53 protein-coding genes are annotated in these 53,336 nt (G+C 68.7%); 29 read left to right on the top strand and 24 right to left on the bottom strand.

Going from position 1 to position 53,336, the window contains the following annotated elements:
• Window positions 1-18: 18 nt before the first annotated feature.
• From MCHUDSM44219_RS06025 to MCHUDSM44219_RS06010, 4 genes are read right to left on the bottom strand one after another with little or no spacing between them, the layout of a single operon-like run.
• On the bottom strand, window positions 19-606 hold the full coding sequence (locus tag MCHUDSM44219_RS06025; RefSeq protein WP_157868752.1) for a carbonic anhydrase: 588 nt from the start codon (window positions 604-606) through the stop codon (window positions 19-21).
• Window positions 607-632: 26 nt separating this feature from the next.
• Window positions 633-953, bottom strand: a complete 321-nt coding sequence (locus tag MCHUDSM44219_RS06020) for a P-II family nitrogen regulator (protein WP_048417325.1) — start codon at window positions 951-953, stop codon at window positions 633-635.
• Entirely contained in the window at window positions 950-3,496 is a 2,547-nt protein-coding gene (locus tag MCHUDSM44219_RS06015) for a DUF2309 domain-containing protein (RefSeq protein ID WP_048417324.1), read from the bottom strand. Before MCHUDSM44219_RS06015 ends, MCHUDSM44219_RS06020 begins: the two co-directional genes overlap by 4 nt.
• Window positions 3,493-4,917, bottom strand: coding sequence for a proton-conducting transporter transmembrane domain-containing protein (locus MCHUDSM44219_RS06010; RefSeq protein ID WP_053081198.1), 1,425 nt, complete (start codon window positions 4,915-4,917; stop codon window positions 3,493-3,495). The genes MCHUDSM44219_RS06015 and MCHUDSM44219_RS06010 overlap by 4 nt, the downstream gene beginning before the upstream one ends.
• A 75-nt stretch (window positions 4,918-4,992) precedes the next feature.
• On the opposite strand from MCHUDSM44219_RS06010, the gene MCHUDSM44219_RS06005 reads away from it, so the two are divergent.
• The 4 genes from MCHUDSM44219_RS06005 (at window position 4,993) to MCHUDSM44219_RS05990 (ending at window position 8,168) form a co-directional block, all read left to right on the top strand.
• Window positions 4,993-5,778, top strand: coding sequence for a DUF6671 family protein (locus MCHUDSM44219_RS06005; RefSeq protein WP_131722292.1), 786 nt, complete (start codon window positions 4,993-4,995; stop codon window positions 5,776-5,778).
• Window positions 5,779-5,793: 15 nt separating this feature from the next.
• A complete protein-coding gene (locus MCHUDSM44219_RS06000) occupies window positions 5,794-6,735 on the top strand; it encodes a TerC family protein (protein ID WP_082162072.1) in 942 nt (313 codons plus the stop codon).
• A 40-nt stretch (window positions 6,736-6,775) separates the two neighbouring features.
• Complete coding sequence (locus MCHUDSM44219_RS05995; RefSeq protein WP_048417331.1) at window positions 6,776-7,129, top strand: helix-turn-helix transcriptional regulator; 354 nt, start codon at window positions 6,776-6,778, stop codon at window positions 7,127-7,129.
• A gap of 223 nt (window positions 7,130-7,352) precedes the next feature.
• On the top strand, window positions 7,353-8,168 hold the full coding sequence (locus tag MCHUDSM44219_RS05990) for a type IV toxin-antitoxin system AbiEi family antitoxin (protein WP_048417321.1): 816 nt from the start codon (window positions 7,353-7,355) through the stop codon (window positions 8,166-8,168).
• 120 nt (window positions 8,169-8,288) lie between these two features.
• Here MCHUDSM44219_RS05990 and mbp1 read toward each other — a convergent pair whose 3' ends face one another.
• Window positions 8,289-8,525 (bottom strand): microaggregate-binding protein 1, encoded by a 237-nt coding sequence (gene mbp1 / locus MCHUDSM44219_RS05985; protein WP_048417320.1) that lies wholly within the window; start codon window positions 8,523-8,525, stop codon window positions 8,289-8,291.
• Window positions 8,526-8,838: 313 nt separating this feature from the next.
• Between mbp1 and MCHUDSM44219_RS05980 the strand changes: the two genes are divergently transcribed.
• Window positions 8,839-9,270: an ATP-binding protein gene (locus MCHUDSM44219_RS05980; RefSeq protein WP_048417319.1), complete on the top strand. Its 432-nt coding sequence runs from the start codon at window positions 8,839-8,841 to the stop codon at window positions 9,268-9,270.
• A 62-nt stretch (window positions 9,271-9,332) separates the two neighbouring features.
• Window positions 9,333-10,058, top strand: coding sequence for an RNA polymerase sigma factor SigF (locus MCHUDSM44219_RS05975; protein ID WP_413783584.1), 726 nt, complete (start codon window positions 9,333-9,335; stop codon window positions 10,056-10,058).
• On the opposite strand, the gene MCHUDSM44219_RS05970 is transcribed toward MCHUDSM44219_RS05975, so the two are convergent.
• Window positions 10,029-10,478 (bottom strand): STAS domain-containing protein, encoded by a 450-nt coding sequence (locus MCHUDSM44219_RS05970; protein WP_048417317.1) that lies wholly within the window; start codon window positions 10,476-10,478, stop codon window positions 10,029-10,031. The genes MCHUDSM44219_RS05975 and MCHUDSM44219_RS05970 overlap by 30 nt on opposite strands.
• A gap of 245 nt (window positions 10,479-10,723) precedes the next feature.
• Between MCHUDSM44219_RS05970 and MCHUDSM44219_RS05965 the strand changes: the two genes are divergently transcribed.
• Window positions 10,724-11,272 (top strand): nucleotidyltransferase family protein, encoded by a 549-nt coding sequence (locus MCHUDSM44219_RS05965; RefSeq protein ID WP_048417330.1) that lies wholly within the window; start codon window positions 10,724-10,726, stop codon window positions 11,270-11,272.
• A 112-nt stretch (window positions 11,273-11,384) separates the two neighbouring features.
• Window positions 11,385-11,633, top strand: coding sequence for a hypothetical protein (locus MCHUDSM44219_RS05960; protein ID WP_048417316.1), 249 nt, complete (start codon window positions 11,385-11,387; stop codon window positions 11,631-11,633).
• On the opposite strand, the gene MCHUDSM44219_RS05955 is transcribed toward MCHUDSM44219_RS05960, so the two are convergent.
• From MCHUDSM44219_RS05955 to MCHUDSM44219_RS05940, 4 genes are all read right to left on the bottom strand, one after another.
• Window positions 11,630-11,944: a hypothetical protein gene (locus MCHUDSM44219_RS05955; protein WP_048417315.1), complete on the bottom strand. Its 315-nt coding sequence runs from the start codon at window positions 11,942-11,944 to the stop codon at window positions 11,630-11,632. The genes MCHUDSM44219_RS05960 and MCHUDSM44219_RS05955 overlap by 4 nt on opposite strands.
• 77 nt (window positions 11,945-12,021) lie before the next feature.
• Window positions 12,022-13,824 (bottom strand): acetyl-CoA carboxylase biotin carboxylase subunit, encoded by a 1,803-nt coding sequence (locus tag MCHUDSM44219_RS05950; RefSeq protein WP_048417314.1) that lies wholly within the window; start codon window positions 13,822-13,824, stop codon window positions 12,022-12,024.
• 120 nt (window positions 13,825-13,944) lie between these two features.
• The gene (locus tag MCHUDSM44219_RS05945) at window positions 13,945-14,520 is read right to left on the bottom strand and encodes a TetR/AcrR family transcriptional regulator (RefSeq protein WP_048417313.1); all 576 of its coding nucleotides are present in this window, start codon (window positions 14,518-14,520) and stop codon (window positions 13,945-13,947) included.
• 52 nt (window positions 14,521-14,572) lie between these two features.
• Window positions 14,573-15,352: a DeoR/GlpR family DNA-binding transcription regulator gene (locus MCHUDSM44219_RS05940; protein ID WP_048417312.1), complete on the bottom strand. Its 780-nt coding sequence runs from the start codon at window positions 15,350-15,352 to the stop codon at window positions 14,573-14,575.
• Between the two features lie 131 nt (window positions 15,353-15,483).
• On the opposite strand from MCHUDSM44219_RS05940, the gene MCHUDSM44219_RS05935 reads away from it, so the two are divergent.
• Genes MCHUDSM44219_RS05935 through MCHUDSM44219_RS05890 form a run of 10 tightly spaced genes read left to right on the top strand, consistent with a single transcriptional unit; the run spans window position 15,484 to window position 26,278 of the window.
• Window positions 15,484-16,362: a class II fructose-bisphosphate aldolase gene (locus MCHUDSM44219_RS05935; RefSeq protein ID WP_048417311.1), complete on the top strand. Its 879-nt coding sequence runs from the start codon at window positions 15,484-15,486 to the stop codon at window positions 16,360-16,362.
• Window positions 16,359-17,681 (top strand): D-tagatose-bisphosphate aldolase, class II, non-catalytic subunit, encoded by a 1,323-nt coding sequence (locus MCHUDSM44219_RS05930; protein ID WP_236695368.1) that lies wholly within the window; start codon window positions 16,359-16,361, stop codon window positions 17,679-17,681. The genes MCHUDSM44219_RS05935 and MCHUDSM44219_RS05930 overlap by 4 nt, the downstream gene beginning before the upstream one ends.
• Window positions 17,678-18,823 (top strand): SIS domain-containing protein, encoded by a 1,146-nt coding sequence (locus MCHUDSM44219_RS05925; protein WP_048417309.1) that lies wholly within the window; start codon window positions 17,678-17,680, stop codon window positions 18,821-18,823. Before MCHUDSM44219_RS05930 ends, MCHUDSM44219_RS05925 begins: the two co-directional genes overlap by 4 nt.
• Complete coding sequence (locus MCHUDSM44219_RS05920; RefSeq protein WP_048417308.1) at window positions 18,823-19,848, top strand: N-acetylglucosamine kinase; 1,026 nt, start codon at window positions 18,823-18,825, stop codon at window positions 19,846-19,848. Before MCHUDSM44219_RS05925 ends, MCHUDSM44219_RS05920 begins: the two co-directional genes overlap by 1 nt.
• Window positions 19,845-20,795, top strand: a complete 951-nt coding sequence (locus MCHUDSM44219_RS05915) for a DMT family transporter (RefSeq protein WP_048417307.1) — start codon at window positions 19,845-19,847, stop codon at window positions 20,793-20,795. Before MCHUDSM44219_RS05920 ends, MCHUDSM44219_RS05915 begins: the two co-directional genes overlap by 4 nt.
• On the top strand, window positions 20,792-22,096 hold the full coding sequence (gene melA / locus MCHUDSM44219_RS05910) for an alpha-glucosidase/alpha-galactosidase (RefSeq protein WP_048417306.1): 1,305 nt from the start codon (window positions 20,792-20,794) through the stop codon (window positions 22,094-22,096). The genes MCHUDSM44219_RS05915 and melA overlap by 4 nt, the downstream gene beginning before the upstream one ends.
• A gap of 12 nt (window positions 22,097-22,108) precedes the next feature.
• A complete protein-coding gene (locus MCHUDSM44219_RS05905) occupies window positions 22,109-23,386 on the top strand; it encodes an ABC transporter substrate-binding protein (RefSeq protein ID WP_048417329.1) in 1,278 nt (425 codons plus the stop codon).
• Between the two features lie 15 nt (window positions 23,387-23,401).
• The gene (locus tag MCHUDSM44219_RS05900) at window positions 23,402-24,349 is read left to right on the top strand and encodes a carbohydrate ABC transporter permease (RefSeq protein WP_048417305.1); all 948 of its coding nucleotides are present in this window, start codon (window positions 23,402-23,404) and stop codon (window positions 24,347-24,349) included.
• Window positions 24,346-25,209: a carbohydrate ABC transporter permease gene (locus tag MCHUDSM44219_RS05895; protein ID WP_082162070.1), complete on the top strand. Its 864-nt coding sequence runs from the start codon at window positions 24,346-24,348 to the stop codon at window positions 25,207-25,209. Before MCHUDSM44219_RS05900 ends, MCHUDSM44219_RS05895 begins: the two co-directional genes overlap by 4 nt.
• Before the next feature lie 4 nt (window positions 25,210-25,213).
• Window positions 25,214-26,278, top strand: a complete 1,065-nt coding sequence (locus tag MCHUDSM44219_RS05890) for an ABC transporter ATP-binding protein (RefSeq protein WP_048417304.1) — start codon at window positions 25,214-25,216, stop codon at window positions 26,276-26,278.
• A gap of 16 nt (window positions 26,279-26,294) precedes the next feature.
• On the opposite strand, the gene MCHUDSM44219_RS05885 is transcribed toward MCHUDSM44219_RS05890, so the two are convergent.
• Together MCHUDSM44219_RS05885 and MCHUDSM44219_RS05880 are read right to left on the bottom strand one after the other, a co-directional pair.
• Window positions 26,295-26,798: a hypothetical protein gene (locus tag MCHUDSM44219_RS05885; RefSeq protein ID WP_048417303.1), complete on the bottom strand. Its 504-nt coding sequence runs from the start codon at window positions 26,796-26,798 to the stop codon at window positions 26,295-26,297.
• Between the two features lie 60 nt (window positions 26,799-26,858).
• Window positions 26,859-27,149 (bottom strand): hypothetical protein, encoded by a 291-nt coding sequence (locus tag MCHUDSM44219_RS05880; RefSeq protein ID WP_131722291.1) that lies wholly within the window; start codon window positions 27,147-27,149, stop codon window positions 26,859-26,861.
• 246 nt (window positions 27,150-27,395) lie between these two features.
• Here MCHUDSM44219_RS05880 and MCHUDSM44219_RS05875 point away from each other — a divergent pair, with 246 nt between their 5' ends.
• A complete protein-coding gene (locus tag MCHUDSM44219_RS05875; protein WP_157868751.1) occupies window positions 27,396-27,875 on the top strand; it encodes a nitroreductase family deazaflavin-dependent oxidoreductase in 480 nt (159 codons plus the stop codon).
• On the opposite strand, the gene MCHUDSM44219_RS28390 is transcribed toward MCHUDSM44219_RS05875, so the two are convergent.
• Genes MCHUDSM44219_RS28390 through MCHUDSM44219_RS05855 form a run of 4 tightly spaced genes read right to left on the bottom strand, consistent with a single transcriptional unit; the run spans window position 27,814 to window position 31,952 of the window.
• Window positions 27,814-29,370, bottom strand: coding sequence for a sensor domain-containing diguanylate cyclase (locus MCHUDSM44219_RS28390; protein ID WP_053081195.1), 1,557 nt, complete (start codon window positions 29,368-29,370; stop codon window positions 27,814-27,816). The genes MCHUDSM44219_RS05875 and MCHUDSM44219_RS28390 overlap by 62 nt on opposite strands.
• A gap of 56 nt (window positions 29,371-29,426) precedes the next feature.
• On the bottom strand, window positions 29,427-29,840 hold the full coding sequence (locus MCHUDSM44219_RS05865; RefSeq protein ID WP_048417301.1) for a SufE family protein: 414 nt from the start codon (window positions 29,838-29,840) through the stop codon (window positions 29,427-29,429).
• Between the two features lie 28 nt (window positions 29,841-29,868).
• Window positions 29,869-30,756, bottom strand: a complete 888-nt coding sequence (locus tag MCHUDSM44219_RS05860) for a sulfurtransferase (protein WP_048417300.1) — start codon at window positions 30,754-30,756, stop codon at window positions 29,869-29,871.
• Window positions 30,757-30,791: 35 nt separating this feature from the next.
• Window positions 30,792-31,952: a beta-ketoacyl synthase N-terminal-like domain-containing protein gene (locus tag MCHUDSM44219_RS05855; RefSeq protein WP_048417299.1), complete on the bottom strand. Its 1,161-nt coding sequence runs from the start codon at window positions 31,950-31,952 to the stop codon at window positions 30,792-30,794.
• Between the two features lie 181 nt (window positions 31,953-32,133).
• On the opposite strand from MCHUDSM44219_RS05855, the gene MCHUDSM44219_RS05850 reads away from it, so the two are divergent.
• Window positions 32,134-33,756, top strand: coding sequence for a sensor domain-containing diguanylate cyclase (locus tag MCHUDSM44219_RS05850; RefSeq protein ID WP_048417298.1), 1,623 nt, complete (start codon window positions 32,134-32,136; stop codon window positions 33,754-33,756).
• Between the two features lie 11 nt (window positions 33,757-33,767).
• Here the strand turns inward: MCHUDSM44219_RS05850 and MCHUDSM44219_RS05845 are convergent, their stop codons facing one another.
• From MCHUDSM44219_RS05845 to MCHUDSM44219_RS05835, 3 genes are all read right to left on the bottom strand, one after another.
• Complete coding sequence (locus MCHUDSM44219_RS05845) at window positions 33,768-35,003, bottom strand: sensor domain-containing phosphodiesterase (protein WP_048417297.1); 1,236 nt, start codon at window positions 35,001-35,003, stop codon at window positions 33,768-33,770.
• 90 nt (window positions 35,004-35,093) lie between these two features.
• Complete coding sequence (locus MCHUDSM44219_RS05840) at window positions 35,094-36,368, bottom strand: acyltransferase family protein (RefSeq protein ID WP_048417296.1); 1,275 nt, start codon at window positions 36,366-36,368, stop codon at window positions 35,094-35,096.
• Between the two features lie 114 nt (window positions 36,369-36,482).
• Window positions 36,483-38,450, bottom strand: coding sequence for a hypothetical protein (locus MCHUDSM44219_RS05835; protein ID WP_048417295.1), 1,968 nt, complete (start codon window positions 38,448-38,450; stop codon window positions 36,483-36,485).
• Window positions 38,451-38,802: 352 nt separating this feature from the next.
• On the opposite strand from MCHUDSM44219_RS05835, the gene MCHUDSM44219_RS05830 reads away from it, so the two are divergent.
• The 4 genes from MCHUDSM44219_RS05830 to MCHUDSM44219_RS05815 are packed head-to-tail and all read left to right on the top strand — an operon-like array spanning window position 38,803 to window position 43,837.
• Window positions 38,803-40,155: a tyrosine-protein kinase domain-containing protein gene (locus MCHUDSM44219_RS05830; protein ID WP_048417294.1), complete on the top strand. Its 1,353-nt coding sequence runs from the start codon at window positions 38,803-38,805 to the stop codon at window positions 40,153-40,155.
• A gap of 12 nt (window positions 40,156-40,167) precedes the next feature.
• Window positions 40,168-41,460 (top strand): O-antigen ligase family protein, encoded by a 1,293-nt coding sequence (locus tag MCHUDSM44219_RS05825; protein WP_048417293.1) that lies wholly within the window; start codon window positions 40,168-40,170, stop codon window positions 41,458-41,460.
• Window positions 41,457-42,344, top strand: coding sequence for a glycosyltransferase family 2 protein (locus MCHUDSM44219_RS05820; RefSeq protein WP_048417292.1), 888 nt, complete (start codon window positions 41,457-41,459; stop codon window positions 42,342-42,344). The genes MCHUDSM44219_RS05825 and MCHUDSM44219_RS05820 overlap by 4 nt, the downstream gene beginning before the upstream one ends.
• A complete protein-coding gene (locus MCHUDSM44219_RS05815) occupies window positions 42,344-43,837 on the top strand; it encodes an oligosaccharide flippase family protein (RefSeq protein ID WP_048417291.1) in 1,494 nt (497 codons plus the stop codon). Before MCHUDSM44219_RS05820 ends, MCHUDSM44219_RS05815 begins: the two co-directional genes overlap by 1 nt.
• On the opposite strand, the gene MCHUDSM44219_RS05810 is transcribed toward MCHUDSM44219_RS05815, so the two are convergent.
• On the bottom strand, window positions 43,834-44,883 hold the full coding sequence (locus MCHUDSM44219_RS05810; protein WP_048417290.1) for a cellulase family glycosylhydrolase: 1,050 nt from the start codon (window positions 44,881-44,883) through the stop codon (window positions 43,834-43,836). The genes MCHUDSM44219_RS05815 and MCHUDSM44219_RS05810 overlap by 4 nt on opposite strands.
• Window positions 44,867-45,760 carry a glycosyltransferase family 2 protein gene (locus MCHUDSM44219_RS05805; protein ID WP_048417289.1) on the bottom strand — a complete coding sequence of 298 codons (894 nt, stop codon included), beginning with the start codon at window positions 45,758-45,760 and terminating at the stop codon, window positions 44,867-44,869. Before MCHUDSM44219_RS05805 ends, MCHUDSM44219_RS05810 begins: the two co-directional genes overlap by 17 nt.
• 172 nt (window positions 45,761-45,932) lie before the next feature.
• On the opposite strand from MCHUDSM44219_RS05805, the gene MCHUDSM44219_RS05800 reads away from it, so the two are divergent.
• The 5 genes from MCHUDSM44219_RS05800 (at window position 45,933) to MCHUDSM44219_RS05780 (ending at window position 50,511) form a co-directional block, all read left to right on the top strand.
• A complete protein-coding gene (locus tag MCHUDSM44219_RS05800) occupies window positions 45,933-47,042 on the top strand; it encodes a glycosyltransferase family 4 protein (RefSeq protein ID WP_048417288.1) in 1,110 nt (369 codons plus the stop codon).
• A complete protein-coding gene (locus tag MCHUDSM44219_RS05795; protein ID WP_048417287.1) occupies window positions 47,039-47,992 on the top strand; it encodes an NAD-dependent epimerase/dehydratase family protein in 954 nt (317 codons plus the stop codon). The genes MCHUDSM44219_RS05800 and MCHUDSM44219_RS05795 overlap by 4 nt, the downstream gene beginning before the upstream one ends.
• A complete protein-coding gene (locus MCHUDSM44219_RS05790; protein ID WP_048417286.1) occupies window positions 47,989-49,113 on the top strand; it encodes a glycosyltransferase family 4 protein in 1,125 nt (374 codons plus the stop codon). Before MCHUDSM44219_RS05795 ends, MCHUDSM44219_RS05790 begins: the two co-directional genes overlap by 4 nt.
• A 92-nt stretch (window positions 49,114-49,205) precedes the next feature.
• Entirely contained in the window at window positions 49,206-49,535 is a 330-nt protein-coding gene (locus MCHUDSM44219_RS05785) for a hypothetical protein (RefSeq protein ID WP_048417285.1), read from the top strand.
• A 619-nt stretch (window positions 49,536-50,154) separates the two neighbouring features.
• The gene (locus MCHUDSM44219_RS05780; RefSeq protein ID WP_048417284.1) at window positions 50,155-50,511 is read left to right on the top strand and encodes a hypothetical protein; all 357 of its coding nucleotides are present in this window, start codon (window positions 50,155-50,157) and stop codon (window positions 50,509-50,511) included.
• A 114-nt stretch (window positions 50,512-50,625) separates the two neighbouring features.
• Here the strand turns inward: MCHUDSM44219_RS05780 and MCHUDSM44219_RS05775 are convergent, their stop codons facing one another.
• Genes MCHUDSM44219_RS05775 through MCHUDSM44219_RS05765 form a run of 3 tightly spaced genes read right to left on the bottom strand, consistent with a single transcriptional unit; the run spans window position 50,626 to window position 53,249 of the window.
• Window positions 50,626-51,282, bottom strand: a complete 657-nt coding sequence (locus MCHUDSM44219_RS05775; RefSeq protein ID WP_048417283.1) for a nucleoside triphosphate pyrophosphatase — start codon at window positions 51,280-51,282, stop codon at window positions 50,626-50,628.
• 28 nt (window positions 51,283-51,310) lie between these two features.
• Window positions 51,311-51,592, bottom strand: coding sequence for an acyl-CoA carboxylase subunit epsilon (locus MCHUDSM44219_RS05770; RefSeq protein WP_048417282.1), 282 nt, complete (start codon window positions 51,590-51,592; stop codon window positions 51,311-51,313).
• A gap of 31 nt (window positions 51,593-51,623) precedes the next feature.
• Window positions 51,624-53,249: an acyl-CoA carboxylase subunit beta gene (locus MCHUDSM44219_RS05765; protein ID WP_048417281.1), complete on the bottom strand. Its 1,626-nt coding sequence runs from the start codon at window positions 53,247-53,249 to the stop codon at window positions 51,624-51,626.
• Window positions 53,250-53,336: the final 87 nt, after the last annotated feature.

The raw sequence follows: 53,336 nt of genomic DNA, 5'->3' as shown, positions 1-53,336 counted from the left end.
TGAACCCGCCTGGGTCGATCAGACACACTCCACCAGAACACCGTTCGTCTCGCCGACCGCACCGAGGGTGGCGTGCACGCTGATCTCCCGGTCTGCCGCAGAGATGGTCGCGCAGACGATCCCGCACTCCCGGCGGTCGACCCTTCGGGCCAGTGCCGGCGAGCGCTGCATCAACCCCAGTCCGGTCTCGACGATGTGCGCGGAGGTGACCGACTCCACCGAGTCGCCCGCAGCGCCGCGACGCACCACCGACAGCAGCGCGTGCTCGACCGCGGCACGCATCGCGCCGTCGGGCAGTTGCGCCTGCTCCCAGGCGCGCAGTGCGGCCCGCATGGCGGGGCAGTCGTCATGGCCGAGCACCACCACCAGCGGGACCTCGAGGGTCTCCACCGCGTACTCGATGCTGGCCAGCACGCTGGTGTCCACCGCGTGGCCCCAGGTGCTGACGTCGAGCAGCGCGCCGGCGGGCTGGTTGAACACCGTCTCGCTGCTGATGCCGGCGTCGGCGCAGCGGAACACCGCGGCGACGGGTTTGTCGGTGGGGTGAGAGATGCCGGCCCGCAGTCGCTGCCAGGTCGTCGTCGCGTCAGGCATGTCAGTGGTCATGTCACTCATTTCCTTTCGAAGGGTTTTCAGCTGAAGTACTCGGGGCGGCTGACGTAGGTCTCGGTCACGAACAGCACACCGGGGGAGGCGTCGAGGAACCGGCGCAGTCCGGCCAGCAGCGCCTCGACCTTGTCGTCGGGCACTACGGTGATGATCAGTTCCAGCGTGGCCTGCTGGTTGAACAGCAGCCGGCCCTGGTGGTAGCCGTGGTGGCCCAGGCCGGATACCCCGGACACACTGGTGTAGCCGGTGGCGCCGACGCCGGCGATCAGTTCGCGCACCGCCGCCGCGTCCTGTCCGGAGACGACGACCTCGACCTTCGTCATCCGGGTGAGCGAGGGTGTCATCGGATCATCTCCTTGGTGTGAGTGGTTGTGGGACGGTCGGTTTCGTGCCAGATGCGCCATCCGCTGCGGGTCCAGCGGCGCCAGCTGTCGTGGGTGTCCTCGCGCGCGGCGACGGCCACCCAGTCGTTGTCGAACAGTTGTTGCAGCAGGGTGTTGCGCTCGATCACCGTGTCGACGCGCGACAGCGGGGCCTGGATGATCGCCAGCAGTCGCTGCGGCTCGTGAATCAGCCTGTCGCCGAACCTGATCGACTGCTTCGGCAGGCCGAGGCGCAGATCGCCCACATGCCCGGCGAGGACGCCCGCGTCGCCGACCACGTTGTGGATCGTCTTGGTGCCGGCGCCGAAGGCGTCCGGGGCCACCGTGGAGAAGTAGTACTGGCAGTTGATCCACTGGGCGACCACAAGCGGCGCGGTCATGATGGTCTCCAGCGCGGTGCCGTCGGCGTCGACGTCGGCGTCGTAGGAGTGCAGGAATGCCCGCCGCTGGAGATCGATCCCGGCGGTGATGTCGCGCGGGGCGATGATGAAGGCGGCATTGCCGGCCAACCCCCACTCGGGGTACACCTGCGCCCAGTCCAGCGAGCGTGCCGCGACGTGGCGCGCCGCCTTCGCCGGTGAGCGCCGACGGGGTGCGCCGGGCAGGTCGGCGCACCGTTCGGCCGCCAGCGCGTCACCCGCCTGCGCGAGATCGGCGGTGAGCCGGTCGATGTCGGCGCGGTGACTGGCCGGGATCAGGTGGTCGTCGAGCACCGTGACCCTGTCTGTGGTGGTGTCGTGCACCGCGGCGACGACGAGGGTGTCGGCGGGGATGTCGATCCCGGACCCGCGGAGTTCCTCACGCACCTCGGGGTCGTTGAGGATCAGCGCCGCGGTGCGGGCATTCGGGGCGCCGCTCTGTCCGCCGCAGGCCCCGCAGTCCAGCGAGGCCTGGTACGGGTTGTTCTCGGTAGTGCTGTGGTGCCCGCAGAGCACCAGCAGGCGGCCGAAGTCGCGGACCAGGCCGATCGACTGGAAGAGGGCCTGGGCGAACAACACCCGCTCGTTGCGCGGCATCCCGGCCACCGCCAGCACGGTCGCCGCCGGCGGCGCGATGAGCTCGCGCAGACGGTGACGAAGCGTGCCGACGGTGGCGGGAGCCGCGGTCTTGGCTGCCGCGAGCGGTGCAGCGAGCCAACCGGCGGCCTCGGCGAGCGTGAAGGGACCTGTGAGTGATTGTTTGGCGGTGTGGAACGCGGTCTCGGCCGCGGCCAGCCCGGTGGCGCCGCTGATCTGCCTGTTGGCGCCGCGGCTGTCGGCCGGTTCCTCGGTGACGTCGTGGTTGGGGGAGATCAGCACCGGGCACAGGTCGGCAGGATCTCCGCCGAGCAGACCGGTGAAGCGGATCGCGACCGCGAAGAACCCGGCGAAGCCGAAGGTCTGGTAGCCGCCGCAGCTCTCCAGATGCCGGCGCAGCCCCTCCGAGCGGGTGTCGATGCAGGTGACCAGCTGCGTGTGGACCGGCGCGGCCGCCTTCGCCGGTGTGGTCGCCAGTGCCGTGAGCAGATGGTCCTGGTAGTGGCTCTCGAAGGCCTGCTGCCAAACCATTTCCCGCGCGGCGAGCGGCAGTGCTGCGAGAATGCGTGCCGCCGTGGCGAGTTCGTCCTCCGCGACGATGTCGGTGTCCCAGACCCTCAGCAGGTGGGCTGCGCGCTCCCTCGCGGTGGGGGTCGCGGGCCGAGGTGGCTCGGCGACCGGGGCGTCGGGCGGCTCCGGCACGAAGGCGGCCTCGTAGCTCAGCCGCATCGCCAGGTACTGCAGCAGGTCGATGCCCGCTCCGCGGTCGGTGCCCCAGTGGATGTGGGCGGCCCAGCCGGGCAGCCGGGTCAGGTGGGCCTGCAGGTAGGTGACGCGGTCGTCGTCGCCGATGCCGAGCGCGTCGAGCGCCTGCAGCACGGCGTCGTCGGCGCGTTCGGCGTTGGCCCGCAGCCGCTTACGGACCGCTCGTGGCAGGGTGCGGTCGCTGCGGGCCAGCTCGCGCCAGGCGGGGTAGAACCCGTCGGCGCGGCCGGGCATCGGCCAGCTGCCGCCGCCCAGGAATGCTGCGCACCAGGTGGCGGCGTGCGCGTCGATGTCGGCGGCGAGCCGCACTGAGACTTGTTCGGCGTGAGTGGTGAAGCGCCGCAGCGGTTCCGGGCCGGTCTGGCCGTGCAGCAGGTCGGCGCGCAGCAGTTCGATGGCCGTCACGGTGCGGCCGGCCAGGTGCAGCTCCGGCTCGTCGGCCAGGTTCGGGTGGCGCCGTATCAGGACCGCGTCCAGGTCGGCGTCGGTGATGCGGCCCTGCCGGTGCAGCGCCCGGAAGACCGTTTCGGGCAGGGTGCCGCGCATCCCGTACACGTCGCTCGCGCGCCGCACGGCCTGTTCGAAGGGCATGGTCTGCAGACCGGCCAGCGGGTTGACCGCGATGAAGGTGCCGAGCGGGTAGTGGGTGGGCAGCGCGCGGGCGGCGAGCCGGATGTCGCTGCGCAGCCGGGCGCGCTGGGAGGCGATGTCCGTCGGTGTCATCGGTGTGCTCCTGTCGGGTGAAGGGTCCCGGCGCTGATCGCGTGGGTGTAGACCGTGCGCTGCAGGCCGCGGGCTGCCGGCGATGCCCGCAGCGCTGCCAGGGCTCCGAGTACCGCGAGGGCGCCGGCGATCACCGCCCAGATCGTGGCCGGGGACACGGTGGAGGCGGGCAGGGCCGGTGCGAGGTAGCGGCTGACCGCGCTGATCACCGCCACATAGGCGACCGCTGCGGGCAGCAGGACCGCCGCGGCGCCGACGGCACCGGCGAGCGTGGGTTGCCGGCGCAGCCAGCCCCAGGTCGCGGCGGCCCCGGTCACCCAGGCGAAGACCAGCAGGGCGAGTTCGGCGGCGTGACCTTCGGCCCAGGTCGGCACCACGGCCGCGCCGGCGGCGAGGGCGCTCAGCGGCAGCACCGCGGCCGTGGTCGCGATGGTCCATCGGCGCGGGCGTGTCAGACCCGGGGGTGGGGCGAGGCTGCGGTGACGCTGGTGCCGGGCGACCGCCGTGCCCGAGGAGAGGAACAGCGTCGCCTTGTAGAAGCCGTGGCCGATCAGATGGATCACCGCGGCGGCCCACAACCCCAGCCCGCAGGTGAGCATCATGAAGCCCATCTGGGCCATCGTCGAGTAGGCCAGCGCGCCTTTGATGTCGGGCTTGACCAGCATGAGCACCGCGCCGTAGGCCATCGAGGCGGTACCGGCGGCGATGACGATGCCGGCGGCCGGCGGCGTCGAGAGGGCGCTGAGCTTGACCAGCAGCACGCCGCCGCCGTTGACCACCCCGGCGTGCAGGAGGGCCGACACCGGCGTGGGCGCGGCGAGCGTGGCGGGCAGCCAGCGGTGAAAGGGGATCTGCGCCGAGCGTGAGAGTGCGGCGACCACGATGAGCACCGCGATGATCGGCGCGAGCGCGTCAGCGTCGAGGTGGTGCAGGCCGACGGCTGCCCACAGCGCGCCGTCGCCGATGCCGAAGGCCACTGCGGTGCGGCGGACACCGTCGCGTGCGGCGGGCAGCTCGCGGTAGGTGCCGAGCAGCAGACACAGCGCCAGACCGACCGCGGTCCAGCCGACCGCCAGCCCGATCATCGTCGTCGCGGAGGCCATCACCGTGGATGCGCTGGTGAGAAGTGATGCGCCGCAGGTGAACCAGGCCGCTCGCGAGTCACCGGCGAGGTAACGCACCGCGAAACCCTGAGCGATCGCGCTGACACCGAAGATCAGCAGCAGGAGGGCCGCGGCGAGGTGATCGGTGGCCGAGGGCAGGTCGGCGATGGCGATCAGCAGGCCGGCGGCCGCGATCGCCGTGCCAAGCCTCGCGACGAAGACCGGTGCGCGGCGCCCGATGCTCGCGGCCACCACCGCCACCACCAGAGGCGCGATGACCAGTGTCAGCAGAGCGGGTGTCGCGATCGCTTCCAACATGCGAAGTAAATTACGTGTATTGTGGATCGCGTGTCAAGTTTCGTAATAAAACCGTATCTCGTTGTCGCAGTGGCGGTGGGCACACGCCATCTCAAGCAGCGGCAGCTCGCCCCGGCATTCGCCGACGTTCTCGGTGCGCGGTTGGTGGTTCCCGACGATCTCGACACCGATCTGTTCGGCACGTTCTCCGGAGAGGTTCCGCGGACGGCATCGGCGCTGGAGACGGCGCGTCGCAAGGCCCGGCTGGGAATGTGCGTCACCGGCCTGCGTCACGGCATGGCGAGCGAGGCCAGTTACGGCCCGGCCGGGCACGAGGAGATCCTGCTGTTCCTCGACGATTTACGTGGCATCGAGGTGTACGAAACACATTGGGAACTAGCGGAGTACGCGGTCAGCCACCGCGTTCGATCAGTCGAGGAGTTACCCGGGTCGGTGACGGATGCACTGTCGGCGCAGGCGGTGATAGTCAGGCCCTCGGATTCGCGCGACGGCATTGTCAAGGGTGTCAACGACATTGCGCGCCTGTGCGCGGCGATTGCGTGCGCGGTCCGGCACGCCGGGGACGGGTTGGCGGTGGTGGAGCCCGACATGCGGGCGCACCACAATCCGCGGCGGCAACGGGTGTTGGCTCGCTTGGGATACCGGTTGGCGCATCGGCTGGCGACGCCCTGCCCCGACTGCGGCTCGCCGGGCTTCGGGCGAGTGGGTAGCACCGCGGGTCTGCCGTGCTCGGCGTGCGGATCGCCGACGAGTCTGCCGCTGTACGACGAGCACGCGTGCTGTGTGTGTGCCTACCGGAGCACTGTTCGAAACGCCTCGGCCGGAGCGGATCCCGGCCGGTGCGAGTACTGCAATCCATGAGGACAAGGAGTGTTGATGACGTCTGCTGTGACGGTTCCTGTGTGGGGGTGGGTGGCGTTGACCGTCGCCATCGCTGCGATGCTGGCTCTGGATCTGTTCCTGCACCGGGACAATCACGTGATCGGCTTCCGGGAAGCGGCGGTGTGGTCGGCGGTGTGGGTGGGTGCGGGACTGGGCTTCGGCGCGCTGCTGTGGTGGATATACGGCGGCGAGGTCGCGAGCACCTATTACGCCGGCTATCTGATCGAGAAGGCGTTGTCGGTGGACAACGTGTTCGTGTTCGCTTTGATCTTCACGTATTTCGCCGTCCCGGACCGTTATCAGCACAAGGTGCTGTTCTGGGGAGTGGTCGGTGCGTTGTTGTTCAGGCTGGTGTTCATCTTCGTCGGGGCGGAGCTGTTGAGGACGTTCTTCTGGACCGCGTACGTGTTCGGGGTGTTCCTGATCTACACGGCCTACAAGATGGCGTTCCAGCACGACAAGGAGATGCAGCCGGACAAGAACCTGCTCGTGCGACTGATCCGGCGGGTGGTGCCGATCGACGCGCAGTATCACGGGGATCGGTTGTTCATCCGGATCGGCGGAAAGCGCGTCGCGACGCTGCTGTTCGTGGTGCTGGTCGCCGTAGAGGCCACGGATCTCATCTTCGCGATCGACTCGGTGGCGGCGGTGCTCGCGATCACCACGAGCACGTTCATCGTGTGGACCGCGAATGCGTTCGCGGTGCTGGGGTTGCGCAGTCTGTACTTCTGCCTGTCGGGGCTGCTGCGGCGGTTCCGTCACCTGCACTACGGGTTGGCGGTGCTGCTCGCTTTCGCCGGGGTGAAGCTGATCCTGTCGGAGACGCCGGTGGGCAAGCTGCCGATCCCGTTGACGATGAGCGTCATCGTCGTAACCCTCACCGTGTCGATCGTGTGGAGCCTGGTGGCGACGCGCGAGGTACACGACGCACGCTGATTGCGGAAATGCACTACGCGAATCACTTATGCTGGCCCGGATGGCCGCGACACGGAAGAGCGCCGCAAAGGCGGCGCCGAAGAAGGCGCCCGCCCGCGCGGCCCTGAAGGCGGCCGGTTCGCCCACGCGCACGTGGACGTTCCTGACCAACCACGCGCATGTGCTGCTGTGCCTGGCGCAGGGGGAGTCGCTGACGGCCCGCGAACTGAGCGTGCTGATCGGGATCACCGAGCGATCGGTGCAGGCGATCCTCGCTGATCTGATCGCCGACGGTTATCTGAAGAAGTCCAAAGTCGGCCGGCGGAACAACTACACCGTCAACCCGGCGGGGCGGCTGCGGCACCCGCTCGAGTCGGCGCACAGCGTCGGGGAACTCATCGCCGCCTTGAGCTGACCGCCTGTCCTCGGCCCTAGCGTCGAGGTTGCCCTGAGGGTTGTGCGCCGAAGTGGCCGGGCAGCGTTCGGGTTCGCCCCACCTGTTCGCGACCCTCATGCCGACATTGCCGTGACGGTTGTGCGCGACCATGAAGGCAATCTCGTGCATAGGGGCGGGGGCCTATCCACAGGCCCGGTCCGCGCGGGCCAGAAGTGTCGGTAGCAGAACCCACGATCACCGTATGGACGAGGTCTTCCGCGGCAGCGAGGCCATCGACGCCGGCCGTCTCACCCGCGGCGCCCTCCGCTACAACTTCCGACGCATCTTCCCCGACATCTACCTCCCGGCCGCCGTGCAACCGTCCCTCCGTGACCGCACCATCGGAGCCTCCCTCTGGGCCCGCGGCGCGGGAGTGATCGCCGGCCGTGCCGCCGCCGCCCTCCAAGGCGCCCAGTGGATCGACGACCGCGCGCACATCGAGATGATCCGGCGCTGCCCACGTCCACCCCGCAGCATCATCGTCCGCAACGAGACCATCGCCGCCGACGAGATCACCTCCATCGACGGGATGCTCGTCACCACACCGGCACGCACCGCCTTCGATCTCGCACGCCATCTATCCCGCGGCAGGGCGGTGATCTGCCTCGACGCCCTGGCTCGGGCCACCGGCGTCGGGATCGGCACCGTGCTCACCCTGGCCGGCCGATACCCTGCCGCCAGATGGTGGCGCTACGCGCTGGAAACCATCGGCCTGATGGACGGCGGCGCCGACAGCCCCGACGCGACGAACGTGCGTCTGCTGTTGCGAAAAGAATGGCGCGAAGTGCCGGACACCCAGATCCGGTTGGGCATCGATCTCTCCGTGGACCTCGGCTGTCGCGGCCCGAAGGTTGCGCTGGATGTCGTGGAAGAGGACCACACCGACATCTTCATCAGGCACCCGGGCGGAGTGAAGCTGCGTCTCGACTTGGCGCGAAAGAACCGATACGTCACCCGGGCGGGATGGATCTACATTCTCGTCTTCCAGCAGGTCAACCGAGGCCAAGTGCTGGCCTAGACCCGCAACGCCTTCGAGAAACGCGGCTATCGGCCCCGCCGCGGCGGGATCGCGTTGTCCTGACCCGCAACAGCAATGGGCCCAACCGGCGATCCGGCTGGGCCCATGAGAGCTGCGGTCTTACTGGGCGGCTTCTTGGCGCTTCTCCGCGGCCTTGGCCCCGGCGCGAGCCGACTCGGCCTCGGCTTCCTTCTTTGCGACGTCACGCTCGGCCTCAGCCTTGTCCTGCTGGGCCTTGCCTTCCTCGACCAGGTCGTCACGGCCGGCGACCGTGCCGACGGTCTCCTTGGCCTTGCCCTTCACGTCCTCGACGACGCCCTTGATGCCTTCGGCGGGACCGCTGTTCTTGTCAGTCATGGTTACCTTCCGCTGTGGGATGGATGTAGCGCCGGCTCCGGCGACCGGCTGCCGACAGGCTTCCCGGGCCCCGCAGCGACTAAACGGGTGACGCACGTCACCGGAAGCGGCACAGAAAGCTCGACATCGCAAGGCAATTCATCAGCGAGTTTGCGTGTTTGGGGCCCGGGGTACTGCACCCGGACCATGACAGATTCACTTCATCAACGGCGCGAGGATGACACTCTGCCGCCATTCATGCCGGGCCAGAGCGCCCATGAGTAGCGGCAACGCGCCCTGGGGTAGTCTCTCGGGGAAGTTTTCGGGAGGTCATATGGCGGAGGGTGCGAGCCACATCAACGGGAAGCGTCAGAGCCCTCAATCGGTCGAGCTCCGGGTGGACGCCACCCTGGAGAACCTCGCCGTGCTGCGCACCCTGGTGGCCGCCATCGGCACGTTCGAGGACCTCGACTTCGACGCCGTCGCTGATCTGCGACTCGCCGTCGACGAGGCGTGCACCCGGCTCATCCGGTCCGCCGTGCCCGACTCGACGCTGCTGCTCGTCGTCGATCCGCAGCCGGACGCCTTGGTCGTGCATGCGTCGACCACGTGCGACAGCCCCGACATTCTCGCCCCGGGCAGCTTCAGCTGGCACGTGCTGAGCTCCCTGACCGACGAGGTCACCACCTTCTCCGACGGCCAGTCGCCCGAAGGTCAGATATTCGGCATCTCGATGACGACAAGGCGAGCGAGTTCGTTGCAGTGACCCGGTCGTCCTCGCAGGGTTCTTCATCACGACCGAGCTCTGAATATGCGGACGTGGCCGACATGTTCCGAGAGTTGGAGAAACTCGAAGACGGGTCGGCGACGTTCCAGCGCCAGCGCGACCGCATCGTCGAACGCTGCCTGCCGCTGGCCGACCACATCGCCCGTCGCTTCGACGGTCGCGGCGAACCTCGCGACGACCTGGTGCAGGTCGCGCGCGTCGGTCTGGTGAACGCCGTCATCCGCTTCGACGTCAACGCCGGCTCCGACTTCGTCTCCTTCGCGGTGCCGACGATCATGGGCGAGGTCCGTCGCCACTTCCGTGACAACAGCTGGTCGGTGAAGGTGCCCCGCCGGCTCAAGGAACTACACCTGCGTCTCGGTGCCGCCACCGCCGACCTGTCCCAGCGGCTGGGCCGGGCGCCGACGGCCACCGAGCTCGCCGCCGAACTGGAGATGGACCGCGACGAGGTCATCGAAGGCCTGGTCGCAGGCAGCTCCTACAACACTTTGTCGATCGACAGCGGTGGCAGCGGCGGCAATGAGGACGCGCCCGCGATCGCGGACACGCTCGGTGACATAGACATGAGCCTCGATCAGATCGAGAACCGCGAGGCGCTGCGCCCGCTGCTGGAGGCTCTGCCCGAGCGGGAACGCACCGTGCTGGTACTGCGGTTCTTCGAGTCGATGACGCAGACGCAGATAGCCGAGAGGGTCGGCATCTCGCAGATGCACGTCTCTCGGCTGCTGGCGAAGTCGCTAACGCGTCTGCGGGATCAGCTTCAGTAGTCGCGGCGGTTCGCTGTGCACCGTGGTGAGTGCGTTGGCGATGTCGACGCAGATCGGCAGCGTGGAATCGGGATCGCAGAGGCGCAGTAGCCGGTCGACAGCCAGGCTGGGCACGAGTGCCCACCGGATGTCCTCGCCGGCGCACTGCACGTTGAGGGTGTGCAGCGCCGAGAAGCCGGCGGTGGCGAAGAAGGTCAACCCGGTCAGGTCGATGACCAGCCACTGGGTCTGCTTCGGGTGGCGCAGCGCGTACTCGACGAACTTGTTGCCGTTGGCGGCGTCGAGCTCGCCGTGGGCGGAAACCACTGCGGTGGCAGGCTGCGGCCAGCGCGTCTGGAACTGCGCGGAGTAGCACACTTGGTTGTCGGGTGTCAGGTCCGGTGGCGATACGCCGGGGGCGTCAGGCACTGTTGGCTCCATCAGTCGAAATGTGATTCGGTCTGTGGTCGCGCCAAGGGGGGCCCTAGAGTTCTTAAAGCCTGCGCGGGGACAACTCGCCCGCGTGTCGATGACGTTTCCTTCGAAAGGCTGTTCGTTCAACCCGTGAGATGAACCATACGCTCACGGCTTGATCTTGGACAATGACTTTCCGCGGTTGTTCACATTTCCTCAGGATCGCTTTGTCAATTTTGCCATTCGAGAATCGAGAGGTGGTGAATGGCGCTGTGACACAACATGTTTCAGCGGCAGGCGTGGTGCTGGCCGCGGGAGCCGGAACGCGTTACGGCATGCCGAAGGTGCTTGCCGAGAATGGCGTCTGGTTGGCGTCCGCGGTTGCGGCGTTGAGCGACGGCGGTTGCGATGACGTCGTGGTGGTGCTCGGGGCGGCGGTGCAGGGCGTCGACGTACCCGCGCCGGCTCGCGCGGTGGTGGCCGAGGACTGGGCGGACGGGCTGAGCGCATCGGTGCGCGCCGGGGTGCGCGCGCTGGGGGAGGACGTCGGGTTCGCGGTACTGACCACGGTCGACACCCCGGACATCACCGCCACGGCCGTGCGCCGGGTGCTCGCCGCAGCCGAGAGCACCGGACTGGCGCGCGCCAGTTACGCCGGGCGGCCGGGACATCCCGTGGTGATCGCCCGCCGGCATTGGCCCGCGCTGCTCGACGTGCTCGCCGGCGACGAAGGGGCCGGACCGTTCCTGCGCGCTCGCGACGACGTCGCGATCGTCGACTGCGCGGATCTGAGCTCCGGCTCCGACATCGATCACCGGTGATGTCCACCGATCGGGGGACACCACTTTCCGCCGGCACACCGCCCGATCGCCCGACAGACGACAAGCCTCCGACCAGCGAAAGTTGAGTCATCACTCAACAAGGAGGCACATCATGAACCGCATCACCCGCATCGTCGCCCTGCCCCTGCTGTCCGCCGGCATCATCGGCGGCGCCGCGCTCGGCTTGGCCGGCACTGCCAGCGCCGCGATGACCGTCAACGACGACGGCAGCATGGTCGCCACGCCGGACACCGTTGCCCAGCCGTGGGTCGGCTGGCCGCGCGTCGGTTACGGCTACGGCTACTACTGGCCGCAGCAGAGCTTCTCCTCGCCGAGCTGGTCCATCCAGCAAAGCCACTAGAGCATCGCGTCGGCGAAGCGTCCCACCGCCTCGGCTCCGGTCTGCGCGGCCTGCTCGTGGCCGGGGCGGGCGCGCACCGCGATGTCGCGGGTCGACGGATCGAGAGTCACCTCAGCGAGCAGCTCGCCCGTCGTCGGCTCACACACCGCCCACGTGAACAGCGTCTCCGAATCCCAGTGCGCCGCCGCCTGACTCACGTGGTCGGGCCGGTGCTCGCCGAGGTCGGCCAGCGCGGGCCGGTCGTCGACGCGGTCGTCGGCACGCAGCGCGCGCAGGTACCACGCGCCGGCGTTGATCTCGACAGGATCCACGGCTTCACCGCGCCGAGTGCACGGTTTCTGACGGAATTCGGCGAAATCCCATCAGAAACCGTACGTTCGGCGTCAGGTCATTCGCTCTTGAGCTCGCAGAGCACGGTGCCCTGGGTGATGGCCGCACCGGGCTCCACGGACAGGCCGGTGACGACACCGTCCTTGTGCGCGGTCACCGGGTTCTCCATCTTCATCGCCTCGAGCACGGCGACCAGGTCGCCCGCGGCCACGGTCTGGCCTTCCTCGACGGCGACCTTCACGACGGTGCCCTGCATGGGCGCGGTCACCGAGTCACCCGACGCGGCCGCACCGCCGCCGCCGCCACGCTTGCGCGGCTTGGGCTTCTTGCGGATCGCGCCGTGCGGAGCGCCGCCGCTGCCGTTGCCGAGCGCCAGATCGCCGGGCAGCGACACCTCGAGGCGACGGCCGCCGACCTCGACCACCACGGTCTGGCGCGGCAGCGTGTCCTCTTCGGAGATCGGGTCGCCACCGGTGAACGGCTCGACGGTGTTGTTCCACTCCGTCTCGATCCAGCGGGTGTGCACGTCGAACTTGGTGCCGTCACCGATGAACGCGGGATCGGAGACCACGGCGCGGTGGAACGGGATGACGGTGGCCAGGCCCTCGACATGGAACTCGGCGAGGGCGCGGCGCGAGCGCTCCAGCGCCTCGTCGCGGGTGGCGCCGGTGACGATCAGCTTGGACAGCATCGAGTCGAACTGTCCGCCGATCACCGAGCCGGCCTCCACGCCGGAGTCCAGGCGCACGCCCGGGCCGGTGGGGATGTCGTAGCGGGTGACGGGGCCCGGGGCGGGGAGGAAGCCGCGGCCGGCGTCCTCGCCGTTGATACGGAACTCGAAAGAGTGTCCGCGGGGCGTCGGGTCCTCGGTGATGTCGAGACTCTCGCCGTTGGCGATCTTGAACTGCTGACGCACCAGGTCCAGGCCGGAGGTCTCCTCGGTGACGGGGTGCTCCACCTGCAGGCGGGTGTTGACCTCGAGGAAGCTGATCAGGCCGTCCTGGCCGACCAGGTATTCCACGGTGCCGGCGCCGTAGTAGCCGGCCTCCTTGCAGATGCGCTTGGCCGACTCGTGGATCTCCTTGCGCTGCGCGTCGGTGAGGAAAGGTGCCGGCGCTTCTTCCACGAGCTTCTGGAAGCGGCGCTGCAGCGAGCAGTCGCGGGTGCCTGCGACGACGACGTTGCCGTGCATGTCGGCGATGACCTGCGCCTCGACGTGGCGCGGCTTGTCGAGGTAGCGCTCGACGAAGCACTCGCCGCGGCCGAACGCCGCGATGGCCTCGCGGGTGGCCGACTCGAACAGCTCGGGGATCTCCTCGAGCGTGCGGGCCACCTTCATCCCGCGGCCGCCGCCGCCGAACGCCGCCTTGATCGCGACGGGCACGCCGTACTCCTTGGCGAACTCGACGACCTCGTTGGCGTCCTTGACGGGGTCGGGGGTGCCGGGCACCAGCGGCGCCTGGGCGCGCGCGGCGATGTGGCGGGCGGTGACCTTGTCACCGAGGTCGCGGATGGACTGCGGGCTGGGCCCGATCCAGATCAGCCCGGCGTCGAGGACGGCCTGGGCGAAGTCGGCGTTCTCGGAGAGGAAGCCGTAGCCGGGGTGCACGGCGTTGGCGCCGGACTTGGCGGCGGCGTCGAGCAGCTTCTCGAACACGAGGTAGGACTCCGCCGAGGTCTGGCCGCCGAGCGCGAACGCTTCATCGGCGAGGCGCACATGCGGCGCGTCGGCGTCGGGCTCGGCGTACACCGCCACACTCTCGAGTCCGGCGTCCTTGGCTGCTCGGATCACCCGGACGGCGATTTCTCCGCGGTTGGCAACGAGGACCTTGGAGATCTTTGAGCTGGCGTGAGTGGCCACTGCGCCTCCTGATGGCTGTCATTTCTAAGAGCGTCTTAAAGAATGTATCCCGGGGGAGTTTAGGCGTCCCAATCTGAGTCTCGGCGAGCCGGTCCCCTACCCGCGAGTAACCCGCGGGTGTCACCACGCGAGCTTGGACTCGAGAATCTCCAGGCTGTGGTTCAGCGTTTCCTCCGGCAGCGGATTGCCGTCTGAGGCCGCGATCAGCACGCCGATGATCGTCCCCGCGATGACCCGTCGCTCCGTGAGCGTCACGGAGGATCCCAGTCGAGACGCGAGAGCCCTCGTCATCAGCCCGATGAGCAGCGTGTATTCGGCGTAGAGCACCCCCCGCGCCTCGGGGAGGGAGTAGAGCAGGTGCTGCGCGACGATGGTCTCCCGACGCTCGTCGTCGCTCAATCCGTCGAAGTACGCGGCGACGGCGTACCGGTACGCCGCGACGGGTGAGAGGTCAGCGGGGGCGTTCCGGAACGCGACCATGACCGGTACGGCCTGGTCGCAGATCAGCACGGCCTCTTTGGCGACGAAGTAGCGGTAGAACGTGCGCGGCGAGACCTCGGCCGCCTCGGCGATCTGTTCGACCGTGGTGTCGGTGTAGCCCTGGTCCTGGAACAGGCGGATAGCGGCCCGGCGGATGGCCGACCGGGTCGCGCTCTTCTTACGCTGCCGCAGCCCGCCGCCGGCGTACTTCGACATACGACCAGTGTGAACTTCCCGAGCGCTGGTGTCTGCCGTTAGTGATCAGACGTCACTCCACCTCGACGACGTGGACGTGCACCCCGGCCGCGGCGATGCGGTCGAGCTGGTCGCGGTCGGCGGTGGAGTCGGTGACGAGGTGGTGCATCTGCGCCGGCGCGATCATCTTGGCCAGCGTCACCTTGCCGATCTTCGAGCCATCTACCGCGACGACGACCCGCTGCGCGTTGGCGGCCATCGCGATCGCCGTGCGCGCCTCGGCCTCGTCGTAGGTCGTCGCGCCGATCTCCGCCGACATGCCGTCGGCGCCGAGCACCGCGGTGCCGACGGTGATCACCTGAAAAGCGTGCTCGGACATGGGTCCAACGGCCTCGAGCGAGTTCGCCCGCACCAGGCCGCCGGTGGCGATCACCTTCATGTGCGCGTCGACGGCGCAGTCGGCGGCGATGGTCAGCGAATTCGTGACGATCGTGATGTGCGGTCGGCCCTTGAGCGCGCGGGCCACCTCGCCACAGGTCACCCCGCCGGTCAGCGCGACCGCCTGCGGGCCGGCCGGCACGAGCGCCGCCGCGTGCTGGGCGATGCGCCGCTTGATCGCGACCATCCGGTGGTCCCGCAACCGCACCGGGATCTCGCTGCCGCTGGGGTCGAGCGCCTTGGCGCCGCCGTGGGTGCGGACCAGCAGGCCCTGCTCCTCGAGGTCCGCGAGGTCGCGCCGCAGCGTCGCCGGGGAGACGCGCAGTTCGGCGCACAGCACCGCGGACGCGACCTCGCCGCGGTCACGCAGCAGCGACAGCACGGCGCGCATGCGGTCGGTGCGCTTGATCGACATCGCGGACCTCCTGGGCGTGAATGCTAGCGATCAGTTTTCCTGATCGTTTGACCGCTTGGTATTGCGCGCTGTGAGCGAGCTTCTCATGCTCGAGTGATGTACCACACAGCCGCGCCGCACGAGGTGACATCGTGACCCTCGTTGCCACCGCAGAGCTTCTCGCCGCCGCGATCGACAACGGCACCGCCGTGCCGGCGTTCAACGCGATCACCCTCGAGCACGCCGAAGGCATCGCCGAGGGCGTCGAGCGCGCCGGCGTCGCCGCACTGATCCAGGTCAGCGAGAACACCGTGCGCTTTCACGGCGGGCAGATCGCGCCGATCGTCGGGGCGTGCGTCCGGATCGCCGCGCAATCGAGCGCGCCGCTGGCCGTACACCTCGACCACTTCACCGACGCCGCACTGCTCGACGAGGCCGTCGGCACGGCGGCGGCGCTGGGGATCACGTCGATCATGATCGATGCGGCGCACCTTCCGTACGGCGAGAACATCCAGCAGACAACGGCTTTCGTCGATCGCGCGCACCGTGTCGGCCTGTTCGTGGAGGCCGAGATCGGTCAGGTCGGCGGCAAGGACGGGCAGGTGCTCGCCGCCCACGCGCCCGGCGCCCGCACCGATCCCGACGAGGCGGCCGCGTTCGCGTCGCAGACCGGGGTCGACGCGCTGGCGGTCGCGGTCGGCAGCTCTCACGCGATGACCACCCGCGACGCCGAACTCGACATGGCGCTGATCGAGCGCATCGCCGCGGCCGTGGCGGTTCCCCTTGTGCTGCATGGCTCCTCGGGCGTGTCGGACGAGAACCTGCGCGGCGCCGTGGCGGCGGGCATCCGGAAGATCAACATCGGGACCTCGCTCAACCTCGCTTACACCGGCGCGATCCGCACCGTTCTCGATGCCGATCCCACGCTGTCGGATCCGCGCAAGTACCTGGTGCCCGCGCGGCAGGCCGTCGCCGACACGGTGGCCGCGCTGTGCCGCGTGGTGGCCGCGACCTCGGTGGAGGCGTCATGACGCGAGCGCAGATGCTGCGGCGGGTCGACTGGCTGGCCGACACCGTGGAGCGGCACAAGGCCGGCGAGCCCGTCGGGGTGTACTCGGTGTGCTCGGCGCACCCGACCGTCCTGGAAGCGGCGATCCTGCAGGCCGCCGCCGACGACGGCTACGTGCTGATCGAGGCGACGTCGAATCAGGTCGACCAGTTCGGCGGCTACACGGGCCTGCGGCCCGCGCAGTTCCGCGACCTGGTGTTCGGTATCGCCGACGCGCACGGCTTCGTACGCGAGCGGGTGGTGCTCGGCGGTGACCATCTGGGACCGAACCGCTGGCAGCGCGAGAACGCCGCTGTCGCCATGGATCACGCCGAGACGCTGATCGCCGCGTACGTCGAGGCGGGCTACGCGAAGATCCACCTGGACTGCAGCATGAGCTGCGCCGACGATCCGGCGGTGCTGGCCGACGACGTGGTCGCCGAGCGCAGCGCGCGGCTGCTGCGGGTGGCCGAGGACACGGCGCGGCGCGTGGGATCCGACGGTCCGGTCTATGTGATCGGCACCGAGGTGCCGGTGCCCGGCGGCGCGCACGAGACGCTCGGCCGGCTCACGCCCACACCGGCCGAACGGGCCCGGCGCACACTGGCCGCGCATCGCACGGCGTTCGCCGCGGTCGGCGCCGACGACGTGTGGCCGCGGGTGATGGCGCTGGTGGTGCAGCCCGGCGTCGAATTCGACCACCTGCACGTCATCGACTACGAGCACGCGGCGACCGCCGAGTTGCGCCACGTCCTGGACAGCGAACCGAACCTGGTGTTCGAGGCGCACTCGACGGACTACCAGCGGCCGGCGCAGCTGCGCGAGCTCGTCGAAGACCATTGGGCCGTCCTCAAAGTCGGGCCGGGACTGACGTTCGCCATGCGGGAGGCTCTGTTCGCGCTGGCGATGATCGAAAACGAGCTGGTGCCGCGGCCGTCGCGGTCGAACCTGATCGAGGTCGTCGAACGCCGGATGCTCGCCGAGCCGAGGTACTGGCGCGACTACTACGAGGGCGACCCAGTGGCCCAGCGCACCGCCCGCCGCTACAGCTACAGCGACCGGCTGCGCTACTACTGGGCCGACGACGAGGTGGACGCGGCCCGAAAGATGCTGCTGGCCAACCTCGACCGCGTCGGCATCCCGCTGCCGCTGATCAGTCAGTTCCTGCCCCTGCAGTACGACCGTCTCCGCGCCGGCCTGCTCGAACAGAGCGCCCAGGCCCTCGTGATCGACCGTGTCCGCGACGCGCTGCGGCCCTACGCGGACGCGTGCCGCGCCGACAACCCCGGAGGTACCCGATGACGCACACCGCCATTCCCGACCAGAAGGACGGCGGCGCAACCATTCTCGAGATCGGCCAGCAGCCCGACGCGTGGCGGGAAGTCGCGGGACGCTGTGAAGAAGGGGCCGAGCAGGCCCACGCGTTCCTTCGCGACCTGCTGGCGCGCCCCGATCTGCGGATCATCCTGACCGGCGCGGGCAGCTCGGCGTTCGCGGGGGAGATCGCCGCGCCGGTGCTGCGGCGCCACCTGCACCGCCGGGTGGAGCCGATCGCCACCACCGACATCGTCGCGAGCCCGCTGGATCACCTCGAGGCCGAAACCCCTACGCTGCTGGTCTCGTTCGCCCGCAGCGGCAACAGCCCCGAGAGCCTGGCGACCACCGCGCTGGCCGACCAGCTGGTCGACCACGTCTGGCACCTGGTGCTGACCTGCGACCGGGACGGCAAGCTGGGCCGCGCGCACCTGGGCCGGCCCGACTCGCTGGTGGTCTACATGCCGGAGCGCACCAACGACTCCGGCTTCGCGATGACCTCGAGCCTGACGTCCATGCTGCTGAGCTGCCTGCTGCTGCTGCTCGGCCCGGCGCGGGCCGAGGATGTCGAGGCGCTGGCGCGGGCGGCCGAGCACGTCGTCGGGCTGCAATCCGACATCCGGACGTTGGCGCAGACCAAGAAGCAGCGGTTCGTGTACCTGGGCAGCGGCCCGCTGCAGGGCCTGGCGCGGGAGTCCGCGCTCAAGCTGCTGGAACTGACTGCGGGAGAGGTGGTCACGTACTTCGACTCGCCGCTGGGGTTCCGGCACGGCCCGAAGTCGGTGCTCGACACCGACACCCTGGCCGTGGTGTACCTGTCGACGGACCCCTACACCCGCCGCTACGACCTCGACATCATCGCCGAGCTGCGCGGGCAGCTCGGCCCCGATGCGGTGCGGGTGATCAGCGCCGAGCCGACCCCCGACGACCTGGGTCCGGCGGTGGTGCTGCCGGGGCTGGCCGGGCTGCCCGATGCGCTGGTCGCGCTGCCGTACCTGGTGTTCGGTCAGTATCTGGCGCTGTTCACGTCGCTGGACTACGGCAAGACGCCCGACAACCCGTTCCCGTCCGGTGAGGTCAGCCGCGTCGTGCGGGGCGTCACGATCTACCCGATGAACGGGGACCGGTGATGGCGCGCTATCTGGGGGTCGACGGCGGCGGGTCGAAGACCGCGTTCGCGTTGATCGACGACGGCGGTCATGTCCTGGCCCGTGCAACGGCGCCGACGTCCTACTACTACGGTGCAGCCTCCCACCCAGACTCGCTCACCCGCGACGGCTTCGACGTCGTGGAACGCGTTCTCGCGCAGGGTGTCTCCGACATCTGCGGGCAGGCCGGCATCGACACCGCCGCCATCGACGCGGCGTTCTTCGGCCTCCCGGGTTACGGCGAGGCCAGCGGGGACATCGCTGCGCTGAACGCCGTCCCGGCCGGAGTGCTCGGGCACGACCGCTACAGCTGCGACAACGACATGGTGTGCGGCTGGGCCGGCTCGCTGGCCGGTGAGGACGGCATCAACGTCATCAGCGGGACCGGGTCGATGACCTACGGGGAGCGGCAGGGGACCGGGCACCGCGTCGGCGGCTGGGGCGAGCTGTTCGGCGACGAGGGTTCGGCGTATTGGGTTGCCGCCCGCGGACTCAACGCGTTCAGCCGGATGAGCGACGGCCGCGCGCCCCGCGGCCCGCTCTACGACCTGCTCAGGGAGCGGCTCGGGATCGGCGGTGACCTCGACGTCGTCAGCCTGGTGATCGACACCTGGAAGGGCAGCCGCGGGTCGATCGCCGCGCTGGCCACCACGGTGTGCCAGGCCGCACAGGCCGGCGACGACGCCGCGACACGCATCCTCACCGACGCGGTCGACGAGCTGGTCGCGCTGGTCGAAACCACCCGCGTGCTGGTCGGTTTCACCGAGCAGGAGACGGTGCCGGTGTCGTACTCCGGCGGCATGTTCTCCGACCGTCGCCTGCGCGACGGCTTCACGGCCGCGCTGGGCGCCCTGCCCGCGACCTACGACCTGCGGCAGCCACTGCTCGACCCGGCGGTGGGGGCCGCCCTCTACGCCGCCAAGCACAGCGGACACCCGCTGAGCGCGACATCGGTCAAGGAACTCGCCGGTGCTGCAACCACATCCGAGAAGGTGACCACACCATGACCGACCTGACCACCACCGGCAAGGGCACTCGCAGCTGGATCTTCTACGCGACGCTGCTGATCCTGTTCTGGGGCGTGTGGGGCGCGTTCTCCGCGCTGCCCGCCACCTGGTACGGCTACCCCGACGAGATGATCTACTGCATCTGGGCGCTGACCATGATCATCCCCGCCGCCTTCGCGATGAAGGGGGAGACGTTCGACCGCCGGCCCAAGGCCACGATCTACGGTCTGCTGATCGGACTGACCGGCGCCGGCGGGCAGCTGCTGCTCTTCCAGGCGCTGACGATCGGCCCGGCCTATCTGATCTTCCCGATCGTGTCGATCTCCCCGGCGATCACCGTGCTGATGGCGATGGTCCTGCTGCGCGAACGCATCCGCGGGCTCGCCATCGTCGGGCTGATCTGCGCCCTGGCGGCCATCGTGCTGTTCAGCATCACCAGCGGTGACTCCGACGCCTCCTCCGGTCCCTGGCTGCTGCTGGCGATCCTGATCTGCGTGGCGTGGGGGGTACAGGCCTACTTCATGCGCAAGACCGCGACGCTGGGCGTCAACGAGGCCACCACGTTCGGCTGGATGGCGATCTCCGGGATCGCGCTGATCCCCGTCGCGCTGTTCTCCCTCGGCGGGCTGCCGCTCGACTTCCCCTGGCAGGCGCCGGTGTTGACGGCCGGCACGCAGCTGCTCAACGCCGTCGGCGCACTGTTCCTGGTGATGGCGCTGGCCCGCGGCAAGGCCACCATCGTGGCGCCCACCACCAACGCGCTCGCCCCGGCACTGACCATCGTGGTGTCGCTGATCGCCTACCAGACGCTGCCCAGCCCGTACGGCGCCGTGGGCATCGTGCTGGCCCTGGTGGGTTCGACGCTGATGGTCTACGCCGACGAGAAGCGCGGCGAAGAGCCGACCGCGGCCGTGCTGCAACCGAACACGAAGGCGACGAAGGCGTGAAACCGACGATCACGATCATCGGCGCGGGCAGCGTCGAGTTCACCCGCGAACTGCTCGGCGACATCCTGTCCTTCCCCGAACTGGGCGCAGTGCGGGTGGTCTTGCACGACATCGACACCGAGCGGCTCGAGACCGCCGAGGCGATCGCCCGGGCCACCGCCCGCGCGGCCGGGGCGCAGCCGGAGGTGGTGTCCACCACCGACCGGCGCCGGGCGCTCGACGGCGCCGACTACGTCATCAACACCATCGCCGTCGGCGGGCACACCGCGACCGTCCGCGATTTCGAGATCCCCGCGAAGTACGGCCTCAACCAGACCATCGCCGACACCATCGGGGTGGGGGGAATCTTCCGTGGGTTGCGGACGTTCCCGGTGCTCGCCGGGATCGCCGGGGACATGGCGCAGGTGTGCCCCGACGCGTGGCTGCTGAACTACACCAACCCGATGGCCATGAACGTCACCTATCTGCACCGGGTGGCGCCGGATCTCAAGGTGCTCGGGCTGTGCCATTCGGTGTACTGGACGATGGTCGGCCTGTGCGAGCTGATCGACGTGCCGTACGACGAGGTGTCCTATTGGTCTGCCGGCGTGAACCACCAGGCGTGGGTGCTGCGCTGGGAACGCGGCGGCCAGAACCTGTACCCGCTGCTCGACGAGCGCATCGCCGCCGACCCCGAGCTGCAACGGCGGGTACGCGTGGACATGTACCGCCGGCTCGGTTACTACCCGACCGAGACCAGCGAGCACAGCAGCGAGTACGTGCCGTGGTACCTGCACGACCCCGACGAGGTGCAGCGGCTGCGCCTCAACGTGGGCGAGTACGTGTCGATCAGTGAGGCGAATCTCGCCGAATACCAGCGCCTGCGAGCCGAATTGGCCGACGCCGACACGCTGCCGATCGACACGGGGTCCACCGAATACGCCCCGCAGGTGATCCACTCGCTGGAAACCGCCACGCCGCGGGTCATCTCGGCCAACGTCGTCAATGCCGGCTTGATCACGAACCTGCCCGACGGTCTCGCGGTCGAGGTGCCCACGCTGCTCGACAGCCTGGGCGCGCACCCGATGGCGGTGGGGGTCCTGCCGCCGCAGTGCGCCGCGCTGAATCGGAGCTTCCTCGGCCCGGTCGATCTGACGGTGCGCGCCGCCGTCGAGGGCGATCCGCGGCTGGTCCGCGCGGCGGCCATGGTCGACCCGAACACCGCGGCCACGCTGAACGTCGACCAGATCGCCGAACTGTGTGACGAATTGACCGCCGCCCACGGCGATCTGCTGCCCGAACCCCTGCGTACCCACCACTAAGGAGTGTCCACCGTGATCAGAAGCCGCCTCTGCATCGCCCTGCTCGCCGTTCTCGCGCTGGTGCTCGCCGGCTGCGGGGGTGGTGGCTCGTCGTCCGGACCCACCGAGATCGCGGTGTGGCACGGATATCAGGACACCGAGGGGGAGGTGTTCAAAGGCTTGATCGCGCAGTACAACAAGGACCATCCCGACGTGAAGGTCAACGAGCTGTACTCCAGCAACGACCTGGTGCTTCAGAAGGTGCTGACCGCGGTGCGCGGCGGCAGTGCGCCCGACGTGGCGTACATGTTCGGGTCGTGGTCACCGAACATCGCGCAGATCCCGCAGGTCGTCGACATGGCGAGTGAGGTGAAGAACCCCGACTGGAAGTGGGACGACTTCTATCCCGCCGAGCGGGAGGCCGCGACGGTCGGGGACAAGATCGTCGGCGTACCGGCGCTGGTGGACAACCTGGCGATCGTCTACAACAAGAAGCTGTTCGCCGACGCCGGCGTGGCCCCGCCGAGCCCGGACTGGACGTGGGACGACTTCCGCGCCGCCGCAGCCAAACTCACCGATCCGTCGAAGGGGCAGTACGGCTGGCTGATCCCTGCCGACGGCAGCGAGGACACGGTGTGGCACTACATCCCGATGCTGTGGGAGGCCGGTGGGGACATCCTCTCGCCCGACAACGAGAAGGCCGTGTTCAACTCCGAGGCCGGCGTGAAGGCGCTGACCGTGCTGCAGCAGATGGCCGTCACCGACAAGTCGCTGTATCTGGACACCACCAACGAGAACGGCCCGAAGCTGATGAACAGCGGCAAGGTCGGGATGCTCGTCACCGGCCCGTGGGATCTCAGCCAGCTCTCCGACATCGACTACGACGTCCAGGTGATGCCGACGTTCGCCGGGTCGTCGGGCGGGCACCAGACCATCGCCGGACCCGACAACTGGGTGGTGTTCGACAACGGGGACAAGAAGAAGCAGGCGGCCGTCGACTTCGTGAAGTGGCTCTCGGCGCCCGAGCAGGTCAAGGCGTTCTCGCTGGGCACCGGTGACCTGCCGATCCGCCAGTCGGTCGGCAAGGATCAGGCGGTGCTGGACAAGCTCAACGAAAACGTGCCCGGCACAGCCGCGTTCGTGCAGAATCTGAACAACGTGCAGAAGGTCCGGCCCACCGTGGAGCAGTACCCCGACATCTCCGAAGCGCTAGGACAGGCGATCGTCGCGGTCATGCTCGGCAAAGAGCAGCCGGCCGCGGCCCTGGACGCCGCCGCCCAGACCGCCGACGCGAAGCTGGCCGAGAAGTAGACGGGACATCCGCCGATGCTGATCGCCGACGTCTCCGACACCGGAGCGCCGCACCGCCCGGCGTCCACCCCGCCGCGGCGGCGGTGGCGTCCGCGCGGCACCGACGGGGTGACGGGCTGGGCGCTGGTCACCCCGGCGGTGGTGCTGATCGGGATCTTCGGTCTGCTGCCGGTGTTGATGTCGCTGCAGCTGTCCTTCCAGCGCTCCGATCTGCTCACCCCGGAGACGCCGTGGGTGGGGCTGGACAACTACCGCAAGATGGCCGAGGACCCGGTGTTCCTCGACGCGATCAAGCACACGATCATCTACACCGCGCTGTTCGTGCCGGGCACGATGATCGTCGGCCTGCTGGCCGCGGCGGCGCTGAACCGGTCGGTGCGGTTCATCTCGGTGTACCGGACCGCCGCCTACATCACGATGGCGGTGTCGACGATCTCGCAGGGCATCATCTTCCTGTGGCTGACCGACCGGGACTACGGTCTGGTCAACGCCGCGCTGAACGCGGTCGGGGTGCCGTCGCAACCGTTCCTGGCCTCGCCGTCGCAGGCCATCTTCGTGATCGTCGCGATGACGATCTGGGGCTGGACTGGTTTCTCGGTGATCGTGTATCTGGCTGCGCTGCAGGGTGTTCCGCCCGAGCTGCACGAGGCGGCGGCCATCGACGGGGCGAAACCGTTCACCCGGTTCCGCACCATCACCGTGCCGCTGCTGGGCCCGGCGAACCTGTTCCTGCTGGTGTGGCTGACCATCAACGCGCTGCAGTTGTTCGACGAGGTGTACGCCACCACCCGCGGCGGCCCGCTGCGGGCCACCACGGTGATCGTCTACTACCTGTGGGATCAGGCGTTCGTGCACTTCGACGCCGGCTACGCCGCGGCAATGGCCTACGCGCTGTTCGTCGTCATCCTGATCGTCACAGCCGTGCAGTTCCGGCTCGCTCGCAGATATGCGCACCACCCATGACGACCATGACGGCGACGACGCGCCGGCGGCTGCCGTTCAGCCCCTGGCATCTGGTGCTGATCCCGCTGAGCTTCCTGCTGCTCGTACCGCTGCTGTGGATGCTGATCACCTCGCTGGAGACCGAGGGGGAGGCCAATCACTTCCCGCCGGTGCTGTTCCCGGCCAAGCCCCGGTTCGCGAACTACACCGAGGCGTGGGCGCAGGCGCCGTTCGGGCACTTCTTCCTCAACAGCCTGACGGTGACCGCGGTGGTGCTCATCAGCAACCTGGTGGTGTGCAGCCTCGCGGGATATGCGTTTGCGCGCATCGGCTTCCTGGGTCGCGGGGCCCTGTTCGTGACGTTGATGGCGACGTTGATGGTGCCGTTCCAGGTGACGATGATCCCGGTATTCCTGATCGTGAAGTGGTTCGGCGACAACGTGTGGGAGGGCCTGGGCATCGACCACATCGGTGCGCTGATGCTGCCCAACCTGGCGACGGCGTTCGGGATCTTCTTCCTGCGCCAGTTCTTCCAGACGGTGCCGGTGGAACTGGAGGAGGCCGCCCGCGTCGACGGCACCTCCCGGCTCGGGGTGTTGTTCAAGATCGTACTGCCGCTGTCGCTTCCGGCGATGTCAACGCTGGCCGCGTTGACGGTGCTGACGTCGTGGAACGACTTCCTGTGGCCGCTGATCGTGATCACCTCGCAGGATCAGATGACGATCCCGTTGGGGCTGAGCTACTTCCAGGGCGCGCACCACGTGCAGTGGCCGCTGCTGATGGCGGCCAACGTGATGAGCCTGCTGCCGATGCTGCTGGTGTTCGTCATCGCGCAGAGGTATTTCGTGCAGTCCGTGGCCAGTACCGGGATCAAGGGGTAGGGCGTTGGCAGAAGTCGAATTCCGTGAGGTGTCGCGGACGTATCCCGGCGGGGTCACCGCGCTCAACGGGCTGAATCTGACCGTGGGCGACGGCGAGTTCCTGATCCTGGTGGGTCCGTCCGGGTGCGGCAAGAGCACCGCGTTGCGGCTGCTGGCCGGGCTGGACAAGCCGACCGCGGGGGAGATCCGCATCGGCGGACAGGTGGTCAACACGCTGGGGCCGGGGCAGCGCGACATCGCGATGGTGTTCCAGAACTACGCGCTGTATCCGCACATGACCGTGTACCGGAACCTGGCCTACGGGCTGAAGCAACGCAAGACTCCGCGCGCGGAGATCGAGCGCCGCGTGCGGGAGACGGCCGAGCTGCTGCAGATCGGGGAGCTGCTGGACCGCAAGCCTGGTCAGCTCTCCGGCGGCCAGCGCCAGCGGGTCGCGATGGGCCGCGCGCTGGTGCGTGATCCGCAGGCCTTCCTGCTCGACGAGCCGCTGTCGAATCTGGATGCCAAGCTGCGCAACCAGGTTCGCGGCGACCTGAAGCGGCTGCACCGCGAGGTGCCGGTCACGTCGGTGTACGTCACGCACGATCAGGTGGAGGCGATGACCCTGGGCGACCGGCTGTGCGTGATGGCCGGCGGCGAGGTGCAGCAGATCGGCAGCACCGACGACGTCTACCACCGGCCGGCGAACACCTTCGTCGCCGCATTCATGGGAAGCCCGCCGATGAACCTGCTGCCGGGCGTGGTCCGTTCGGGTGCACTGCATCTCGGCGGTGCGGAGCTGCACGCGGTGCCGTGTCCGGACGGCCCGGTCACGGTCGGGGTGCGGCCGGAGCATCTGCAGTTGGGTGGCGCGCAGGCCGACGGCGCGGTGCCGGCCCGGGTGGATTTCGTCGAACCGCTGGGCAGCCACGTGCTGGTGACGGCGCTGGTCGACACGCCGGATCCGACGCGGGTGATCGTGCAGGCGCCACCCGGGACGGCGTTGGACGCCGGCACGCCGGTCGGGCTCCTGGTGCCGCCGGAGCGGACCTACCTGTTCGACGCGGAGACGGGGCAGGCGCTGCGCTGAGAGTTCGGTCGCCGAGTCAGGAGCGACTGTCGCGCTTGGCTTGTCGTCGTGCGCCCGCCGCCGTCGATGCCGCGTCGCGTTTCTTGCGTCCGGGGTTGGCCCGCGTGGCATCAGACCGGGGTGCCCTGCTGGCGCGGACCTTGCCGCGATCCCGCGGGGTCGGGGTGCTCGGTGCCGGCGTCTGTTGCGCGCGGGCGAGGCGTTCGGCCTTGAGTTCGACGGCACTGCGGCGGGCGACCTGGGCGAGTTGTCTGCTGACTCGGCTCAGGGCGTCCTCGAAGATCTCAGCGCGATCGGCGTTGCGGTCGTTGGCTTCTTTGGCCGCGGCCCGCGATCCTTTGGTGCCGACTTTCGCGGCTCCTGCGCGGCGGTACTTCCCGACGTGCTTGTTGCGCGCGCGGCGCACGCGAGCGTGCAACTCGAGCAGGTCGTCCTCGTCCAGGTCGGCCATCTGCCGAGGTTCGGTCGCGCGGACGACCTGGAAGTCGGCTTCGCTCAAAGACTGGAGCAGCTTCTGCATGGCGGGAGCGTACGCGCAGGAACGTCCCGTCAGGCAGCGTTCGGGACAACGGTCATGCGTTCACCAGCCGCCGATGCCGGGGCCGACGCGTACACCCTTGAAGCGGTCGGCCGTGGTGCCGGGCGTCGCGACCGGGGATTGACGGATGGCCCCGCCGGCGGGGGCGAGGATGTAGCCGTCGCGCACCTCGCCCTGGGTGGCGTCGCGGCGGACCTCGCCGGCCTGCGGGCTCTTCACCCACGGGCTGGGCTTGATGTCGTCGGCCTTGGCCAGTGCGCTGCCGAAGCTCAGGGCGCCCGCAGTCATGGCTGCGGCGAGTGCGACGAGCGTCAGCGCCGATCGCTTGGTCATCGACATGGTCAACGTGCCCCCCTTGATAGGTGTTTGCTCAGTGCGTCGTCCCCCGAGCGCAAGACGTTACCGGAGTGACTGCTGTTCTGTGCGGGCTATCCGCGGAGCCGGTGTTTGCCGGAGGTGGTGGAGTCGGCGGGGCACCGATGCTCGGCCCTGTGCACGAGAATGCCGTCAGGGCTGCGCACAGCCGTGACGGCACGGTCGTGCAGAGGGTGCAGACAGACAGTGCGGCAGACTTTTCTGATGTCCTCCATGCAGTCCCCGGCAGCGCGGGTCTTCAACGCCCTCAGTGACGTGCTGCGCCGTCCGGCGATGCGGCCGGTCACCCGGACGTTCAGCACGCTGCACGCCGTCGCCTACCGGCTCACCGGGGGCCGCGCGCAGAACCAGAAGTACCCGACGATGCTGCTGACCGTCACCGGCCGCAAGACCGGTAAGCCGCGCACTGTGCCCGTCATCTACATCAAGGACGGCGATCGCTTCGTCATCGCCGCGGCGTATTCGGGAAGTGACACCGACCCGGTCTGGTGGCGCAACCTGGAAGCGAATCCGACAGCCACCCTGGACGTCAACGGGGAGACGATCCGGGTCGACGCGGCGCCCGCCACCGACGAGGAGCGGCCCGAACTGTGGCGCCGCCTGGTCGAGATGTACCCCTACTTCACCGAGTACCAGAAGCGGACGACGCGGGAGATCCCGGTGATCGTGTTGACTCCTCGCTGACCACCGGGGTCGCCTCAGGGCCGCACCAGTGGCTTCCGCCCTGACGTTTGGCGCGGTACATGGCCCGGTCGGCGCGCTCGAGGGCTTCGTCGATGGCATCCGGCGTGAGCATGGCGATACCGATGCAGATAGTGCCCGGAGACAGAGCCTCGACGCGCTCCACCAATGTCTGCGCCATCTGTTGGGCCTGCGCCAGAGTCGTCCGGGGAAGCAGGACGGCGAACTCGTCGCCACCGATCCGGGCGAGGACGTCGGACAGACGCAGTCGCCGGCTGATGATGTCGGCGACGTTGCGCAGGTAGGCGTCACCCGCGCTGTGACCGTGTTGATCATTGACCTGCTTGAGACCGTCGAGGTCGATCATGAACACGGCTGCCTCGTCGACGTTCGCGTGCCGGCTTGCCCGCACCTTGTAACGCCGCAGTTCCTCCTCGAATCTGTTGCGGTTGTAGACGCCCGTGAGGGTGTCGAGCGTCGCCTGCCGTCGCAGCAGTTCCTCATCGCGGCGGCGCGCGGAGATGTCCTCGATGTGGGAGATGAATGCCTGCGGCTCACCGGAGTCGTCGTGGACCAGGAAGACGGAGAGCCGCACCCAGACGACGTGTCCGTCCCTGGAGTAGTACCGCTTGTCCATCTGGTAGCTGGCGATCTCGCCGGCGAGGAGTCGCGACGCCTCGGCGAGGTCGATATCGAGGTCATCCGGATGGGTGATGTCCTGGAACGTCAGTCTGGTCAGGTCCTCGGGCTCGTACCCGGCGATGCGGCAGAACTCCCGGTTGACCTTTTGAAAGCTTCCGTCGAGCCCGATGACGGCCATGCCGATCGGGGCGTTCGCAAAGGCCGCCGCGAAGGTCGCGTCGAGGCCCCCCGGCGCGGCGGCGGACGGCATCGCGACGTCGATCGACGTCGGGCGTTCTTCGATCTGCTGCTCGAGCACCGCGTGCGCCCGGACGTTCTCCATCGCCACCGAGGTCACGTCGGCCAGCGCCTGCAACAGAGCCAGCTCGTGTTGGGTGGGGCGCCGACGCTGCGCCCAGTACGCGCCGAGGGCGCCGACGGGATCCCGCCGGCGGATGGGCACCATGGCCAGGCTCTTGACGAAGGTCGGACGGTAGGCGTCGTGGGGGACGCGCTCGTCGGCGTAGATGTCGGGAATCACCGCGGGTTGCTTGTGCACCATCACCCATCCGCTGACGCACGCCTCCATCGGGAAGCGCCTGCCCTTCCACAGCGGCGTGACCGCATCCTCGTCGGCATAGAAGCACATGTCACGGTCACGGATCACGACCGTGGCCCCGTCGCAGCCAAGCATCTCCCGCGCGGTGGAGGCGACAATCCGTTGCACCTCGCTCGCGGTCCGTGACAGCGACAATTCCTGGATGACGTCGGTCAGCCGCGTCATCCCCCGCACATAGTCGGAGTCGGAGAAGTGCGGTGGTTGGTTATCGGCGGCAATCGGCGACTGCCCGTCGATCGGCGATGCGCCCGGTGTCATCGAAAGACCCCCTCGAGGCGTCGGCACACCCGTGAGAGTCAAGCGTAGTGCGTCGCTCAGCCCTGGAGTCGGCGTTTGATCCGGGTCAGCATCGCCGACATGCCGCGCAGCCGTAGCGGGCTGATCAGCGCGCCCAACCCGAGCGAGGTGTAGAAGTCATCGGGCACGGCGAGGATGTCCTCGGCCGACTGCCCGTCCAGGCCGGCCGCCAGGATCGCGGCGAACCCACGGGTGGTGGGCGCTTCGGCGGGCGCGCTGAAGAACAGCCGCACATGCTCGCGGTCGCCGGCGTCGACGTGGAGGAACAGCGGGGACTGGCACTCGGGTACCGGTTCCATCGCCGCCTCCTCCAAATCCGAAGGCAGCGCGGGTAACTCGTTGGCGAACTCCAGCAGCATCGCGAGCTTGTCCTGGCCTTCGACCTCCTGGAAGTCGGAGACCACCTCCGCAAGCGGCGCCGGCATGCTCATCGCTGCATCGTTCGCTCGCAAGCTTCGCTCACGGCGCCTCGCCGGGTTCTTCCCCGACGGCGACGGGCACGCGCACCGCGTTGCCCCACTCGGTCCACGAGCCGTCGTAGTTGCGGACGTTCTCGCGACCGAGCAGGTAGGTCAGCACGAACCAGGTGTGGCTGGACCGTTCGCCGATGCGGCAGTAGGCGATGGTGTTCACCCCGGGCTCGAGGAAGCCGTACAGCTCGTCGAGTTCGGCGCGGCTGCGGAACTTTCCGTTGTCCTGCGCGGCCTTGGCCCACGGCACGGACACCGCCGTCGGGATGTGGCCGCCGCGCAGCGCGCCCTCTTCGGGGTAGTCCGGCATGTGGGTGCGCTCGCCGGTGTACTCCTGCGGGGAGCGGACGTCGATCAGCGGTTCCTTGCCCAGCGCGGCGAGGACGTCGTCCTTGAACGCGCGGATCGGGGCGTCGTTGCGTTCGACGACGGGGTAGCCGGTGGTCTGCTTGGACGGCACGTCGAGCGTGGTGTCGCGGCCGTCGTTGATCCACAGCGAGCGGCCGCCGTCGAGCAGGCGCACATCGGGGTGGCCGAACAGCGTGAACACCCACAGCGCGTAGGCCGCCCACCAGTTGCTCTTGTCGCCGTAGATCACGACGGTGTCGTCGCGGGAGATGCCCTTGCGGTTCATCAGGTCGGCGAACTGTTCGCCGGTGATGTAGTCGCGCACGTGCGGGTCGTTGAGGTCGGTGTGCCAGTCGATCTTCACCGCTCCCGGGATGTGGCCGGTGTCGTAGAGCAGCACGTCCTCGTCGGACTCGACGATGGCCAGGCCCGGCCGGCCGAGGTTGCCCGACAGCCAGTCGGCCGTGACCAGCCGTTCGGGGTGGGCGTAGGACTGCAGAGCAGGCGTGGGATCAGGCGGTAGCGGCACGGGAGTCAGCCTACCGGCGAGCGGCTGCGCCTTCCTCACGCAACAGGGGCGAGGACGACGGCCGCATTGTGCCCTCCCATGCCCAGCGAGGTCTTCAGCGTCAACCCCGTCCGCATCGGCGTGAGCCCGTCCAGCAGGCGGGGATGGCCGGGGGCGACCGTCGGCGGGGCGGGCACCTGCTGCTGGCCGTAGCCGAGCGCCGCCGCGGCGACCTCGACGGCGGCCGCGGCGCCCTGGCAGTGCCCCGTCAGCGGCTTGACCGAATAGATGGAGGGCGTGCCGCCGAGCACCTCGTCGAGGACCGCCGCCTCGACGGTGTCGCACTGCTGGGTGCCGGGTCCGTGGGCGTTCATGTAGGTGATGTCGGCGGCGTCGACGCCGGAGGACGCCAGCGCGTCGAGCACGCATCGGTCCACCTCGGTCCGGGACGGATCGACCGAGGTGAGGTGGAAGGCGTCATGTGACATCGCCCCGCCCAGCACGTGCACGTAGGGCGCGTCGCTGCGTCGGGACAGCACGAACGCGACGGCGGCCTCGCCGGCCGGGAAGCCGCGGCTGCCCTGCTGGAACGGACGGCAGGCGTCCAGCGGGTCGGTGTCGACGACACCGACGCCGAGCCGGACGAAGTGCTCGACGTTCTCCGGGGTCAGCGACAGGTCGGTGGAGACGAAGACGACGTCGTCGACGATGCCCGCGTCCAGCCACATCTTGGCGGTGATGAGGGCGGCGTTGCCCGACGCGCACATGGCCGACACGTTCATGGCCGGGCCGTGAAAACCGTACTCCTGCATCAACATCGACACCGGGGTCGACGGCATCAGTGTCAGGTAGTCGCGGACGCGTCGGTTGGCGTGGTCCTTGAGATAGAACGTCCGCCACCCCTCGACCTCGGCGATCACGACCGCGTGCAGCAGGCCCACCCGGCGTCCGGGTGTCCACCCGCGCCTGCGGGCGTCGGTGATCGCTTCGCGTGCCGCGGCGCGCAGCGCCTGGCCGAAGCGGCTCAGACCGTCGCGCGGATCGCCCTCGTCGCTGATCCGGGACAGCCACGCGTCGTCGTTCCCGCCGGGCCCGAAGCCCGGGTACAGCGTCGCGGCCGGTTTGCCGCTCGCCAGCCCGTTCCACAATGTATGCCGTCCCCACCCGTAACCGGTGACAGCCCCGATTCCCGCGATGCCCATGTGCGCACTGTGCATGTGATCTCCCCTTGGTTGTGGCGTTGCCCCCGCGGGCCCCTAGCTCGATTAACACCCAATCGGCAGCAGATCACTAGCCCAAACGCCCGGTCGCGGCCATACTGGTGTACGGGGCGCATGTGACGCGGACTGCCAGATTTGCCGAGTGTGCTTGCGCAGCAAACGTTTTGTCAGGGGTAGGGTGAGCACAACGTCGCATTCGGCCGCAGGGGGCAACCCCGGACGCCACATAGATACCGCCGAGGAGCGATACCGTCGGCTGGTCGACCTGAGCCCGGACCCGATGTGCGTGCACTCCGACGGTCGGGTGGTCTACGTCAATCCCGCGGGTGTGCGGGGTTTCGGCGCCGACAGCGCCGAGCAATTGGTGGGGCGTCCGATCCTCGACTTCGTCGATCCCGACTCGGTCGGCTCGATGCTGGAACGCATCCTCGCGCTGTCCGGCGAAGGGGACAGCTCACCGGCCTCCGAGGCCGTGCTGCGTCGCCTCGACGGCAACCGGCTGGAGGTCGAGGCGGTATCGGTGTTGACCACGTGGGACGGTGAGCCGGCCTACCAGGTCATCTTCCGCGACCTGACCGCGCAGAAGGCTGCCGAGGCGGCACTGCGCTATCAGGCGGCGCTGGTGAACCACGTCAGTGACGCGATCATCGCCACGACGGCAGACGGCGTCGTCACCAGTTGGAATTCGGCCGCGGCGGCGGTGTACCGCCGTCCGGTGGAGCGGGCTCTCGGCCTGCCGCTCGTCGAAGCTGTCGACGGCGACGTCGACCTGGCGGGCATCGTCGCCGGCGGCGGGGTCGTGCATGCCAGGCACCGGGCGGCGGACGGGTTCCCCGTCAACGTCCGGCTGTCGGTCACCGCGATGGACGGCGGCTACGTGGTGCTGTGTTCGGACTACACCGCGCAGCGGCGCGCCGAGGTGCACTTCCAGTCCGTCGTGCGGTCCCTGCACGACGGCGTCGTGGTCCTCGACCGTCACGGGACGCCCCAATCGATCAACCCGGCGGCCCGTCGCATCCTGCGGTTGGGTACCGAGGATCTGGTCTCCGACTACACCGGCGGCGCGCTCACCTTCCCGGTCTTCAATCGGCGGGGCGTCAAGATCGGCGACAACGAACTGGGTTCGGTGAAGCTGATGTTCGCCAACGCCCCGCTGGAGAACATGGTCGTGGGCGTCGAGCGGGCGGACGGCACCCGCGCGTGGCTGTCGGTCAACTGCTGTCTGCTCGACCCGGCCGACGCGGAGAACTCCGCCCTTCTGGTGTCGTTCGCCGACATCACCGCGGAGCACAACGCCAAAGCCCACCTCGCCTATCAGGCCCACCACGATCCGCTGACTGGGTTACCCAACCGCGCGCAGATCGAGGCGAGACTCGTGCGGTCCGCGAGGACCGATGCCCAGCCGTTGGCGGCGGTGCTGTTCGTCGATCTCGACAACCTCAAGGCGATGAACGACGACCTGGGCCATCACGCCGGCGACGGCGCGCTGCGGGAAACCGCGCGACGGCTGCGCAACAGCGTGCGCGACGTGGATTTCGTGGGCCGGCTCAGTGGCGACGAGTTCGTGGTGCTGCTGTACGGATCGTTGGACCGCGCGGCGCTGGAAGGCCTCACCTCACGCATGCACGGCGAGTTCGCGGAACCGATCTATGTCGACGGAAGGCTTCGCAGGGTCAGCGTCAGCATCGGGGTCACCGAGCTGTCGGCAGCGGACGAGCGCGACGTCGAAGACATCCTGCGCGACGCGGACGCGGCGATGTACCAGGCCAAGATCCTGCGCCGGGGAACGTCTTTCGCGTGACGTCGACGCCGCTAGCCGGCGGCGCTGTCGGGTAGACGTTTCAGCAGGCTGCGGGCCGCCGCCGCGACGCGGGTGCGGTCGAAGGTGATCACCGACTCGAAGCGCCGGTCGCCATCGGCTACCGGCGGCAGCTCGCCGGGCTGTTCGCGCGCGATCAGCGCCGCAGCGGTGTCGGGCCCGAGCACCAGCACGGTCCATTCGGTGGCCAGGGGATCGTCGCGAGTGACGGCAACCCCTCGGATGCCCGGTTCGGGTTCTTCGGGGATGTTCTCGCCGAACACCACGACCAGCGGTGAGCGCTGCGCGATCTGCGTGTACATGTCACGGGTCGCGCCGCCGAAGTTGCCCGCGTTCTGCACGGTCGCCAACACCATCGGCGTGCTGTCGGCAGTCAGGGCCAGACGTTCGATGTGCCGGCACAGTTCGTGCAGCGTCTGCTTGCGCACCGTCCGCTGCACCAGACCCGGGGTGGCGAGCTCGAACACCGAGGGGCTGGTCGACTCCAGCGCGCGTGACGTCCACGAGGGCAGCGCCCGGACGTCGGGCACGGTGGTGAGCGCGCCGGGATGGCCGAACAGGTATCCCTGGCCCAGGGTGGCGCCGTAGGCCAGTGCCTGTTCGAGGTGCAGTTCGGTTTCGATGCCCTCGGCCAGAATGGTCGCGCCGGTCCGTTCGTGGTGACCGATGATCGCGGCGACGGTGCGGGCCTGGACGTCGTCGGGTTGGTGCTGCACCAGCCCCATGTCCAGTTTCAGGATCTCCGGGGAGATGATGTCCAGCAGCGCCAGCGAATCACGTTGGGCGCCAATGTCATCGAGAGCGATCATGAAGCCGTGCGCGCGCAGCGCGTCCACCTTGCGCAGCAGCGCGCGGGGGTTGTCGAGCAGTCCGCGCTCGGTGAGTTCGAACATCAGGTGGAAGGCGCCGGCCGCCTCGGCGACGGCGTCGTCGTCGAGGTCCAGATCCTCGGTCGACGGTTCGCAGTTGATCAGCAACAGCATCCCGGGTGTGCTGTTGCCGCGCAGGGCGGCGTCGGCGGCGCGGCGGATGCACTCCCGGTCGAGCACGTCCAGCGTGCCCCTGCGGGCCGCGTGGGCAAAGACCTGCAGCGGGCCGGTCCCGTCGAGATGGGGCCACCGCGCCAGGGCCTCGTAGCCGACGACGGTTCCTCCGGGGAGTGACACGACCTGTTGAAAGCTCGGGATCAGGCCGCTCCCTACCGCGGCATGATCGAGGAGGTCCGTCACGGTTCGCCTTGTTTTTCGGGGTTTTGACGTCCAGCCTAACCAGGCTTATGGCTGCCGGGGCAAACCCTGCGCCGAGATGTTGCGTGGTCGTTACTCGAGATGGCCGCAGCAGGGCAGGGCGGGGTGGGTCTGTTCGTAGCGGTCGGGGCGGGCGGCAAAGGTGATGACGGACAAGGTGATCAGCACCAGTGCGGCGACGGCGGCGATCTTGGTGGATCGCTCGACGTGGTAGAGGCCGTGCCGCATGTCTTCGCGGGCCTGCTGGATGGCGCCCCAACTGCCGTGGCGCAGCGGGTTTTCCAGGAAGTGGTGGCAGGCGATGGCCAGGCCGAAGGACAGGGCCAGCGCGCCGGCGTAAAAGTAGACGCTGGTGTCCATCACGGTGCCGAGCAGGACGATGACGGGCCAGTGCACCAGGTAGAGCGCGTAGGAGAGGTCGCCGAGGTAGGTGGCTGCCTGGTTGCGCAGCAGGGGCTGGAACATCGGTTCGCTGCCGACGCCGGCGGCGATCACCATTGCGGCGCCGGCGACGGGGAGCAGGGCCCAGGGGACGGGGAAGCCGGCGGAGTCGGGGGCGATGAGGACCAGGCCGGCGGCGATGAGCGCGACCCCGGCCCAGGACAGCAGCGGGCGCAACCAGACCGGGGTGGTGGTGAGGACGGCGACGGCGGTGGCGAGCAGGGCGCCGACGCCGAGCTCCCAGGCGCGGGCGAAGGTGTTGTAGAAGGCGCTGTGCGGGGAGACCGCGGTCTGGTAGGTGGCCCAGGCCAGGGACGCGGCGGTGAGCAGGCCGCTGGTGGCGGCGACCAGGCCGACCCAGCGGTCGCGGCTCCAGGCCCGGCGGACGACCAGCGCGGTGACCGCGAGGATCAGTAGCGGCCACAGCAGATAGAACTGCTCCTCGATGGACAGCGGCCAGTAGTGCTGCAGCGGGGAGTCGGGTTCGGCGCCCTGTGCGGCGAAGTGCCAGTTGGCGAGGAAGGCGAACGAGAACAGGGCGTCGATGCCGATGTCGCGGGCGCGGTCGGGCAGCAGGATCAGCGACGCGACGTAGGTGGCGATCAGGACGGCGATGGCGGTGGGCAGGATGCGGCGGGCCCGGTCGAGCCAGAAGCGGCCCAGGGACACGGTTCCGGTGGGTTCGGCACTGCGCAGCAACATGTCGGTGACGAAGAACCCGGAGATCACGAAGAAGACGTCGATACCGACGAAGCCGCCGCGCGGCCAGCCGGTGAGGTGGGCGGCCAGCACAGCCAGAACGGCCACAGCTCGCAAACCCTGAATGTCCAGACGATAGTTTGCTCGTTCTGCACGTCGACGACGACGTGACGACGATTCCCGAAAACGGTCCAGCGCAGTAACCATGACATCCCCCCGGTGGTCATTATGCGGCTACGTCAGATGATCGCTGATGAACCACAGCTGGTTCTACGGCAATACACAGTGATCTGAGTCACGCCCGGGGTTCGGGAAGGGGGGTTACTTCCGGGCAGCCGTGCCGCGTCGGCGCGACAGCAGCACAGCTGCCAACGCGATGACGGCCAGGATCGCCGCCGCCGCGACCGCGAGCGGTACCCACGATTTCTGCGCCGCCGCGGCCGGGGCTTCGGCAGCGGCCTGAGGGTCGCCCGCCCGCACCGCGACGTTCGTCGGCACGCCGGCCGCCCCGGCGGCGAGCACGTCACCGGTGAGGGCCGACCAGCCGCCCTGCTGGCGGTCGATGTAGTCGAGCAGCGGGTCGATCAGCCGCCAGTCGTCGGTGGTGGTGACCAGCACGACGGTGCGCCCACGCGCCTGGTCGGCGAAGGCCTGCACCAACCCGAGGCCGTCGGCGATGTCGGCGCGCAGTTCGGTCGGCAGGCCGATGTCGACGGTCGCGGCGTCACCGCCGACGGGCGGATCGAGGGTGGTGTCGGCGATGGCGGAGGACTTCGCGACGATCAGCGCACCCGAGCGCGAATCCGCCGCGGTCTGCACGTCGACCACCTGAGGCGTCAGCTGCTGACTGGTCAGCCGCGCGATGGCGTTGATGATGCGGGCGGCGTAGACCAGCTGGCCGGGATTGCTGCCGTCCATCGCGACCATGAAGCTGGGGCTGAATTCTGATGGGAGAGAGGTGAATCCGCCTGTGGGAGTGCCGCCGCGGCGCAGCGTCAGTGTCGACGTCGGATCGACCTGGAAGGTGATCGGGGCGATCAGCGGACCGCAGGTCTGGTGCGGGGTGTAGGTCAGCGCCATGTCGAGACCGAGGTACTGCGTCAGCGCCTTGCCCTGCACGTCGAACGTCGCGTCGAGGCGGCCGCTGTCGTTGAGCGCGGCCCGGTACAGCACCCGGTCGTTGGACCGGATGACGATGCTGGCCGCATCGTCGGTGGGTACCGGGGTGTAGTCGGCGAGCAGGTGCACACTGACCGCGTCCACGCGGCCGATGCCCAACGCCGAGCGGTCCACGCCGACGGTGACGGTGCCGGTGCGCAGCACGTCCGTCTTGCCGGACATCTTGAGCTGATCGAACGTGAAGGTGTCGCCGCTCAGCGTCGGGCCGGCGCCGGCCTGTTCGACGCGGGCGCTGGGCGTCTGCACGAGTGTCTGCAACTGGTTGACGAGCAGCCCGACCTGCGTGGTCAGTTCGTCGCCGTTGCCGCTGACCCGCAGGCGGGCGTCCGGGCTTCCGGGCGCCTCCACCGTCAAGCCGGCCCGGCCGCCGGACTCGACGACGACGGTGCGCGCGAACTGCCCGGCGGGCGGCGGCGTCGCGCCGCGGGGCTGGGTGATGACGTCGACGGCCAGTGGCTGCGAGTGGTAGAGCCGGGTCAACGTCGAGACGAGGGACAGCACCGACTGTTGTTCGGCGGTGTTGGCATCGGTGGGGGTGTAGATGCTGACCCGTTCGAGCACCGGGGGGAAGAAGGTGGCGACGGTGCTGGCGGGCACTTCGGCGCCGGTGAAGACCGTCGACAGGCCGCTGAGGGCGAGCTGCTGGAGAGGTCCGCAGAAGCCGTCGCGGTTGTCGGTGGCGCGCAGCGTGAAGGTGAGGGTGACCGAGGACGAGCGGGCCGGCGCCGCGGAGATGTCGACGTCGAGGGGAGTCTGCGGCGGTGCGGTGGCCGCCGGCGGGAGCGGGATGCTGGTGAGCAATGTCCCGTTGGCGTCGGTGATCTCGAGGAAACCGGCGTCGACGTTCATCGGCGCCTGGATCGTGCCCAGCAGCCGCGAGGCCGTCAGGCCGGCGGGCGCGGGCACGGTGACGCTGGTGGGACTGTCCGGGCCCAGATAGAGGCCGTCGTTCACCCCGAGCGTCCGCCACGCCAGCGTGACTGCCGGCGTTTGGTCAGCGGTGTTGCTGGGTTGAGCATGCCCGATCGCGATCACCGGTGTGAACGCTATTGCTGGGGCGAGGACCATTGCCACCGACAGCAGGATCGCCGACAGCGGCCGACGCGGCATCACCGATCTCCGTCGGTAGCGATTGTTTCCGACACCTCGGCGAAAGCGCGGACGTACAGCGACATTTGCGCGGAAGGGGAGGAAGTCGATCGTCGTCGCACGCGTTTTCTACTTTCCCGCCATCGAGCTCCAAAAGGGCAACAGTGGTAGGACTATACCGGCGTAACAGCAGGGTGGACGTGATATCGATCGGCCGTTACATCACGGTATTTCGCGGCGAATCCGTGATCGAACGGGTGCGGCGTATCACCGTCAGAGCTACGGCAACTGAGATAGCGTGAGCGCACCGGTGTGCTCGGGTGACGCGTGAACGGCGCGCACGGGGAAAGGTCGCTGCGTTGAAAGGTCACCATTGACGTACCAGGACTTCACGCGGATTCTGCGGACCCGCTGGAAAATCATTTGCGGCGTTTTCCTCATCGCCGTCCTCGGTGCGGTCGGTTATCTGTTGCTCGCCGCACCGCAATATCAGGCGACGACGCGGCTGTTCGTGTCGACCACCTCTGACGGCACCAACACACAGACCAACGACGGCGGACTGTTCGCCCAACGTCGCGTGCTGTCCTACACCCAGCTGCTGCAGGGCGCGCTGCTGGCGCAGCGCACGATCGACAAGCTCGGCCTCGACATGACCGCCGCCGAGTTGCAGGCCGAGGTCACCGCGGTCGCGCCGACGGACACCGTGCTGATCGACGTGACCGTGCAGGACTCCTCGCCGACGCGGGCCCGCGACATCGCCAACACCCTGTCCGACGAATTCGTGGTGATGGCCGCCGCGCTGGAGACGCCGGATCTCGGCGCCCGGCCGAACGCGCAGGTCGTCGTCCAGCAGCGTGCCGGCGTCTCCGAGGATCCGGTGTCGCCGAACAAGGCGCGCACGCTGGGCGTCGCGGGCGTGGTCGGGCTGCTGCTCGGCGTGCTGGCCGCTCTGGTGCGGGATCGTCTCGACCCCACGGTCAGGCGCCCGGAGATGGTGGAGAGCGCCACGGGCGTCGGGGTGGTCGGCGAGATCCCCGTCGAGGCCGGCCACGGCGACGGACCGCTGGTCGCGTTCGGGCGTGACGACGCGACGGTCGCCGATGCGTTCCGCGAACTGCGGACCAATCTGCAGTCTCTCGAAGTCGAGCCCGGGCCTCGCGTGCTGCTGGTCGCGAGTTCGGTGGCCGGCGAGGGGCGCACCACCACCGCGGTCAATCTCGCGCTCGCACTGGCGGAGGCCGACCACTCGGTGGTCGTCGTCGACACCGACCTGCGACGGCCCCGGGTCGCGTCGTGCCTGGACGTGCCGGGGGAGGTGGGTGTGAGCACCGTGCTGGGCGGCGGCGCGGAGCTGTCGGCCGCGCTGCAGCAGACGCGGTACGCGGGAGTGTCAGTGCTCGCCGCCGGCGAGGTCTCCGCCAACCCCACCGAGGTCCTCGGCACTCAGAGATTCCGAAATCTGCTCGAGCAGTTGAGCGGTCGCTTCGACTACGTCGTGCTCGATTCGCCGCCGCTGGAGGTCAAGGACGCGGCGATCCTCAGCGCCTCGGTGCAGGGCGTGCTGCTCGTCGTGCGCTACGGGCACAGCGCCCGCAAGCAGCTCGCCGCCACCGTCGCCACGTTGAAGCGCGCGGGTGCGCCTTTGGTCGGGGCCGTCGTGATGGTCCCCGCCGGCAAGGCCGCCCGCGGCGGCCGCGCCCGGCGCCTCGGCGCGCATCAGAGATAAGCGGGCGAGGTCATGCGCCACACCGTGTTCGCGCCGGCCCCCACGGGTCTGGACGCGCCGAACGCCGGGGTGCGCTATCCGCGTCTGGAACGCCACGCGCTGACCTGGCTGATCATCCTGGCGATCGCTCTGGTCGTCGTTCCGGAGGCCATCAACCACGTCTTCGTCAAGCATTCGCCGGACCTGCCGCCGCTCGAGGATTCCGCAGGCTCCTCGGAGGTCCCGCTGGCCCACCTCGCCCGCCTGGGTGGATCGGCGGTGCTGCTCGCCTACACCTCCGCCGTGGTGCTGCTGACTCGCGGCCGTCCGGACCGCGGCATCGTGGGCCTGCTGATCCTGCTGCTCGCGGTCGACGTGCCCTACATCCTCAGCCCGTCACCGCCGCCGACGGCCGACGTCCCGAAGATCCTGCTGGCGAACCTGTTCGTCGTCGCGCTGTGGAAGACCGGGGCCTCGATCGACGCGCTGAAGTGGTTGCCCGTCCTGGCCACCGGTATCGGCGTGTACTCACTGATCGGCGGGCTCATCGCGCCGGACTACATGATGTACAACATCGTCTCGGAGAAGGCGATCATCGCCGGCTGGGAGCTGGCCGGGCCGTTCGGCCACGGCAACGTGCTCGGAATGTATTGCGCGGTGGCCTTCTCGCTGGTGCCGTTGATCCGTGGGCTGCGATGGCAGCTGTTCTGCGGCGCCGTCCTGTTCACCACGATCCTCGCGTCGGCGTCACGGACCGCGGTGATCGCGGCGGCGCTGGTGCTGCTGTGGTGGTCGGCCTGCCGGATCCGGTCGATGGTCAACGTGCGGTTCGCCGGCACCGTGTTCGTCAGTGTCACCGCGACGACGATGTTCGTCCTGCCGTTCCTGCCCTGGGATCCGCACGCGTTCACCGACCGTGCCGCGGTGTGGGTGGCGAGCCTCGCCGAGTGGCAGCGCTCCCCGCTGGTCGGCCTCGGGGTCAACTGGTTCCTCACCGACGCTCAGTCGAACGCCAACGTCGCCGCGTGGGCGTATGTGGGCACGGGCCACAACCTGATCATCGACACATTGGTGAAGTCCGGGTTGATCGGCGTGGCGGTGCTGGCTCCGGTGATCGTGCTCGCGATCCTGGCCGCGCGGGCGCTGACGGCGACGAACCAGCAGATCGCGTTGTTCGGTTACCTGGGGGCGTTTTTCGTCGCCGCGTCGACCGAGGCGGTGTGGGCTCTGCTTCCGAACCTGCAGCTCTTCCCGATCAGCGGCATGATCTTCGCGATCCTGATCCTGTCCCGGTACAGCAGGCCGGTAGCGCAGGCGCCGATATGACGACGGCGCCCGCGGTCAGCGTGGTGATCCCGACCATCGTCCGGCCCAGTCTGCGGCGTGCGGTGGAATCCGCTCTGGCGCAGACTGTTCCGCCGTTGGAGGTCATCGTCGTCGTCGACGCGCCCGGAGAGCCTGACCTCCCCGATTCCGCTGCCATTCGGGTGATCACCACGCCGGGGCGGGTGGGGCCGAGCCGGGCCAAGCACCTCGGCATCGAGGCGGCCTCGGGCACCGTGATCGCGCTGCTCGATGACGACGACGTGTGGCTGCCCGAGAAGCTGGAGCGGCAGTTGTCGGCCGCTCCGTCGGGCGACGAGTGGATCATGTCGTGCCGGTTCCGCCGCCTTCTCGAGGGCGGCGAACCTGTGGTCGGGCCGCGCACGCTGATCGGTCCGCACGAAGCGGTCGCGCCGTATCTGTTCGAGATGCGGGAGCGGCAGGCGTTCAACATGGTGCAGACCTCGACGCTGGTGTTCCCTCGCCACGTGGTGCAGACGGTGCCGATGTCGGTGGCCGAGGGATCGATCCATGACGATCCGAAGTGGTTGATGGAGGTGCGGCGGGTCTTTCCGGAGTTGCCGATCATCCAGCTGCCCGACCCGCTGGTCGACATCGTGTGGACGGCGGTGTCGGTGTCGCGGGCCGGGGTGGACCGCAGCGCGGAGTACATCGACTGGGGGCGGCGGGAGCTCGCCGGTGAATCGCCCCGCGTACGGGGCGATTACATGCTGACCTCGGCGGTCGGGTCGGCCCTGGGGGCGGGATCGCTGCGCGGCGTGCTGGCGGCGATCAGAGCGGGCGTGCGCTACGGCCGGCCCGGCTCGCTGGCGTGGGCCAGCGCGGCCAAGTCCCTGCTGCGGCTGCGTCAGCAGCAGGCCCGCTGATGTCTCCGAGCTTCGCACGGAACACCTTGCTGGGCTTTGCGTCCGGAGCCGCGGTGGCGCTGGCGGGGTTCGTCGGCAACGCGATCGTCGCGCGGCTGCTGGGTCCGGAGCGGCTGGGCGTGTTCGCCTACGTCGTCTGGTGTGTGACGGTCGCGGCGACGATCGCCGCGGTCGGGATCGACGTGGTGCAGCAGCGGTTCATCCCGAACCTGCGCGCCGAGGGGCGCAGTGACGAGGCCGAGGGGCTGATCGGGGCGACCACGCGGTTCTCGATGGCCGCGATGACGGTGGTCGGCGTGGTGCTGGTCGGCTACCTGTGCGGGCCCGGGACAGGGGCGCTGGCGGGCACCTCCCCTGAGGTGGTCATCACCGTCGCCGCCGTCTGGTTCGTGTCCTGGAAGCTCGGCGACCTGTACCTGTTCTATCTGCGCGGCGAACAGCACTTCGGCGAAGTGGCCAAGCTGTCGGCCGTCTCGGCGCTGCTGAAGGTGTCGACGATGGCGTTGGGCGCGTGGCTGTTCGGGATTCCGGGGGCGCTCGCCGGTTACATCGCCGGCAACCTCATGCCGGCGAGCCGGGTGTTCCGATTGCTGCGCAAGAAACCGCGCGTCGGCTCGGCGCTGCGCCGTGAGGTCGTGAAATTCGCGTTGGGCAGCTGGGCGGTGGGCGTCATCGGCAGCCTGGTGTTCGGCCGCACCCAGGTGGTGTTCCTCGAGCACTACACCGGCCTGACCGCGGTCGGATTGTTCGCCGCCGCGGTGACGGTGGCCGAGATGGCGGTCCAGCTTCCGCCGCTGCTGCTGTCGGCCCTGTTGCCGCGATTCAGCGAACAGCACGGCATGGGCGCCGAGGAGCACATGCTGCGGCTGTACCGGACGACGACGGCGCTGATCGCGATGGTGATCGTGCCGCTGTGCCTGGGGCTGGCCGCCGTGGCGCCGGTGCTGATTCCGGCGCTGTTCGGCGACGCGTTCGCCGACGCGGTGCCCGCCGCCTCGGTGCTCCTGGTGGCCGCGGCCATCAGCAGCCTCGGCGTCACCACCTTGTATCTGCTCTACAGCACCGGCAAGACCGGTCTGCTGGTGATCTCGAACGCCGCCGGGCTGGCGATCACCGTCGTGCTGGGTTTCCTGCTGATCCCACGGTTCGGGCTGATGGGCGCCGCCTGGTCCCGCGGCATCGCGCAGGTGCTGGTCGTTCTCGTCGAAACCTGGTATGTGACACGGCGTCTGGCGTTCCGGCCGCCGTACCGGGTGCTCGGCGCTCTCACCGTGGCCGCCCTGGCGCAGGCCGCGGTCGCGTACCTCATCACCGTGCAGTGGGGCGGTTCGATCTCGTTGGTGGCGTCCATTCCCGCCGCGATCGTCGTGTACTTCCTTGCGCTGCGCGCTTTGTCGGTGACGTCGATGGTGGATCCCGGGCTGATGAACCGGCTGGTCGAGCGGGCGCCCGAGCACCGCAGACCCGCGGTGCGCAAGATCCTGAAACTCTAGCCGCCGCTCAACGGATCGGCCGCGGTGTCGATCAGCGCGACCGCGGCCAATTTGAGGCTGCCGTCGGTGCGTAGCACGCCGAAGTTGTCCTCGATCTCGTCAGGATCTGTTCCGCCGTCCACCAGTTCGTAGTAGATGAGCGGGCCGGCCCAGTCCCACGTGTCGACGTGCTGACGCGCTTGCAGCAGCGTCACGGCCTGGTCGTGCTCGGACACCGCGTAGGGGCCGGTCCCGGTCGGAGCCCCGTACTCGGTGATCCACACCTTCTTGTCGCCGTCGCCCCGCGCCACCATCAGGTCGTGCAGCGCCGGGAGGTCGCGGAACCCGCCGGTGGTCCGCTGCGACCGGCCGAACGGCATATACGGAAACGTGTAGGGGTGCACGGCGATTCCGTCGGCGATCTGTGCGGCCCCGTCGTCGTAGAGCCGGCCGAGGTAGGTGACGGGATCCACGTCGGCGGTGGGGCTGCCGTAGGTGGGCGAGAGTCCGCCGATCAGCAGGGTGGCCTTCGGGTCGACCCCGCGCACCGCGTCGGCGGCCGCACGAAACAACCGGCCGTACTCGGCGACGTCGGGGGCGGGCGGCCAGAACTTGCCGGTGTTGGGTTCGTTCCAGACCTCCCAGTGATGCACCCCGCGCGCGGCGTACCGCTGCGCGGCGACGCGGGCGAAGTTCGCGAACGCCGCCGGGTCGTCGGGTCGCGCGCGGTTCGAGCCGGTCGCGCCGGTCGTCCAGGGCGGGCTGAAGGCCAGTACCAGCAGCACCCGCATCCGGTGGGCGAGCGCACGGTCGACGAGTTGATCGGTCGAGGTCCAGTTCAGTTGATTATGAACCGGTTCCAGCACCGACCAATCCACGTCGACACGCACCCAGGTGACCTTCATCGCCGCCAGCGCGTCGAACTGGTCGTCGAGCGACGCCGAGTCGGCGCCGCGGTAGTGCACGGTCATCCCGATGGGGACGGCCGCACCCAACGGCTGGCAGGCGGTGACCGAACCGGCGATCACCAGAAGGCACAGCAGAAATCGGCTAGCGAAGGATCGCACGGGTGTCGGCTTCCCGGGTGAACGGCCGGCCCACCAGTCCCTCGGCGCGGCCGATGAGCAGCGCCAGCCCGTCGCGGGGGCCGAACTTCGCCGGGTTGCGCAGCGGCATCAGTGCCGCGGCCACCAGGTGGGCGGTTTTGTACCACAGCGGGTAATGCCATGTGCGGAGCACGTTTCCGGCGCCGCGGCCGTAGTTGCGGAGCTTGCGGCGCCGTTCGTCAGGCGGCAGGTGGGCGAACTCGGTCTGAGCGTGCACCACGATGTCGTCTGCCCACACGATCGTGAAGCCGTCCCGGGCTGCCATGCGCAGGAGCAGGTCGGGGCCTTCCGCCGATTGCCACGGGGTGTCGGCGCCCGACCCCCGATGCGGGTCGAACCCGCCGACCGCCGCGTACGCGTCGCGACGGAACAGAGTGGCAGGCTCGATCGCGCCCCACGCGCTGCGTTTGGTCAACGGGGTTCCCGGCGCGGGCAGCGGATTGCGCGGCCCCTCCCGGTCGATGAGCCGGCCCGCACACACCGTCGCTGACGCGACGCAGTGCTGCGCGACGCGCTCGAGGAAATCGGCGTCGACGCGGCTGGTGTCGTTGGGGAACCACAACCAGTCGACGTCGTCGCCCAGCGCCGTCGCGGCGGCGTTGCGGCCGTGGGAGATGCCGCGGGCACTGATCACCGTTCGGATGGTCAACGTGTCGGAGAACGAGGCGACGAGCGCGTCGAGCTCCGGGGCATCGGCGGGGTCGTGGTGGGCGATCGCCACGGCGGCCGGCGGCCTCGTCTGCGCCGCGAGGTCACCGAGGAGGGCGCGCAACGGCTCCCACCGTCCCACCGTGGTGACGGCGACGCCGATGCGCGGTTTCGGCGCCTGGGGGCCCATGGCCGGAAGCGTAATCCAGGTGCACCGGTGAATCCGGTAATCGACCGGCAAACGAACGTCGTGAACTGGTCTCAGCGGCTAGCATGACTTCCGTCGCACGTCACAACGCTTCGCGGCGAAATTGGTGATGGCATCTCGGATTGCCGAGCCACGGTCATGGGGGGATGCCGAGATGCGGTTCGCGTTCCTGACCGAGTTGTATGCGCCGAGCGTGGGCGGGCAGGAGGTCTTCTTCCAGGAACTGGGGGAGGCGATGGTCCGGCGCGGCCACACCGTCGACGTGTACTGCATCGGCCATGTCGGCGGGCTCGCCGACGTCGAGGTGATCAACGGTGTCACCCTGCATCGCGAGGCGAACTCCGGGCGCTACAAGGCGCCCCGGATCAAGGCCCTGCGGCGAAACTGGTCGGACATCGCCCGATACAGCGCACGGATCCGTCGTGTCGTTGCACGGGGTGAGCATGACTTCTACCTGCTCAACGAGTGGCCGCTGATGCACGTGCTGGCCCTTCCCGGCAAAGTTCGACCACGAAGTGCGTTGCACTGGTGCGAGATTCGGGAAGACCCGCTGCTGCGCACCCTGCAGGCACAGTTCCCCAAGATGGTGGGTTCCAATTTCGCGGTGGGGGAGGCGGTCGCCGCCGCCATCACCGAGCAGTCCGGGCGGGAGTGCGGGGTGCTGCCCAGCGGCATCCAGGCGGAGCGGTACCGCGTGGCCCCCGGCGACGAGCGCTCCGGCGCGCTGTATGTCGGGCGCCTGGCGCCGCACAAGAACCTGCCGCTGCTGATCGACGCGTTCGCGCTGGCCGCCGAACGCGGGTTCGTCGGGGATCTGGTGATCGCCGGTGACGGACCGTCCCGCGAGGATGTCGAAGCCTCTGCCCGCCGAAACCCCGCCGCGTCGCGCGTGCGCGTCCTGGGTTCGGTGGACGAGGCGCAGAAAATCGAGCTGCTGTCGACGTCCTCGGTGCTCGGCATGCCGAGCCGCCGCGAGGGCTTCCCCCGGGTGATCGCCGAGGCGATGGCCAGCGGCCTGCCCGTCGTGACCGCGAATTTCTCCGAGAACGGCGGCAAGGACGTGGTGAAGCAGTACGGCGCGGGCCTGGTGTGCGGCACCGAACCCGCCGATTTCGCCGATGCATTGCTCGCCGCGCAGGCAGGCTGGGACGGGTACTCGCGGGCCGGCCTCGCGGGCGCGGCTGACCTGGACTGGTCGCACATCGCGGAGAAACTCGAGAAGCACGCCGAACGCACGGTCGACATGAGGGGTAAGACGCGATGAAGGTGATGGTCACGGGCGGAGCGGGTTTCGTCGGCAAGGAGCTGGTGCAGACGCTGCGCGGCAGCGCCGAGGTGCTGGTCGCCGATCTGCTGCGCTACGGCACGCCCGACTGGCTCGCCGGCGATCTGGACGGATTCGCGTTCGAGCGCGTCGACATCCGGGACGCCGCGGCGACGGCGGCGGTCGTGGAGAAGTTCGCGCCGGACGTCGTGGTGCACCTGGCGGCCATTCACTACATCCCCGAGTGCGACGCCGATCCGGCGAACGCGGTTGCCACCAACGTGACCGGTACGGTCAATGTGCTGTCGGCGCTGGCGCCGGGGACGCGCTTCGTGTTCGCCAGCAGCGGTGCGGTGTACCGGCCGGACGAGGCGCCGCACCGAGAGCTGAGTTCCGTGGTGGAGCCGGTCGACATCTACGGCATCACCAAGGACCAAGGCGAGGACTACGTCCGGATGTTCGCGGAGAGCCGCGGGATCGCCGGGGTGATCGTGCGGCTGTTCAACGTGATCGGGCCCGGGGAGACCAATCCGCATCTGTTGCCTGCGATCGTCGTGCAGCTGCGTGACAAGCCCGACGCGATCAAGCTGGGCAACACCTGGCCGAAGCGGGACTACATCGACGTGCAGGACGCCGCGGGCGGTTTCGCCGCGGTGGCGCTCGGCGCCGCCCCGGAGCCGGGCGGGTACGAGATCGTCAATCTGGGCAGTGGGCAGCAGTATTCGGTCGACGACATCGTGAACCGGATGAAATCGGTGCTCGGCCTGGAGTTCGAGGTGCGGCAGGACCCGAGCCGGATGCGGGCGGTCGACCGGCCGTATCTGGGTGCGGACATCTCGCGGATCGGCGAGCTGTTCGGGTGGGCGCCGAAGTGGGAGTTGGACGAGACGCTCAAGCGGATGTGGGCCAATCCTGATTTCCTGCCGCAGTTGGAAGGCCGGTTGACTTGACCGACCGGCGGGTCGATCTGCTATTCGACGCGCGACATCTCCGGCAGAGCGGCATCGGTACCTACATCGCGACGCTGCTGCCGAGCCTCGAGGACACGTTCGCCGAGCGCGGGTTGTCGCTGGCACTGCTGGTCAACGAGCACGCCGTGCCCGAGGTGCGGCCGGGCACGACGGTGGTGACCGCACCGCCGGCGGCGATGTACACGCTCGGCGAGCAGCGGGTGTGGGCGCGTGCGCTGAACGATGTGCGCCCGCGAGGGTTCTGGGTTCCGCACTACCCGTTTCCGTTCGCGGCGCTGCGGCACCGCGGGACGCGGCTGTTCGTGACGGTGCACGACACGATGCACGTGCGGGACCGGGAGATCAGCGGGCAGAGCGCGGCGCGGCGGGCGTATGCGCGCACGATGTTCCAGCTGGACGGGCGGCTGGCGAGCCTGATCTTCACGCCGTCGGAGGCGACGAAGGCGACGCTGACGGCGATGTCGCCGGGCGCGCGGGTGACCGTGACGCCGATCCCGGTGGACGAGGAGTGGTTCGCGCCGGTCGATCCCGGGTTGTCCCCGGTGCAGGCGCCGTATGTGCTGTACATCGGCAATGCGAAGTGGCACAAGAACCTTCCGCTGCTGTTGATGGCGTTCGGCGATGTGGCGGGCGACGTCCCGCACAAGCTGGTGATCGCCGGCAGCGGTGAGGCGCTGCGCGGAGGTGACGAGCGGGTGCCGGCGCTGGCGGCCGGGCTGGGGGAGCGGGTCGAGGTGATGGGTCGGCTGGATTTCCCCGTGCTGCGGTCGCTGGTGGCCGGAGCCGATCTGCTGGTGATGCCGTCGTTGTACGAGGGGGCGGGGTTACCGCCGATCGAGGCGATGGCGTCGCACACCGCGGTGCTCGCGTCGGACATCCCCGCGCTGCGGGAGACGTGCGGGGGCGGGGCGGACTACTTCGACCCGACGGACCGCGCGGAGTTGGCCGCGGCGCTGAGGGCTTTTTGCCGGGACGAGGACGCCCGGGCCAAGCTGGCGGCGCGGGGCTGGGCGCACGTGACGGCTCGGCAGGCGGGGTTGTCGCTGGCGCCGGCGGCGGAGGCGGTGGCGGAGGTGCTCGGTTCGTCGACGGGAACATGAACAACAGCGCCGACACAACAAGTCCTGCCTCGCAGCGGCCCCGAATCGGCTAGCGTCCTGTTCGAGCCGACAACGAGCCGAGGGGTTTGTCCATGCGCAAGCACATGGTGGCAGCGGTAGCGACCACGTCCGCTTTTCTCGCGGCGATGACGGGGCTCGCCGGTCCCGCGGCCGCCGCTGACGACGAGTGGGTCATGCCCGACGTCCGCGGCGAGGTCCTGGACGCCGCCGTGAGTGACGTTCAGAGCGTCGTCGGTGACGTCGAGCTGGATCTGCGGTTCGTGCCCCGCGATTACAACCAGCAGGTCTACAACTTGACCAACTGGGCCGTCTGTGCGACGTCGCCGAGACCCGAGGGCGAAATCTCACAGGAGACGAAGCGCGTCATCTTCTCCCTGCGGCGTCTCAATGAGGAGTGCTAAGCGGTACGTCACAGGTCGCTCGTTCTGAACACACGAGCACAGCCATCGCTAGTGGATCTCGAGGCGGGCGGCCATCTGTCGCTTTCGCGGCGAAGCGTCGGTGCCGTATCGACGTCCATGCCGACGATGCCTTGGCGTCGCAGCCCACCTGGTGCGTCGTGAAAGTGACGAGAACTGAGAGATCTCGCGCAAACCTCGAATGATCAGCCGAGTGCTTGCCAGCTCGGTGCGCTGGTGAAAGCCCGGCGGCTACTCACCGGAATTGATCGAGTACATCAAGTTTTAGAGCTTTGCGGCCCACCTTGAGGAGACCGTGTCGAGTCGTCGCTGATCTGACGAATGCATACTCTCGGCAATCCTTGTGGCATCGACATTCAAATCGCGAACCTCCAGTCGAGCAGCACTAGGGTTCGCCCCGGATCCTTAAGACCTCCGATTCGATCAGGCCTTCGCTTGACGTGCGGAAGGTGCTGGCGAACGCTCTCGTAGCTGAACTCACACGAAAAACGGCGACGCAGAACGGATGTCCACCGAACCAGAGCGCAATGAGCTACTGTCCTACCGAAGTGTCAACCAACGGATGTCGCCCGGGGCGGCTGCGAATTTGAGGTGGTTTGCAATGCGCAGGCAAGTCATGGCCGCGAGCTTGATGACTGTCGTCATCGTCGCTGGGGCGGCAGGCGTCGCATCGCCGGCGGCCGCGGACACTACTGATGCTGCCTCCACTTGGGACATGCCGGATGTCAAAGGCGCTGTCCTGCAGACCGCAGTGAACGACGTCAAATCTGCCGCTGACCCGCGCGAGCTACAGTTCGTTTTCGACGACACCAAGGGAAATCGGGACGTCATGAACCTGACGAACTGGACGGTTTGCTGGCAGTACCCGAAGGCGGAAGCCACGGTTAGTCCAAAGGTGAAGAAGATTAGCTTCGGCGTCAAGCGATTGAACGACAGTAACTGCTACAAGCAGGGCTAACGAGGATCGCGGCCGATTGATCGAGCCGGGAGGCTTCGGAAGGCCGTTCTGTGGCCATCGGAAGACCACTGCGCTGGCCTTTCGCGGCAACGCCGGCTCGACGAACTCAAAGCTTCAAATCTCAAGGCCGTTGTGCGGCTGTCCTTGTTTCCAAAGATCGCGGACCGATAAAGACGCTCTTGCAAGCAGCCTGCGTAGCAGTGGCAGGCTAAGTCCAACGACGTTCGACGGATCACCCTCGATACGCTCGATGAACCATCCGCCAAAGCCGTCGAGCGTAAAGGCGCCGGCTACCTCGATTGGTTCGCCGCTCGCGAGATAGGCGGCCAATTCTCTCGCCTCTGGCTCACCGAAATGTACTGTTGTGCTCCCCGTTTCGCCCTCGGTGTGGGTGATGACGCCGTCAGCGACGCGGAGTAAAGCGTGTCCCGTAAGCAGATGCCCTGTCGTGCCCGACATCGCCACCCATTGCTCACGTGCGGCGTCCACTGTTCCGGGCTTGCCCCACAGTCGCCCGTCGCGGTACAGCATGGAATCGCAGCCGAGCACGACGCAATCGGCCGCCACCTCTGGAGTTAATTGCGCGGCAACAGTGACCGCCTTGGCGTTCGCAAGCTTGAGCACCACTGCCTCGGGCGGCACCTCCGGATCGAGCGAGGCGATCAGCGCGTCCTCGTCGACGTCGGACACGACGACGAGGGGATCGATGCCGGCCTGGCGCAGCACGCGCAGCCGGCCGGCCGAGGCGGAGCCCAGGACAACCCGGGTCATGAGCTTCGTTCTTCGTGCAAGCGGCTCATCATCGCCGCATGTGCATCCGCTCCAACAGCGTGACGCGCTGCCAGCTGGTGACGTCGTAGCGCAATTTGTCGACCGGATGACCCCACGGGTTGAGTTCCTGCGGGCCATGGTCGGCGTGGCCGGCGCCGCCGGCCCCGGACAGTACGGTCACCAGCGCGGCGATCTCCTCGGGAGACGGGTTGCCCTTGACCACCTGGAAGTGGGGGTCTGGTTGCGGCGGGTCGTCGATCGTCATGTCCCGGGGGTCGGAGACCTCGACGATGTCGGCATCATGGTCCACAGCTGAACTCCTTGTCTGGCAAGCGAATCGATCAGAGCGGGATGTTGCCGTGCTTCTTCGGCGGCGTCTGGACGACCTTGCGCTCCAGCAGTCGCAGCGCGGTGCCGATGTAGCCGCGGGTGTGCGACGGCGGGATCACCGCGTCGACATAGCCGCGTTCGGCGGCGATGTACGGGTTCACCAGGGTGTCCTCGTACTGTTGCTGCAGTTCCAGACGCAGCGCATCGACATCCTCGCCCTTCTGGGCGGCTTCCTTGAGCTCCTTGCGATAGACGAACCCGACGGCACCGGAAGCGCCCATCACCGCGATCTGGGCGGTCGGCCAGGCGACGTTGACGTCGCAGCCCATGTCCTTGGACCCCATGACGCAGTAGGCGCCACCGTAGGCCTTACGGGTGATGACGGTGACCTTCGCGACGGTGGCCTCGCCGTAGGCGTAGAGCAGCTTCGCGCCGCGGCGGATGATGCCGTTGTACTCCTGATCGGTGCCCGGCAGGAAGCCGGGCACGTCGACAAGCATGACGATCGGGATGTTGAAGCAGTCGCAGGTCCGCACGAAACGCGCCGCCTTCTCGGAGGCGTTGATGTCCAGGCAGCCCGCGAACTGGGTGGGCTGGTTGGCCACGATGCCGACCGGGCGGCCGTCGACACGGCCGAAGCCGACGATGATGTTCTGCGCGTAACCCGCTTGGACTTCGAGGAATTCATCGTCGTCGAGGATGCGGGTGATGACCTCGTGCATGTCGTACGGCTGGTTCGGCGAGTCCGGGATCAGCGTGTCCAGCTCGAGATCCTCGTCGGTCAGGCTCTCCTCGATCGGACCGGGATGCGGTGCGGGGTAGCGCGGCGGCTCCGCGTAGTTGTTGGGCGGCAGGTACGACAGCAGGTCGCGGACGTAGTCCAACGCGTCCTGCTCGCCGGAGGCGACGTAGTGCACGGTGCCGGACTTCGCCATGTGAGTGTGCGCGCCGCCAAGCTCTTCCATCGTGACGTCCTCCCCGGTGACGGTCTTGATCACGTCCGGTCCGGTGATGAACATCTGGCTGGTCTGGTCGACCATGATGACGAAGTCGGTCAGCGCGGGGGAGTAGACGTGCCCGCCGGCCGCGGCGCCCATGATCAGTGAGATCTGCGGGATGACGCCGGAGGCCTTGATGTTGTTGTGGAAGATCCGGCTGTAGAGGCCGAGGGAGACCACGCCCTCCTGGATGCGGGCGCCGGCGCCGTCGTTGATGCCGATCAGCGGGCGGCCGGTCTTGATGGCCAATTCCTGAACCTTGACGATCTTCTCGCCGTAGACCTCGCCGAGGCTGCCGCCGAACACGGTGGCGTCCTGGCTGAAGATGCAGACGTCGCGGCCGTCGATGGTGCCGTAGCCGGTGACCACGCCGTCGCCGGTGGGGCGGTTCTTCTCCAGGCCGAAGTTCTTACTGCGGTGCTTGGCCAGCGCGTCGAGCTCGACGAAGGAGTCCTCGTCGAGCAGCGCGAGGATGCGCTCGCGGGCGGTGAGCTTGCCCTTGGCGTGCACCTTGTCCACGGCTTCCTCGCCGACCGGGTGCAGCGCCTCCTCGGCGCGCTTCCGTAGATCGGCGAGCTTCCCCGCAGTGGTGTGGATGTCGATCTCGTGCTCGGCTGCAGGCTCAGTCACGCTGGTCATGGGTTTCTCCTATGTCAAGCCGCTGCTGTTTGGCAAGCGGGGTGACGGTTGTTGTGATCGGTGTGTAGGTGTCCGAATACGACGCGG

The sequence above is a fragment of the Mycolicibacterium chubuense genome (assembly GCF_001044255.1).
Lineage (GTDB): Bacteria > Actinomycetota > Actinomycetes > Mycobacteriales > Mycobacteriaceae > Mycobacterium > Mycobacterium chubuense.
The sequence above is the reverse complement of the archived record's forward strand: the minus strand, read 5'-3'. Positions and strand labels throughout refer to the sequence as shown.

Excerpts from the sequence above, each read along its gene's own strand:
- MCHUDSM44219_RS06025 (WP_157868752.1), bottom strand. The coding sequence starts at position 606 with ATGACCACTGACATGCCTGACGCGACGACGACCTGGCAGCGACTGCGG.
- MCHUDSM44219_RS06020 (WP_048417325.1), bottom strand. The coding sequence starts at position 953 with ATGACACCCTCGCTCACCCGGATGACGAAGGTCGAGGTCGTCGTCTCC.
- MCHUDSM44219_RS06015 (WP_048417324.1), bottom strand. The coding sequence starts at position 3,496 with ATGACACCGACGGACATCGCCTCCCAGCGCGCCCGGCTGCGCAGCGAC.
- MCHUDSM44219_RS06010 (WP_053081198.1), bottom strand. The coding sequence starts at position 4,917 with ATGTTGGAAGCGATCGCGACACCCGCTCTGCTGACACTGGTCATCGCG.
- MCHUDSM44219_RS06000 (WP_082162072.1), top strand. The coding sequence starts at position 5,794 with ATGACGTCTGCTGTGACGGTTCCTGTGTGGGGGTGGGTGGCGTTGACC.
- MCHUDSM44219_RS05995 (WP_048417331.1), top strand. The coding sequence starts at position 6,776 with ATGGCCGCGACACGGAAGAGCGCCGCAAAGGCGGCGCCGAAGAAGGCG.
- MCHUDSM44219_RS05990 (WP_048417321.1), top strand. The coding sequence starts at position 7,353 with ATGGACGAGGTCTTCCGCGGCAGCGAGGCCATCGACGCCGGCCGTCTC.
- mbp1 (WP_048417320.1), bottom strand. The coding sequence starts at position 8,525 with ATGACTGACAAGAACAGCGGTCCCGCCGAAGGCATCAAGGGCGTCGTC.
- MCHUDSM44219_RS05980 (WP_048417319.1), top strand. The coding sequence starts at position 8,839 with ATGGCGGAGGGTGCGAGCCACATCAACGGGAAGCGTCAGAGCCCTCAA.
- MCHUDSM44219_RS05975 (WP_413783584.1), top strand. The coding sequence starts at position 9,333 with ATGTTCCGAGAGTTGGAGAAACTCGAAGACGGGTCGGCGACGTTCCAG.
- MCHUDSM44219_RS05970 (WP_048417317.1), bottom strand. The coding sequence starts at position 10,478 with ATGGAGCCAACAGTGCCTGACGCCCCCGGCGTATCGCCACCGGACCTG.
- MCHUDSM44219_RS05960 (WP_048417316.1), top strand. The coding sequence starts at position 11,385 with ATGAACCGCATCACCCGCATCGTCGCCCTGCCCCTGCTGTCCGCCGGC.
- MCHUDSM44219_RS05945 (WP_048417313.1), bottom strand. The coding sequence starts at position 14,520 with ATGTCGAAGTACGCCGGCGGCGGGCTGCGGCAGCGTAAGAAGAGCGCG.
- MCHUDSM44219_RS05940 (WP_048417312.1), bottom strand. The coding sequence starts at position 15,352 with ATGTCGATCAAGCGCACCGACCGCATGCGCGCCGTGCTGTCGCTGCTG.
- MCHUDSM44219_RS05930 (WP_236695368.1), top strand. The coding sequence starts at position 16,359 with ATGACGCGAGCGCAGATGCTGCGGCGGGTCGACTGGCTGGCCGACACC.
- MCHUDSM44219_RS05925 (WP_048417309.1), top strand. The coding sequence starts at position 17,678 with ATGACGCACACCGCCATTCCCGACCAGAAGGACGGCGGCGCAACCATT.
- MCHUDSM44219_RS05920 (WP_048417308.1), top strand. The coding sequence starts at position 18,823 with ATGGCGCGCTATCTGGGGGTCGACGGCGGCGGGTCGAAGACCGCGTTC.
- MCHUDSM44219_RS05915 (WP_048417307.1), top strand. The coding sequence starts at position 19,845 with ATGACCGACCTGACCACCACCGGCAAGGGCACTCGCAGCTGGATCTTC.
- MCHUDSM44219_RS05900 (WP_048417305.1), top strand. The coding sequence starts at position 23,402 with ATGCTGATCGCCGACGTCTCCGACACCGGAGCGCCGCACCGCCCGGCG.
- MCHUDSM44219_RS05895 (WP_082162070.1), top strand. The coding sequence starts at position 24,346 with ATGACGACCATGACGGCGACGACGCGCCGGCGGCTGCCGTTCAGCCCC.
- MCHUDSM44219_RS05885 (WP_048417303.1), bottom strand. The coding sequence starts at position 26,798 with ATGCAGAAGCTGCTCCAGTCTTTGAGCGAAGCCGACTTCCAGGTCGTC.
- MCHUDSM44219_RS05880 (WP_131722291.1), bottom strand. The coding sequence starts at position 27,149 with ATGACCAAGCGATCGGCGCTGACGCTCGTCGCACTCGCCGCAGCCATG.
- MCHUDSM44219_RS05875 (WP_157868751.1), top strand. The coding sequence starts at position 27,396 with ATGTCCTCCATGCAGTCCCCGGCAGCGCGGGTCTTCAACGCCCTCAGT.
- MCHUDSM44219_RS28390 (WP_053081195.1), bottom strand. The coding sequence starts at position 29,370 with ATGACACCGGGCGCATCGCCGATCGACGGGCAGTCGCCGATTGCCGCC.
- MCHUDSM44219_RS05865 (WP_048417301.1), bottom strand. The coding sequence starts at position 29,840 with ATGAGCATGCCGGCGCCGCTTGCGGAGGTGGTCTCCGACTTCCAGGAG.
- MCHUDSM44219_RS05855 (WP_048417299.1), bottom strand. The coding sequence starts at position 31,952 with ATGCACAGTGCGCACATGGGCATCGCGGGAATCGGGGCTGTCACCGGT.
- MCHUDSM44219_RS05840 (WP_048417296.1), bottom strand. The coding sequence starts at position 36,368 with ATGGTTACTGCGCTGGACCGTTTTCGGGAATCGTCGTCACGTCGTCGT.
- MCHUDSM44219_RS05835 (WP_048417295.1), bottom strand. The coding sequence starts at position 38,450 with ATGCCGCGTCGGCCGCTGTCGGCGATCCTGCTGTCGGTGGCAATGGTC.
- MCHUDSM44219_RS05825 (WP_048417293.1), top strand. The coding sequence starts at position 40,168 with ATGCGCCACACCGTGTTCGCGCCGGCCCCCACGGGTCTGGACGCGCCG.
- MCHUDSM44219_RS05820 (WP_048417292.1), top strand. The coding sequence starts at position 41,457 with ATGACGACGGCGCCCGCGGTCAGCGTGGTGATCCCGACCATCGTCCGG.
- MCHUDSM44219_RS05815 (WP_048417291.1), top strand. The coding sequence starts at position 42,344 with ATGTCTCCGAGCTTCGCACGGAACACCTTGCTGGGCTTTGCGTCCGGA.
- MCHUDSM44219_RS05805 (WP_048417289.1), bottom strand. The coding sequence starts at position 45,760 with ATGGGCCCCCAGGCGCCGAAACCGCGCATCGGCGTCGCCGTCACCACG.
- MCHUDSM44219_RS05800 (WP_048417288.1), top strand. The coding sequence starts at position 45,933 with ATGCGGTTCGCGTTCCTGACCGAGTTGTATGCGCCGAGCGTGGGCGGG.
- MCHUDSM44219_RS05795 (WP_048417287.1), top strand. The coding sequence starts at position 47,039 with ATGAAGGTGATGGTCACGGGCGGAGCGGGTTTCGTCGGCAAGGAGCTG.
- MCHUDSM44219_RS05785 (WP_048417285.1), top strand. The coding sequence starts at position 49,206 with ATGCGCAAGCACATGGTGGCAGCGGTAGCGACCACGTCCGCTTTTCTC.
- MCHUDSM44219_RS05780 (WP_048417284.1), top strand. The coding sequence starts at position 50,155 with ATGCGCAGGCAAGTCATGGCCGCGAGCTTGATGACTGTCGTCATCGTC.
- MCHUDSM44219_RS05775 (WP_048417283.1), bottom strand. The coding sequence starts at position 51,282 with ATGACCCGGGTTGTCCTGGGCTCCGCCTCGGCCGGCCGGCTGCGCGTG.
- MCHUDSM44219_RS05765 (WP_048417281.1), bottom strand. The coding sequence starts at position 53,249 with ATGACCAGCGTGACTGAGCCTGCAGCCGAGCACGAGATCGACATCCAC.